Below are 56,178 nucleotides of genomic sequence, written 5' to 3'. Positions count from 1 at the left end.
GACGCGGTCGGGACCGCCGCGCCGGAGCGGCCGGGGCCCGAGGTCCCCGGGATGCGGATCGAGGTCGCCGACGGCGGCCAGGCCGGGACCGTCGTCCAGGCGCGGGAGCTGCACGGCGGCCTCACGATCGGCCCGCCGGACCGCCGGGGCGGCGCGTGAGGGAGCCGGAGCTGGACCTGCGGGTGGCGGCACCCGTCGGGACCGTCGTGCAGGTGGGACGGGTCGTGCTCGAACCCCCGGCCGCACCGCCGGTCGACCCCACTATGCCGGGGCTCGCGGGGCGCGAGGGCGAGCTGGCCGCGGTGCTGCGGGCGGTCGCCGCCGGTGCCCCCGGGGTCGTGCTCGCGGGTGGACCCGGGCTCGGGACCACCGCGCTGGCCCTCGCCGCGGCCGCCCGCCTGGCCGTCCGGTACCCCGGCGGGGTCCGGTTCGTGCCGCTGACCGGCCCGGATCCGGGCCCGGCGCTGCGGGAGCTGCTGCGGGACCTCGGCGTGCGTGCCGGCGAGATCCCGGCCGCGACGCCGCACCGGACGGCCCTGCTGCGCGCGGTGCTCGCCGGCACGCCCACCCTCCTCGTGCTCGACGACGCCCGCTCGGCCGCGCAGGTCCGCGCACTGCTGCCCGGCGGCGGCTCGGCGGTGCTGGTGACCACGGCCGCACCGCTCGGCGAGCTGCACCTCGACGGCCTGGCCCCGGTCGCGGTGCGGGGCCTGCCGACCGCGGCGGCCGGCGCGCTCCTGCCGTCCTGCCACGCCGGGCTCGACGTCCCCGCCCGCTGCCCGGCACCGGCCGTCGAGTCCGCGGACGCGCTGCTCGAGGCCTGCCACGGCTCCCCCCTCGCCGTCCGCCTGCTCGCGGGAACCTTCCCGAGCCCCGCCGCGGGCCTGCGCGCCCTGCGGACGCAGCACTCCACGGGCCGGCCCCGCCACGCCGCCGCGGCCGCCCGCGCCGCCGCCCGGATCGCACTGGCCGCCCTGCCCGCCGCCGATCGCGAGGTGCTGGAGGCGGTCCGGGCCACCAGGCTGCCGCTGGTCGATCCGGCGCGGTGCACCGCGGTGCTGCCGGACGGCGTCGCGGTCGGCCCGCTGTTGCGCGCCCTGCTCCGCCGCGGGCTGCTCAGCCCGCGCCCCGGGCCCGGCGACGGGCCGTGGTGCGCCCTGCCCACCGTCGTCGCCGAGGTGCTGCCGGCCGAGCCGGAGTGGGCCGCCCTCCCCGGGCCGCTCCCGGAATCGCGCACCGTCCCGCTCGACGGCCCGACCCCGCTCGACGCTCCAACCACGACCGGACCGGAGGCCGCACCGACCGGGCCGCTCCCGCTCGACGACCCGGCCCCCCTCGTCGGCCCGGCGACGCCTGCCCTCGGCACCGGCACCCTCTTGCAGCGGCTCGCCCACCACGCGGCCGCGCACGCCGACCCCGCCGTGGGCGCCGACGCCCTGGTCCACCTCGCCGCAGCCCGCACCCGCCGGGGCGACGACACGGCCGCTCTGGCCGCCGCCACCGCCGCCCTCGACCTCGCCGACCGCACCGGTGACCCGGTCCTGCTCGGCCGCGCGGCGCACCGCCTCGCCGTCGCGCTCGCCCGCGCCGCCGAAGCCGACCCGGCCGCGCCGCCGGCACCCCCGCCACTCCCGCCCTCCGGGTCCGCACCCACCTTCGGGACCGCACCCGCCTACCCCGCCGGGCTCCGCGACGCCCGCGCCGCCTTCGACCTCGCCGTCGCCCTCCTCGCCGGCCGGGACGACGCCGCCCACGCGCAGGCCCTGGTCGACCGGGCACACCTCGCGCGCCGGCGCGACCGCCCCGCCGAGGCCCTGGCCGACCTGCACGCCGCGCTCGCGCTGTTCCGCACGCTCGGCCGGCCCGCCGACGTCGCCGCGGCATGGCAGGAGGTCGCCGCCGTCGAACGGGCGGCCGGGCACCCGTGCCGGGCCGTCGCCGCGCACCGCTCCGCGCTGGCCGCGCTGGCCGAGGCCGGCGACCCGGCCGCCACGGGCTGGGCCCGGCTCGCCGCGGGTCTCGTCCAGGTCGGCGAGCTCCCGGGCCGCCCGGACCTGCTCGCCGCCCGGCTCGTCGACTCCCCCGCGGCCCGGTCGGTCCGGGAGCTGCGCGAGCTCGACCCGGCCGCCCCGGACTGGGCGCTCGTCGCCGCGCTGACCGGGGGCCACACCGGCGACGAGTGATCCGCAGCACACCGGACCCGTCCGGGTCAAGGTGTCCCCGGAACGAAGCCGCGCCCCGACTGCGTCGCCGCGCACGTCGCGGACTTGTCAAACGCTCGGTTGACTGGGTCCACGTCACCAAACGTCTGCAGAGTCGCAGCCTGGAGGTAGCACGCGCATGACCAACGACAGGACGGTCGACGCCGTCATCGTCGGGGCCGGGTTCTCCGGCCTCTACCAGCTCCACCGCTTCCGCGAGCTGGGCCTGTCCACCCGGGTGTTCGAGGCCGCCTCCGGCGTCGGCGGCACCTGGTGGTGGAACCGGTACCCCGGCGCCCGGTGCGACGTCGAGAGCCTGGCCTACTCGTACTCCTTCAGCCCGGAGCTGGAGCAGGAGTGGACCTGGAGCGAGAAGTACGCCACCCAGCCCGAGATCCTCGGCTACGCCGAACACGTCGCCGAGCGCTTCGACCTGGCGCGCGACATCACCTTCGACACCCGGGTCGAGAGCGCCGTCTACGACGCCGACCGCAGGCGCTGGACCGTCATCACGGACACCGGTGAGGTCGTCGACTGCCGCTGGTTCGTCATGGCCACCGGCTGCCTGTCGGTGTCGAAGGCGCCCGAGATCCCCGGCGCCGAGCGCTTCCAGGGCCCGACCTACCACACCGGACACTGGCCGCACGAGGGCGTGGACTTCACGGGCAAGCGCATCGCGGTGATCGGCACCGGCTCGTCCGGCATCCAGTCGATCCCGATCATGGCCGGCCAGGCCGCGGACACCGTCGTGTTCCAGCGGACGCCGAACTTCTCGATGCCGGCGGGCAACCGGCCGCTCACCGAGGAGGAGGTGGCCGCCCGCAAGGCGACCTACCGGGAGTTCCGCAAGGAACAGCAGCTCTCCGCCTTCGGCGTCCCGGTCCCGCTGCCCACGCAGTCCGCGCTCGAGGTCGACGAGGCCGAGCGCACCGCCACCTACGAGTCGGCCTGGGAGCAGGGCAACCTCGTCGCCGTGCTCACCTCGTACACCGACACGCTGGTGGACAAGGACGCCAACGAGACGGCCGCCGAGTTCGTCCGGTCCAAGATCCGCGAGACCGTGCACGACCCGGAGCTGGCCGAGCTGCTCTCCCCGCGGAGCTTCCCGTACGGCACCAAGCGGCCTTGCCTGGACAGCGGCTACTACGAGACCTTCAACAAGGACAACGTCCACCTCGTCGACATCCGGAAGACCCCGCTGGTGGAGATCACCGAGAAGGGCGTCCGGACGTCGGAGAACGAGTACGAGGTCGACGCGATCGTCTTCGCCACCGGTTTCGACGCGATGACCGGCGCCATCACCCGGGTCGACATCCGGGGCAAGGGCGGGGTGTCGCTGAAGGAGAAGTGGGGCGAGGGCCCCCGCTCCTACCTCGGGCTGTCGGTCGCCGGCTTCCCCAACATGTTCACGATCACCGGCCCGTCGAGCCCGTCGGTGCTGTCGAACATGATGGTGTCGATCGAGCAGCACGTGGACTGGGTCACCGACTGCATCCAGTGGATGCGCGACAACGGTGTCGAGGAGCTCGACGCGACGCCCGAGGCCGAGGACGAGTGGGTCCGCCACGTCGAGGAGGTCGGCGACACGACCCTCTACCCCACCGCGGACTCCTGGTACATGGGCTCCAACGTCCCCGGCAAGCCGCGGGTCTTCATGGCCTACATCGGCGGGGTCGGCGTGTACCGCGAGCGGTGCGACGACGTCGCCGCCAAGGGCTACGAGGGCTACACCAAGTTCCCGGACGTCACGGCGGCACCGGAGAAGCAGTCCGCCTGACGATTGCACGAACGGCACTTTCGTGCGGACCTACCGCACAAAGGTGCCGTTTGTGCATTCCGGGGCCGGCCGTCCCGACTCGCCGGCGCACCAACGGCACTTTCGTGCGGACCTACCGCACAAAAGTGCCGTTTGTGCACTCCGGGGTCAGACGGTGAGGCCCGCGTCGGCGCCGGCGTTGACCGCGCGCACGAAGTCGGCCGGGGAGTCGGCGTCGCCGAGCACCCTGACCTCGACTCCCTCGCCGAGCTCCAGCCCGGACGTGACGTCGGAGCCGGTGGGGCGCCAGCCGATCGCGAGCGCGACGAGGTCGGCGTCGATCGAGTGTGCGGTGCCGTCGGCCTCCTGCCAGTGCACGACGCCGGGATCGATCCCGACGACCGTGGCCCTGGTCAGGACCTCGACGCCGTCCTTCTTCAGCTGCCGCACCAGCTGCCGGCGGGTGATCGCCTCGATCCCGCGGCCGATACTGCCGCGCATCTCGACGATCGTGACCTCGGCGCCCCGGGCCCGCATGAGCTCCGCGGTCTCGCAACCGGTGGCGCTGCCGCCGACCACGACCAGCCGCGTCCCGGGCCCGACCGCGATCTCGCCGCGCAGCAGCCGCTGCGCGTCGTGCACGGTCGGTCCGTCGATTCCCGGGATGGGCGGCACCAGCGCGTCCGCGCCCGTCGCGACGATCACGACGTCCGGCCGCTCGGCCGCGACGGTCCCCGCCGACACCGGCGCGGAGGTGTGGATCTCCACCCCGAGCGCGGTGAGCCGCCGCGCCTGGTGCTCGCGGAACCGCAGCACCTCGCGCTTGCTCGGCGCCAGGCCGGCGACCTCCAGCTTCCCGCCCAGCTCCGCGTCCCGTTCCCAGATCGAGACCTGGTGCCCGCGCAGCCGGGCGAGCCGCGCCGCCTCCAGGCCCGACGGCCCGGACCCGACCACCATCACCCGCCGCGGGCGCGCCGTGGGCTTGACCTCCCAGGTCAGCTCGCGGCCGACCTCGGGGTTCACCGAGCACCGGGCCCGCTCGCCGCGGCCGACGAGGTCGACGCACGCGTTGCAGGCGATGCACGGGCGCAGCTCGTCCCGGCGCCCGTCGCGCACCAGCAGCGGCCAGTCCGGCTCGGCGATCAGCCCGCGGCCGAGCAGCACCATGTCCGCCTCGCCCCACTCGACGATGTTCTCGGCGAGCTGGGGGTCATCGAGCCGGCCGACGGCCATCACCGGCACCGACACGGCCTGCTTGACCGCCCGGACCAGCGGCCGCATGTGCCCGCGCGGCACGGACATCGGCGCGAGGGTCTGCTGCAGCGTCAGCCAGGTTCCCGACGACACGGAGATCGACGCGACCCCGGCCTCCTCGAGCATCCGGGCGACGGCCACCGCCGACTCCGGGTCGAAGCCGCCGGGCTCGGCGTCCGTGCCGTTGAGCCGCCACACGAGCGGCAGGTCGCACGCCGCGACGATCGCCCGGGCGACCTCCACCGAGAACCGCGCGCGGTTCCCCAGCGGGCCGCCGTAGGCGTCCGTGCGGTGGTTGTGCTGCGGGGACAGGAAGTTCGACGGCAGGTAGCCGTGCGCCCCGTGCACCTCCAGGTAGTCGTACCCGGCCTCCTGGGCGTAGCGGGCCGCCTGCGCGTAGTCGGCGACGATCCGCTCGATCTCCGGCACCGTCAGCTCGTGCGGGACCGGCGAGGCCGAGTTCAGCGGCACCGGCGACGGCGCCACGGACGGCCCCTCGACGACCTGCCGGCCGGGGTGCATGAGCTGCACGCCGACCGTGACGTCGTAGGGCCGCAGGGCCTCGACGACCCGGCGCAGCCCCGGCAGGTACTCCGGCCCGCTGATCCGCGGCTCCGGCCCGACGGTGTCCGCCGAGACCAGGCAGCCCTCCACCGTGATCGCCCCGACGCCGCCCTCGGCCCGCCGGCGGTAGTAGGCCACGGTGTCGTCCGTGATGTACCCGCCGTTGTCGAGGCAGGTGCCCATCGGGGCCATGACCAGGCGGTTCTTCAGGGTGAGCGGGCCCAGCCGGACGGGCGTGAAGAGCACGCTCACGACAGCACCTTCAGCGCGCGGACCGGGCAGGCGTCGACACCCAGCTTCGCCGTGTCCTCCTCGCCCTCCGGGACCTCACGGTCCGGCCCGACGGCCGAGTAGCCGTCGTCGTCGAGGGGGAAGAGGTCCATGTCGACGATCGAGCACTGGCCGTGCGCCTCGCAGACCTCGCTGTCGACCCCGATCCTCACGAGTGGGTCACCACCAGCTTCTCCATGGAGCGGGAGGCCAGCACGTCCTTCCACTCCGGCTCCTCCGCGAGCGCCAGCCCGGGCAGCCGCTCGACGATCCGCGCCACCGCGATCCGGGTCTCCATCCGCGCCAGCTGCGCGCCGATGCAGGCGTGGATGCCCTTGCCGAAGGCGACGTGCGGGTTCGGGCTGCGCCCCAGGTCCAACGAGTCCGGGTCGGTGAACTTCTCCGGGTCCCGATTGGCCGAGGCGAGCACGAGGTGCACCCGCTCCCCCGGCCGGATCGTCTTCCCGCGGACCTCGGTCTCGGCGACCACCCAGCGGTTGAGCACCTTGATCGGGCCGTCGAAGCGCAGCAGCTCCTCGACGGCCGGGCCGATCAGCGCCGGGTCGCGGCGCAGGCGGTCGAGCTGGTCGGGGTGCCGCAGCAGGGCCAGGACCGAGTTCGCAATGGAGTTCGTGGTGGTCTCGTGGCCGGCGAAGAGCAGCAGCGCGCACATGCCGACGAGCTCGTCGTCGGTCAGCCGGTCGTCGCCCTCCTTCGCCATCAGGGCGGACAGCATGTCCTCGCCCGGCTCGGCCCGGCGCTTCCCGATGAGCGTGTGGAAGTAGGACTCCATCTCCCGGAGCCCGCGCAGCGCGCGCTCGTGCCGGTCCGCCCGCGCGGCGCCGCCGGTGCCGAAGGCGACCAGCGCGAGCTCGTCCGACCACTCGCGGAACCGGTCCCGATCCTCGGGCGGGGCGCCGAGCATCGTCGCGATCACCGTGGCGGGCAGCGGGTAGGCGACCTCGGAGATCAGGTCCTGCGGGCCGGAGCCGCGCACGAACGCGTCGAGGTGCTCGTCGACGATCCGGGTGATCATCTCGTCCATCGCGGCGATCCGCTGGCCCTTGAAGGCGCCGGCCGCGAGCTTGCGCAGCCGGCTGTGCACGGGCGGGTCGTTGACGACCATCCAGCCGGTCATCAGGCCGAGCACCCCGGTCGCGGCGGACTCGGCGCCGGCCTGCCGCTTGCGCTCCAGCACCGGGCGGACCCGGTCGTTGGAGAAGGCCTTGTTCTGGAAGGCGGCCGAGACGTCGTCGTAGCGCGTGATCAGCCAGGCCCGGTGGGCCTCGCTCCAGTGCACCGGGTCGCTCTCGCGCAGGGCACGGAAGACGGAGAACGGGTCCGCGCTCGCCGACGGGGTGGTGAGATCGTCCAGCACGGTCACGGCGCACTCCCCACGGTCGGCCGGGACAGGCTGCGGGCCAGGCCCAGACGGTCCCGCACGATCCGGCCGCCGGACACCCGGCCGTCGGCCACGGTGACCAGTCCGACGAGGTGCAGCGTGCCGGGCGCGCCGGTGAGCGCGGCGTCGTCGATCCCGGCGTCGGGGCCGAGCCCGCCCACGTACGTGCCGGTGCGGGTGACCCGGAAGGCGACGTGCGGGCCGGCCGAGAAGAGGTCGTCGACCTGCGACGACGCGTCGGCGAGCAGGATGTCCGGGGCCCCGTCGTCGAGGGTGACCGGACCGGGCGCGGACTCGTCGATCCAGGCCCGCACCACCGCCTCGGCCGCCGGATCCGGGGCGAGCGCCACCGTGTCCCACGGCGCCAGCGCCGGGCGTTCGACCTCGGCGGGCACGCCCGAGGCGAGCTGCCGCCGCCGGGCCAGGTAGTCCTGTTCCACGAAGTTCTCGACGAGCTTGGTGCCGTTCCAGCGGTACAGCCCGAGCCCGGTCCACGCCGCCCCGCGCCCGTCGTGCCTGACCGACCGGCCATGCTCGGAGAACCGCATGGCCAGCCGGTCGCCGTCGGTCACGATCTCGTGGACCGTGAGGCACAGGCCGGGGAACTGCGTGAACTGCTTCTGCGACGCCGGGATGTACAGCTCGTCGCGACCCGCCACCTCGTGCGGGCCCATCCGCAGCGTGTAGCCCGGCTCCATGATCTCGGGGCACACCGAGACGTCGTGCCGGTTGGTGTAGTCGTTGACGTAGCGCCGCATCAGCGCGACGAAAGGCTCCATTACCGCCCCTCGAACTTCGGCGCCCGCTTCCCGACGAACGCCGCGATCCCCTCGGCGGCGTCGGCGGTGGCGTGCAGGGTGGTCAGCGCGGCCGTGGAGTGGTCGAACTCCCCGCGGTCCACACCCCGGTTGACCAGGTTCTTCCCCGTGGCCAGCGCGAGCGGGGCCATCCCGGCGATCCGCACCGCGATCTCCCGCGCGGTGTCCATCAGCGCGGCCGCGGGCACCACCTTCTGCGCCAGCCCGATCCGCTGCGCGGTCTCGGCGTCGACCCGCTCCCCGGAGAACATCATCAGCTTGGTCCAGTGCCGGCCGATCACCGACGGCGCCCGCAGCACCCCGAACCCGGGCACCAGCCCGACCGCGCTCTCCGGCATCCCGAACTTCGCGGTGTCCGCCGCCACCACGACGTCGCAGGCCAGGGCCAGCTCGCAGCCCCCGCCCATGGCGTAGCCGTTCACCGCCGCGATCACCGGCAGCGGGGTCTCCTCCACCGCGGCGAAGGTGCGCATGCAGTCCTGCTGGAACGCCCGCTTGGCCGTGACGTCGGTCAGCTCGGCGAAGCTCGCGATGTCCCCCCCGGCGGAGAAGGCCTTCTCCCCCGCCCCGGTGATGATCACCGCGCGGGTCCGGCCGTCGGCCTCGAGCGAGGCCAGCGCCTCGCGCATCTCCGCCCAGAACGTGCGGCCCATCGCGTTCAGCTTGGCCGGGTCGTCGATCGTCAGCACGGCGATGGCCACGCGGCCGTCCCCGACCTCCTCGACCTCCACCCGGACGTTGCGGGTGGTGGTCCCGTTCCTGCTGGTCACAGCCGTCCTCCGAGCGCGATGTCGATGCTCGCCGCGACGACCTCCCGGGTGCGGCCCGGTTCGATGACGTCGTCGAGCGAGAGGTGCGCGGCGGCCTCCCAGGGCTCCGCCTCGCTGATCCATTCCGCCGTGAGCTCCGCGACCAGCGCCGCGTGCGCCTCCGGGCCCTGCTCGGCCAGCACCTTCTCCAGCCGCCGGCGGTGGATCGTGCGGATCCCGGTCTCCGGGGCCATGAAGCCCAGCTCGGCACTGGGCCAGGCGTAGAGGAAGTCCGGCTTCGTCGGGCGACCGCCCATCGCGAAGTGCCCGCCGCCGTAGGCCTTGCGCAGCACCACCCCGACCTTGGGCACCGTGGCCTCGGCGATCGCCGAGACCAGCGCCTCGTAGCCGTGCAGGATCCCGCCGCGCTCGGCCTGCGTGCCGATCATCAGGCCCGGCACGTCGTGCAGGAACACCAGCGGCAGCCCGAAGGTGTCGCACAGCTGCACGAACACCTTCTCCTTCGCCAACGCCGCCGGGTCCAGCGCCCCGGCCCGCACGATCGGCTGGTTGCCGATGAGCCCCACCGGGCGGCCCTCGATCCGGGCCAGCGCGCACAGCAGGCTCGAACCCCAGCCGTCCGCCCAGGGCAGGATGCTGGCCTCGTCGGCCAGGCAGGCGAACACGTCGCGCATGTCGTAGCCCGACCGCGCCCCGAGCGGGACGATCTCCTCGAGGTCCTTCGGGTCCCGCCCCGGCGGCAGCGGCGGCGCCACCGGCGGGCGCTGCGTGGAGTTCTGCGGCAGGTACGACAGGAACGCGGCGATGGCGTCCATCGCGTCGGCCTCGGTGTCCACGACCAGATGCGCGTTGCCGGCCTCGGTCGCGGCCGCCGGGCCGCCGAGCTCCTCGTCGGTGACCTTCTCGCCGATCGCGGGCTCCACGACGCTCGGCCCGGACAGCGCGATCGACCCGGAGCGCACCATCACCACGTAGTGCGCGGTGGAGGCGTGCAACGCCGAGTCGCCGTAGCTCGGGCCCAGCACCGCGGCCGCGCGGGGCACCACCGGCTGACCCGGCGGGGGCTTGAGGAACGTGGTGAAGTCCAGCGGGAGGCCGGAGAACCGCCAGCCGGAGACGTCCGGCATCCGGCCGCCGTCGGCGTCGCAGAGCAGGACGAGGGGGAAGCCGTGCCGCTGCGCGTGCTCGATCAACCGCCCCTGCTTGCGCATGCTGATCGGGGCCGTGGTGCCCGCGACCACGCTGGAGTCGATGCCGATCACGCCGATGCGCCGGCCGTCGAGCAGGCCGAAGCCGGTGACCACCGCGTCGCCCGGGATGGGCTTCTCGCGCCGCAGCTCGGGCAGGGCGAGGGCCCCGATCTCGAACCACGTGTCCGGGTCGACGAGCATGTCGATCCGCTCGCGCACGGGCAGGCGGCCGGACTCCCGGTGCCGGCGCAGGCCCTCCGCCCCGCCGCTGGCGTGGGCGGCCTCCTGCTTCTCGCGCAGGAGCGCGATCCTGTCCGCCATGGTGTGCGCGCCGGTGTCTCCAGTCGGAGCACTGCCGGGGGTGCCTGCTGGCGCCGTGGGGCTGTCCGTTGCCGTCACGGGACCTCCGCTCGTACCGGTGTCCGTCGGGTCTCACCGACGGACGCTAGACTACCAGACGGTCGATTGGTAGACAGACCTCGTCGACCCCCCGAGTAGAGCGGAGCGGCTCGTGTCGATCCAGACCGTCCTGGTGGCGAACCGTGGCGAGATCGCCGTGCGGATCATCCGGTCCTGCCGGGAGCTCGGCCTGCGGGCCGTCGCGGTGTACTCCGATGCCGACGCCGACGCGCTGCACGTCCGGCTGGCCGACGAGGCGCACCGGATCGGCCCGGCCCCGGCGCGGGCCTCGTACCTGGACGTCGACGCCCTGCTCGGCGCGGCCAAGGCCGCCGGGGCCGACGCGGTGCACCCCGGGTACGGCCTGCTCAGCGAGGACGCCGGGTTCGCCGAGGCCGTGACGGGCGCGGGGCTGACCTTCGTGGGGCCGTCGGCCGAGGTCATCGCCCGGATGGGCGACAAGGTCGCGGCCCGCGCGCTGGCCGAGGAGTGCGGGGTCCCGGTGCCGCCGGGGACCGGCGACCTCTCCGTGGAGGAGGCCACGCAGGCGGCGGCCGAGCTGGGGTTCCCGCTCGTCGTCAAGGCGTCGTTCGGGGGTGGCGGGCGCGGGATGCGGGTCGTGCACTCCGCCGACGAGCTGGCCGACGCGATGGCCGCTGCCGGGCGCGAGGCCGGCGCCGCGTTCGGGCGCTCCGAGGTGCACCTCGAGCGGTACCTGGAGCGCCCGCGGCACGTCGAGGTGCAGGTGATCGGGGACGCGCACGGCGCCGTCGTGCACCTCGTCGACCGGGACTGCTCGGTCCAGCGGCGGCACCAGAAGCTGATCGAGGAGGCACCGGCCTTCGGGCTGTCGGACACGCTGCGAGCGCGACTGCTCGACGCCGCCGTGACCCTCGCACGGAAGGTCGGCTACGTCGGGGCGGGGACCGTCGAGTTCCTCGTGCTGCCGACGTCCGAGGAGTTCTTCTTCCTCGAGATGAACACCCGGCTGCAGGTCGAGCACGGGGTGACGGAGCTGGTCACCGGGCTGGACATCGTCGCCACGCAGCTCCGGGTGGCCGGCGGCGCGCCGCTGCCCTTCACCCAGGACGACGTCCGGGTCTCGGGTCACGCGATCCAGGCCCGTATCGCCGCCGAGGACCCGTGGGCGGACTTCCGGCCCGCGCCCGGCGCCGTCACCGGGCTGGCGCTCCCGCTCGGGCCGGGGGTGCGCAACGACTTCGGTGTCGAGGCGGGCGGAGCCGTCGCCCCCGAGTACGACTCGATGTTCGGCAAGGTGCTCGCGCACGGCGCCGACCGCGACGCCGCCCGCCGCCGGCTCGTCGCCGCGCTCGGCGAGCTGCGGGTCGAGGGGGTGCCGACCACCGCCCCGTACCTGCGGGAGGTGCTGGGCTCGGCGTCCTTCGCCGCCGGCACCCACGACACCGGCTCGGTGCAGCGGGAGTGGGTGCCGGACCCGGCGACGAAGCCCGGCGCCGGGGTCGGCTCGGGAGCCGGTGGTGGTGCCGGCGCCGGCACGGCCGGATCCGGGTCCGGCCCGGCCGGGGCCGGCGTGGTGTCGGGTGGCGCGACCGTCCCGACCCGCCGGGTCCGCCTCGCGACCGACCGCGGGCCGGTGGAGGTGGCGGTCTACGGCCGCACGGTCCGCCCGGGCGCCGCGGCCACGGCGTCCACCCGCCCGACCCGCGAGTCCGCCGGCGCGGCCGCGGGGTCCTCCTCCGCGGCCGGCACCGTGCCCGTCGCCCCGATGGACGCGACGGTCGTCCAGGTCCGGGTGCAGCCCGGCCAGGAGCTGGCGCCCGGCGACGTCGTCGCGGTGCTCGAGGCCATGAAGATGGAGATGGAGATCCGCACGGAGGTCGGCGGGACGGTGGGTCAGGTCCTGGTCGGCGCCGGCAGCCCCGTCGCCGCGGGCTCCCCCCTGATCACCCTCATCTGAGCCGCCGGCGCCCGAGATCCACGGCCCCGTCTCCATCGCGGCCTTGGCCAGCGAGTACGCCGCCCCGCCCTTCGGCAGATCCCCGGTGGCGGTGCTCGGGACGGCCACGACGTCCGCCCGCCCGGCCTGCGAACCGGGCATGTGCTCCTCCTGAGGTGTCAGCGGGAGGCGCGGGCCTGCAACGCCTCCTCGGTCGCGATCCCGCGGATCGCCATCTCCGCCATCTCGGCCCCGATCTGCTCGGGGGTGAAGGTGCCGCCGGGACGGAACCAGCGGTACACCCAGTTCGTGGAGCCCAGGATCGACAGGGCCGCGAGCCGCGGGTCGAGGTCGGCCCGCACCAGCCCGCCGGCCTGCCCCTGCTCGACGAGGTCGCGGAACACCCCCTGGTAGGCGTGCTCGGAACCGAGGACCTCCTTGCGGCGCTCGACCGGGAGCGCCGACAGCTCGTGCAGGAAGACCGCGGTCGGCACGAGGTTGCGGCAGGTGTGCTCGACGTGCCCGCGGATCACGCTCTCCAGCCGCTCCAGCGGGCCGCCGGGCACCTCCGACCGGGACCGCACGACGGCCAGGCCCTCCTTGTGGACGGCGCTGATCACGTCGAAGAGCAGGTCCTCCTTGGACTGGATGTAGTAGTAGAGGCTGCCCTTGAGCATCCCGAGCCGGTCGGCGATGTCCTGCAGGGACGCGCCGTCGTAGCCCTTCTCGTAGAAGACCTGCGTGGCGACCTCGATGAGCTCGGCCCAGCGCTCCTCGCGGGGTTTACGCTCTCCCCCGGAACGCCGCGCACTCCGCCCGGCCGGCTGCCGCATCCCCGCTCCCCTCGACGCGGTCGAATCGGAGGAGCCTACCAAACGGTAGACAGTCATAGGCGCGTCGCCGCGTCCAGCCGGACCACCTCGCCGTTGATCAGCTCGTTCTCCATGAACGCGGCGACCAGGTGCGCGAAGTCGGCGGGCCGGCCGAGCCGCTTGGGGAACACGTGCAGGTCCGTCAGGGCGGCGCGACGCTTCTCGTCCGTGCCGGCGAGCATGCCCGTGTCCATGATCCCCGGACAGACCGTCATCACCCGGATCCCCCAGATCGCGAGGTCCCGGGCCAGCGGCAGGGTCATCGCCGCGATCCCACCCTTCGACGCCGAGTAGGCGGCCTGCCCGGCCTGCCCCTCGAGCGCCGCGGCGGACGAGACGTTGACGATCAGCCCGCGCTCGCCGTCCGGCCCCGGTTCGTTGCGGGACATGGCGGCCACGGCGTGCCGCAGCACGTCGAAGGTACCGACGAGGTTGACCTCGAGCGTGCGCCGGAAGACGTCGAGCGGATGCAGGTCGCCCTTGCGGGACAGCACCCGGGCGGCCGGGCTGATGCCCGCGGCGTTGACGCACACGTCGATCCGCCCGAGGTGTTCGGCGACGGCCGCGACCGCCTTCTCGACCTGCCCCTCGTCGCTCACGTCGGTCGGCACGAAGAAGGCCGCGTCGCCCAGCTCCGCCGCGAAGGACTCCCCGTCGGACGACGGCAGGTCCAGGATCCCGACCCTCCCGCCCCGCTCGACCAGCATCCGGGCCGTGCCGGCGCCGAGCCCGGAGGCCCCGCCGGTGACCAGCCCGACCGCGTCCGTGATCCGCACCCCGCCTCCTACTTGACGTTCGCGCCGGCGTCGACGGGCAGCGTGACGCCGGTGATGTACCGGGCCTCGTCGCTACCCAGGAAGAGCACGGCGTTGCTGATGTCGATCGGCTCGACCCACGGGACCTCCAGCGCGTTGAGCGACAGGAAGCCGGGCAGCGCCTTCTCCTGGCTGGGCTCGGGGTCGTCCGGCGCGAAGAGCTTCCAGGTGCCGGGGTTCTGGATCATGTCGGTGTCGACGTTGGTCGGGTGGATCGTGTTGACCCGGATTCGGTGCGGGGCCAGCTCGTTGGCCAGCGTCCGCATCAGCCCGACGATCCCGTGCTTGGTCGAGACGTAGTGCCCGACGTTCTGGATCCCCTTGAGCCCGCCGATCGAGCTGGTGAACATCAGCGACCCGCCGCCGCGCTCGATCAGGTGCGGCACGGCCGCGCGGGCCGTGTTCCAGACGCCGGTGAGGTTGACGTCCAGCATCTCCTGCCACATCTCGTCGGTGATCTCGAACGCGGCGCCGAAGCTGGCGATCCCCGCGTTCGCCACCGCGATGTCCAGCCCGCCGAGCTCCGTGACGCCCTCGTCGACCGCCGCGGTGAGCGCAGCCCGGTCGCGGACGTCGGCGACCCGAGCGACGATCCGCCGGTCGAGCTTCTCCACCTCGGCGACCGTCTCGTCGAGGTCGTCGCGGGTGGCCGGCGGGTACTTGTCCACGGTGGCCAACGGCCCGCAGAGGTCGACGGCGATGATGTCGGCCCCCTCCTGCGCCAGCCGGACCGCGTGGCTGCGGCCCTGCCCGCGCGCGGCGCCGGTGATCAGCGCGACCTTGCCCTCGACCCGTCCCGCCATGGCACGCCTCCTCGCGTCGTCGACCAGGTACTGTCTACCAAACGACTGTCAGAGAAGGAAGCGCGAACGACGCGCTCGCTCACACCTACTGAGCGAACGCGCCGCTCGTTCAGCTCCGTCAGTAGCGCATGGTCCCGGCGAACGCCCCGAGCCGCCGGCCCAGCACCGCCTCGGCGGTGGTGATGCCCGAGCGCGCGGCCTTGTCGATGCCGATCCCGCGGGCGCGGGTGGTGTCGCCGGTGAGCCAGAGCCCCTCGACGCCGCGGACCTCGGCGTCCGGCCGCACCGGCCCGACGAGCCCGGGCTTGGTGATCACCCCGTAGCTGGTGACGACGTGCGGCTTCGTCCACAGCGCCCCGCGCGCCGCCGGCATCATCTCCTCGATGTCCTCCCACAGCTCGGCGAACTTCCGGTCGAGCCAGGCGCGGTCGCCGTAGTGCTCCGTGGCGTCGAACGAGGCGCCGACGCAGGTCAGGTACTCGCCGTCGGGCGAGACGCCGGGGTCGTAGCCGGTGAAGTTGAGCGTGAAGCCGGGCAGCCCGCACCGCGGCGTCGACAGGAACGACGCCATCTCCCGCTCGCTCATCGCGATCACCGGTTCCTTCGCGGCGATCCAGTAGCCGATCCAGCAGGCGCGGTTGCGGTTCGCGGCCAGCATCCCGATCCGGGACCGGAGCTCCCAGGGCAGGGCGCCGTCGTCGAACAGCCGCAACAGGTCCCACACCGGCGCGGACACCACGACCTGCGGCGCCGGGACCTCCTCCCCGTCGCGCAGGGTCACGCCCTGCACGGCCCCGTCCCGGACGTCGACCCGGCGCACCGGCGCCGACAGCCGGATCTCCCCGCCCTTGGCCTCGAACGCGGCGACCATGTCGTGCCACAGCGCGTCCCAGCCGCCCATCGGCCAGAACGAGTAGCCCGCGGTGCGTTGCGTCGAGTAGTGCAGCTTGCGGGTGTAGAGGTTCTCCGAGGCCGAGTGCTCCCACGGCCGCAGCGTGATCTGCTCGAGGACCGAGATGGCCTCCCACACCGTGTAGACGCCCTCGTCCGCGGTGTACTGCGCCATCCATTCGCGCAACGACGCGTGGTTCCAGCTCTCGAGCTCGTCGTACGAGACGTCCTCGAGCGCCTGGATGCAGCGCTTGAGCCCCTGCTTCGCCGCGCCGGAGTACTGCTCCTGGATCGGCGCCCAGCCCTTCCCGTCCGTCCAGAACGGCATCGCGTCGCTGCGCTCGGAGTGCACCAGGTCGAGTCCCATCACCGAGCAGACCCGGGTCAGCGAGTCGCCGGGGTCCTCGACGAGGTGGCTGCCGAGCCCCAGCTGGTGCCCCTTGTACCGGTACTCCCGCGCCCGCCCGCCCAGGTACGCGTGCTTCTCCAGCAGCAGCACCCGCTTGCCCTGCTCCGCCAGCAGCGAGGCGGTGACCAGGCCGGACGTGCCCGCCCCGACCACGATCACGTCGTACGACACGGGCGCCTCCCAGCGTCTACCGTTCGTTTGGTAGTGACGCTAGCCGTGTGATCCCCGACGGGCAAGCGCCGCCGGGAACCCGTTCACCCGCGGCGGATGACGACCCGTCGGGGCTGCCGGGCCAGCCTGCCCGGACACGGCCCCGTGGACGGAGGAGGAATCGACGTGACCGGAGACCTCACCGCCGGGGAGCCGCGAGCACCCCGGCGGACCCGATGGGTCGTGGTGGTGCGACTGGCCGCGGTGCTGCTGTTCCTGCTCGGGTGCTGGAACGTGTGGGACGGGATCAGCGCGCTCGCCCGAGGTGGGTTCGTGGTCGCCGACGCCGACCGGGTCCTGTTGCTGGAGGTCACCAAGTGGGGCTGGGTCCTGCTGGCCCTCGGTGTGGTGGAGCTCGCGGCCGCGCCGGCCCTGCTCCGCGGAGCCGGATGGGCACGGGTGGTGGCGGTCCTCGTGGCAGGCTTCAACGGGGTCGTCCAGCTCGCGTTCCTCGTCGCCTATCCGGTGGGAGCGGTCCTCATCCTGGTCCTGTCCGCCCTCATCGTGTGGGCGGCCGTGCGCCACGGTCAGGAGGTCGGCGGCTGAGCGCACGGACCCGGTCCGCCGTCGCCGCACGGGCGACGCTCCCGCCGGAGCGCCGCTCGTGACGGCCCGCTACGCGTGCGGGATCTTGAACGGCGCCAGCGCGCCCGCGTCGACGACATGGGTCGTGCCGGTGACGTACCGGGCCTCCTCCGAGGCCAGGTAGAGCACCGCGTTGCTGATGTCGACCGGGTCGACCCACGGAATCGGGATGGCGTTGAGGGCCGTGAATCCGGCCTCGGCGTCAGCCCGCGTAGCGCCGCGCTGCCCGCCGAGGAAGAGCGAGTAGATCGGCTCGTTGTTCACCATGTCGGTGTCGACGGTCGTCGGGTGGACCGAGTTGCAGCGGATCCGGTGCGGCGCGAGCTCGACGGCGAGCGTCCGCATCAGGCCGGTGACGCCGTGCTTCGCCGCGGTGTAGTGCGCGAGGTTGCCGAACGCGATCAGCCCGGCGATCGAGCTGGTCAGGACGATGGAGCCACCGGTCCCCTGCTCCAGCATCGCGGGGATCGCCGCCTTGGTCGTCTTCCAGACCCCGGTCAGGTTGATGTCGAGCATCTCCTGCCAGGAGTCCTCGGTGATCTCCCACGCCGGCGCGAAGGACCCGATGCCGGCGTTGGCGACCACGATGTCCAGGTGCCCGAACTCCGCGATCCCGTCCGCGACCGTGGCCTCCAGGGCCCGCAGGTCGCGGACGTCGGCGACCCGGCTCAGCACCCGCCGGTCCAGGTCCTCGACCTGCTTGACCGTCTCGGCCAGGTCGGCCTCGGTCGCCCCGTCGTACGGCGCCGACGCCACGTCGGCGCAGAGGTCCACGGCGATGATGTCCGCGCCCTCCTGCGCCAGCCGCAGCGCATGGCTGCGCCCCTGCCCGCGCGCCGCCCCGGTGATCAGCGCGACCTTGCCCTCGACCCGTCCCGCCATGGGGAACCTCCGTCGTCCGTGCGGGCCCCGTCGCCCGCACCCCCACCGTCCGGACGTGGCGGGGGCGGGTCAACGGCGTGGGACGATCACCTTGGCGACGTCGACGAGAGGCCCGTCGAGCAGTTCCAGCACCGTGCCGTCGGGGTCGGCCAGATAGACCACGCGGAGCGGGCCCCAGTGCGAGGGCTCGGGCCAGAGCCGTTCCGCGCCCGCGGCCTCGGCGGCGGCGAGAGCGGCGTCGACGTCGTCGACCTGAATGCCCAGGTGCGGCAGGCGGGCGGCGGGGTCGGGCGGGCCGCACCACGTCGGCAGCGGGTCGAACTCGAACAGCTCGACGCCGCTGCCGTCCGGGAAGCCGAGCAGGGCGATGCGCACCGAGGTGCCGGGCGGGACGTTCATGGCGAGCCCCGCCGCCCGCCCGCCGAGGGTCATCGGCTCGGCGAGCGGCGTGGCGCCCAGGGCGCGGTAGAAGGCCGTCGCGCGGTCCAGGTCCGCGACCCGGACGCCGAAATGGTGCAGGCCCACGTCACCCCCTGGCGGACTCGGGCGCGACCGGGCGCGGCGCGGGGTCCCGCTCGTCCGGGTGCCTGCCCAGCGCCAGCACCAGCAGCATCGCGAGCAGCGCGAACGCGGCGAAGAACCAGAAGTTCCACTGGAACGCCACGCCCGCCCCGATCAGCAGCCCCACCGCGTACGGGCCGAGGATCCCGCCGAGCCGCCCTACGCCCATCGCGAACCCGAGCCCGGTCGCCCGGATCCGGGTCGGGTAGGAGGCGGCGACGAACCCGTTGACGAGGATCTGCGAGCCCATCGCGCCGAAGCCGAGGAACGCGACGAGCACGTACAGCACGTCCTGCGGCAGCAGGAAGGACAGCAGCACCAGGCACACCGTCCCGACGCCGAGCGCGAGCGGGATGACCCGCTTCGACCCGATCCGGTCGGCGACCGTGGCGATCACCAGTGTGCCGACGACGTTGCCCAGGTTCAGCACCAGCAGGAACGCGATCGCCGAGCCCAGCGGGTAGCCGGCCTGCCGCATGATCTGCGGCAGCCAGGTGCCCACGCCGTAGCTCAGCAGCAGCCCGCAGAAGCTGATCAGCGCGAACAGGATCGTCCAGCGGCGGTAGCGGCCGAATATCTCCGCGGTCCGCACCTTCTGCGCCGGCCCCGCGGGCGTGGGCTCGAGTGCGATCCCGTGCCGCGCGGCGAGCGCCGCGGCCTCCTGGTCCCGTCCGCGCGCCCGCAGCCACGCCGGCGACTCCGGCAGCCACCTGAGCGCGATCGGGAAGAGGACCAGCCACGGCGCCGCGCCCACCGCGAACATCACCCGGAACCCGCCGACCGGCAGCAGCGCGATGGCCACCGCCGCGCAGATCACCCCGCCCGAGGAGTACCCGGCGTGGACCACCGAGTTGTAGAGCTGCCGGCGGTCCCGCGGTGCGTACTCCACGGCCAGGGCGATCGCCGAGGGCAGCACGCCCCCGAGCCCGACGCCGGCCACGAACCGCAGCAGCCCGAAGACCTCCGGGTTCGGGGCGACCGCGCACAGCCCGGTGGCCACGCTGAACCAGGTGATCGCGATCAGCACCAGGCGCCGCCGGCCGAGCCGGTCGGTCAGCCAGCCGGACGACAGCGCCCCGACCGCCATTCCGACCAGGGCGAGGCTGCCGATCAGGCCCGCCTCCGCGGCCGTCAGCCCCCACGGCGCGTACTGCAGCAGCGAGGGGACGACGGTCCCGTAGACGACCAGGTCGTAGCCGTCGAGGATGACGACCGCGAAGCAGATCGCGACGACCGCGGCACCCGGTGCCCGCAGAGACATGGCCTAGATGCCCTGGATCGTCGTGGTCTCGGAGTAGTCGGCGAGGGTCATGGCTGTTCCTCCGGAGTGGACGCGCACCAACGGCACTCTCGTGCGGTAGGTCCGCACGAAAGTGCCGTTCGTGCAGTCAGGGACGGCTGCGGGTCAGGCCGGGAGCGCGACGGTGGCACCCTGGGCCTGCAGGAACACGAGCGGGTCGAAGAACTCCGCGAAGGCGGCGAGCTTGCCGTCCCGCACCGTGAAGGTGCTGATGTAGGCGTTCCGGTAGGGCTCGCCGGTGGAGAGCATCGTGGTGTCGCTGCGGTACTCCGCGACGAACTCGCCCTCCGTCGCCAGCGGCGAGATCACCAGGTCGTGGAAGCCCAGCGGCCCGACCAGGTGCGGGAAGCCGGCGTACAGCGCGAGCACGGCCTCCTTGCCCTCGGTCACCTTCGGCACGGGATCGGGCGCGAACGGCAGCCGGACCACGACGTCGTCGGCGAAGATCTCGCCGAGCGCGTCGATGTCGAGCTCGTTCATGATCTCGATGTACCGCTCGACGACCTCGGCGCCGATGATCATGCGTCGAACCCCTCCATCTGCGGGGCCGTGAGCGGCGAGATCGCCCGGCCCGAGATCTTCCAGGTGTCCCCGACCCGGCGGTACTCGTCCCGGTTGAGCGCGATCGCCTTGATCGTGGCGCCGGACTTCGTCCTCCCCTCCGCGTACACGTAGTTGGTGCCGTGCGCGGTGTCCGGACCGTCGAACTCGACGATGTGGTTGGTCATGATGTGGCACTGCTCGGCCATCGACTCGGCGTCGGCCTTGAAGAAGCCGTGGATCTCGTCGCGGCCCTCGAACCGCTTGAGACCCACCGCCGTGGCGTCCCAGTAGGCGTCGTCGGTGTAGGCCGAGAGGGCCTCGTCCGGGTCGAACAGGTCGAGCCCACGGGCGTAGAGCAGCGTGGCGGTGATGATCTGCTGGACGTCGTCGGCGCGGCTCATCGTCAGCCCTCCTGGTCGTACATGATCACGCCGCGGAGGTTGAGCCCCTTCTGCATGTCCGCGAACGCCTGGTTGATGTCCTCGAGCGCGTAGGTGCGCGTGATCAGCTCGTCGAGCTTGAGCTGCCCGGTCCGGTAGAGGTCCGTGAGCAGCGGGATGTCGTTGCGGGACTGCGTGGTCCCGTACAGCGAGCCCTGCAGCCGCTTGCCGGACATCGCGAAGGTGAACAGGTCGAACTCGACGTCCCGCTGCAGGATCGGCGCGGCCGAGGTCAGCACGATGACGCCGCCGCGGCGGGTCATCTCCTGCGCCGGGTTCAGCAGGTTCCCGTAGGCGATGCCGACGGTGATGATGACCCGGTCGGCACCCTGGCCGTTGGTCAGCTGCTCGACGAGCTTGGCGGCCTCCTCGTAGTTCGACACCGCGTGCGTGGCGCCGAACTCCTGGGCCTGCTCCTGCTTGAAGGGCACCGGGTCGATCGCGATGATGTTCTTGGCACCCTTGTGCCTCGCGCCCTGCACAGCGTTGATCCCGACGCCGCCGATACCCACGATCACGACCGTGTCGCCGAGCTGCATGTCCGCGGCGTAGACCGAGGAGCCCCAGCCCGTCGGCACGCCGCAGCCGATCAGCGCGGCCTTGTCCAGCGGGATGTCCTTGTCGATCTTGACGACGGCGTCGACCGGCGCACAGACGTACGGCGCGAACGTCCCGAGGAAGGACATGCAGCCCACGCCCTTGTCCCGGGCGTGCACGCGGTGCGTGCCGTCGGGCGCGTAGCCGGCGAGCACGCCCGCGCCCAGCTCGCACATGTTGGAGCGGCCGGAGACGCACATCGTGCATCTCCCGCACGAGGGCAGGAAGGAGAGGACGACGTGGTCACCGACCTCCAGGTCGTGCACCTCCGGGCCGACCTCGGTGACCACGCCGGCACCCTCGTGGCCGCCGAGCACGGGCGCCCAGGGCAGCGGGATCACGCCGTCGTCGAGGTGGTGGTCGGAGTGGCAGATGCCGGACGCGGCCAGCTTCACCATCACCTCGCGGCGCTTCGGGGGATCGATCTCGATCTCCTCGACGCTCCAGCCGGAGTTGGTGCCGGGCTCCCAGAGCAGGGCTCCCTTGGTCTTCATGAATGCTCCCCTTCGAGCACGGGCACGGACATGAGCGGGGGACGAACCGGGGTCAGACGGACCGGTCGCGGTCGGCCCAGTACGGGGCGCGGAGATCGCGTTTGAGGATCTTCCCGGTGGGGGCCTTGGGCAGGGCGTCGACGAACTCGACGGAGCGGGGCTTCTGGTAGGAGGCCAGGTGCTGCCGCGCGGTGTCGATGATCTCCGCCTCGGTCGCGGTGGTCTCCGGCTTGAGCACGACGAACGCCTTGACGGTCTCGCCCCACTCGTCGTCGGGCACGCCGATCACGGCGCACTCGAGGACCGACGGGTGCTGGTTGACGGCCTCCTCGACCTGGATCGAGTAGATGTTCTCGCCCCCGGAGATGATCATGTCCTTGGCGCGGTCGACGATGAAGACGTACGAGTCCGCGTCCCAGGTGGCGACGTCGCCGGTCCACATCCAGCCGTCCCGCAGCGTGGCCGCGGTGAGGTCCGGCCGGCCCCAGTAGCCGAGCATGTTCGCCTCGGACCGGATCACGATCTGCCCGGCGGTCCGGCCGTCCCTGGGCACCTCGATGCCGTCCGGGTCGACCACGCGCACGGTCGTCACGAACCCCTCGCGGCCGCACGACATGAGGCGTTCGGGATGGACCCCGCGCACCGCGTCGAGGTGGTCCTCCTGGGAGAGGAAGCACATCGTGGTGCCCTCGGTCTGCCCGTAGCCCTGGATCAGGGTGCACGGGAAGTGCTCGAGTGCCGCCTTGACCACGCTCGACGGCATCGGGCCGCCGCCGTACTGGATGTTGCGCAACGACGAGATGTCGTAGTCCGAGAAGCCGGGCACGGCCATCATCCAGTTGAGCATCGTGGTGATGCCGAGGAAGGCCGAGACCTTCTCCTCCTGGATGAGCTCCAGCGCGGTGCGGGCCTCGAAGTTCATCAGCACCAGCGGGCAGCCGTGGCGCATGTAGTTCATCGAGAGCACCACCGGGATGTGGTACATCTGCCCGGTCAGCATGTAGACGTCCGTCGGGACGATCCGCTCCGCCACCGTCTGGTTGAGCATGCCGAACGACGTGCTGGTGTGGCTGTGCAGCGCGCCCTTCGACTCCCCGGTGGTGCCGCCGGTGTAGAGGATGAAGAAGGGGTCGGCGTCGCCGGTCGTGGCGGAGCGCTCCGGCTCGTCCGTGCTGCTGCGCGCCAGCAGGTCCTCGTAGCTGCCGTCGCCGCCGCGGCCGTACTGCAGCCAGTGCGGCACGTCGACCGCGGCCTGCAGCTGCTTGGCGGTGTCGAGCCACTCGTCGGAGGCGATCAGCGCCTTCGGCGCGCCGTCGGTGACGATCTTGGTGAGCTCGGGGACACCGAGCCGCCAGTTCAGCGGCTGCGCGACGAGTCCGGCGCGGCCCGCCGCGTAGTACAGCTCCTGGTACTCGATCGAGTTCTTGGCGAGGATCGCGACCCGGTCGCCCTTCGCGAGCCCGAGCCCGCCGTCGCCGGTGCCGGCGAGGCCGTTGGCCAGCCGCCGCACCCGCTCGTCGAGCGTGCGCCAGTCCATCCGACGCCCGTTCGGGGCGTCGACGATCGCGTCCCGGGTGGGGGTCAGCGCCGCCCACTTCTCCGGGATCCGTCCGACGTTGACCATCAGTAGGGCAGGTCGAGGTAGATGTGCCGGGAGGCGATCAGCCAGGTGTCGCCCTGTTTCACCAGCTCGTCGCGGTACCAGCCGCTGGAGAGCACCCGGATCGCGCCGCCCTCGACGGACAGCAGGGTGAGGTTCGACGTCGTCGAGGCGCTGTCGGCCGTCTCCTTGACGATCACCAGGTTGGAGATGTTGTGCCGGCGCTGGTCGGTCTGTGCCGCGAGCGAGTCGGCGTGCAGCTTGCGGATCGCCTCCCGGCCGTCGAACGGGCCGATCGTGTCACCGTCGCGGCCGATCTGCATGGTCATGGTCGCGGTCTCGGCGAACTGGGCCGCGATGAGGTCGACGTCGTTCTCGTCGTAGCCCCAGGCCGCACGGCCCAGGGTGTTCTCGATCTCCGCACGAGCGGTCATGGGGGCCTCCGGCAACGCTGGTCATCATCGTCTAACGGCCGTTTGGTAGCGGTGAGGCTAGCACCACGCGCGAGTGGCCCACAACACTCCTGTCCGCGGGGACGGAACGGAGATCAGCGCACCCAGTCGTAGCTGCGGGCCACGGCGCGCGCCCAGTTCTCGCGCTCGCGCTCGCGCACCCCGTCGGCCATCTCCGGCTCCCACATCGCGGCCCGGTGCCAGTTGGCGCGCAACACCTCGAGGTCCGGCCAGTGGCCCACCGCGAGCCCGGCGACGTAGGCCGCGCCGAGCGAGACCGCCTCGGACCCGAGCGGGCGCTCGACCGGCACGTCGAGCACGTCGGCGACGTACTGCATGAGCAGGTGGTCGGCCGTCATGCCGCCGTCGGCCTTGAGCCGGGTCACCGGGATGCCGGACTCGGCGTTCATCGCGTCGACGACCTCCCGGGTCTGCCAGGCGGTGGCCTCCAGCACCGCCCTGGCCAGGTGCCCGCGGGTGATGTAGCTGGTCAGGCCGACGATGACGCCGCGGGCGTTCGCCTGCCAGTGCGGCGCGTAGAGCCCGGAGAAGGCGGGCACGACGTAGCAGCCGCCGTTGTCCGGCACCGTCATCGCGAGGGTCTCGATCTGCGCGGCCGTGCCGATCATGCCCAGCGAGTCCCGGAACCACTGGACCAGCGAGCCGGTGACGGCGATCGAGCCCTCCAGCGCGTAGACCGGCCGCTCCCCCACCAGGTAGCCGACGGTCGGGATCAGCCCCTGCGCCGAGCCGCCGATCCGCGCGCCGGTGTTCTTCAGCAGGAAGGCGCCGGTGCCGTAGGTGCACTTGACCTCGCCCGGCGCGAAGCAGGTCTGCCCGACGAGCGCGGCCTGCTGGTCGCCCAGCGCCCCGGCCACCGGTACCCCGGGCAGCACCTCCGTGCACACGCCGTAGATCTCGGCGTTGGACCGGATCTCCGGCAGCATCCGCTCGGGGACGCGCAGCGCCGCGAGCAGCTTCGGCGACCACTCCAGCGTGCGCAGGTCCATGAGCATGGTCCGGCTCGCGTTGGTCACGTCCGTGACGTGGACGCCGCGCCCCGGGCCGCCGGTGAGCCGCCAGATCAGCCAGCTCTCCATGGTGCCGAACAGCACGTCGCCCATCTCGGCCCCCGCGCGGGCGCCCGGCACGTGGTCGAGCAGCCAGCGCAGCCGCGGGCCGGCGAAGTAGGTCGCGGGGCCGAACCCGCTGGTGGAGGCGTAGAGCGGGCCGAGGCCCTCCTCGACGAGGCGGGCGACGATCGGGCCGGTCCGGGTGTCCTGCCAGGTGATCGCGCGGGCCAGCGGCGCCCCGGTGTGGCGGTTCCAGATCACCGTGGTCTCGCGCTGGTTGGCGATGCCGAGCGCCACGATGTTCTCCGGCTCCAGCCCGGCCCGCCGCAGTGCCTCGGGGACCACCCGCGCGACGTTGCGCCAGATCTCCTCGGCGTCGTGCTCCACCCGCCCGGGCTCGGGGTAGTGCTGGCGGTGTTCGCGCTGGGCCACGGCGAGCATCCGGCCGGAGCGGGAGAAGAGCAGGCAGCGCGTCGACGTCGTGCCCTGGTCGATGGCCGCGACCACGCGCTCGCGCGGCGCCGAGGTCCGCAGCTCGCTCATCGGGACGTCACCAGGGACGCGGAGATCTCCCGGCCGGCGTGCTGCAGCTGCTCGGCGAGGTGCCGGCGGGGCTCCCCGCCCCCGCCGAACAGCTCCTCCACCGGCGCGGCGATGCCGAGGGCGGCCACCGTGAGCCCGCCGCCCGACCGCAGCGGGACCGCGGCGCCGCCGACGCCCGTCTCGAACTCCCCGACGTCCGTGGCCATGCCTCGGGCGCGCGCGGCGGCGAGGTGCGCCTCGAGCATCGCGACGGTGCTGGCCGTGCGGCCGGTGTAGCGGCGCAGCTCCAGCTCGCGGGCCGGCGGTGTCGCGACCGGGGCGAACGCCAGCAGGCACTTCCCCCACGCCGTGGCGTGCAACGGCTGCTCGGTGTTGGTGCGGAGAGTCTGCGGCGAGCCGTCCGGCCGGAAGACGTGGTGCACCAGGCTCGCCACCGTGCCGCCCGGCGCCGCGAGGTAGACCGCGCAGCCCGTGCCCCCGGCCAGCGCGTCGGCCCAGTTCATCGCGCGCCCCCGCAGGTCGTGGCGGTCCCAGCCGCCGCCGAGCCGGCGCAGCCCGGCGCCCGGGCGGTAGAGCGCGGTGGTGCGGTCCTGGTCGACGAGCCCCTCGTCGCGCAGGGTCCGGACGAGCCCGTGCACGGTCGGGCGCGGCAGGTCCAGCGCGGCGGCCAGCTCGGCGAGGGCCAGCGGCCGGCCCGCGCCCCCCAGCAGCCGCAGGATCGCGGCCGCGCGCTCGACGGACTGGATCGCTCCGGGCACGGGTGGGAGCCTACGGGGTGGTGTGATCCGGTCGACAGGATCAGTTCGACATTGTCGAACATCGGCCGTTGTCGCGCCACGCACGCGTTCCTAGCGTCTGTCCCGTTCGGCCCCCGTCCGGCGCGTACGCCCGGGCGGGGGCCGTCACGACCGGAAGGAGAGTTCGATGCGGAACTCCTACTTCGGCGCGCTGAGCGCCGAGTTCGCCGGGACGATGATCCTGCTCCTGTTCGGCTGCGGTGTGGTGGCGCAGGTCCTCACCGCACCGGCGGACAGTCCCCTCGGCGACCACGACTCGATCACCTGGGCCTGGGGCATCGGCGTCACGCTCGGCGTGTACGTCGCCGCCCGGATCTCCGGCGCCCACATCAACCCCGCGGTCACCATCGCGTTGGCCGCCTTCCAGGGCTTCCCCTGGAAGCGAGTCGTGCCCTACATCATCGCCCAGACCCTCGGCGCCTTCGTTGCGGCGCTGATCGTCCGCGTCGTCTACGCGGACCTGATCAACCGGGCCGACCCCGGCCACACTGCGAAGACCCAGATCATCTTCTCGACGCTGCCGGGCAACGGCGGCGGCGGGGTCTCGATCCCCACCGCCTTCCTCGACCAGGTCGTCGGCACCGCGATCCTGGTGTTCGTGATCTTCGCCCTGGTCAACGCGCTGAACAACCCGCCGCTGGCGAACCTGGGCCCCGTGGTCATCGGCCTGCTCGTCGTGGCGATCGGCATGGCGTTCGGCGCCAACGCGGGCTACGCGATCAACCCGGCCCGTGACTTCGGGCCGCGCCTCGCGTCGTACATCACGGGCTACTCGACGGCCTGGGTCGATCCGAACGGGACACCGTACTGGTGGTTGCCGATCGTCGCGCCGATCGTCGGCGGCCTCGTCGGCGGGGCCTTCTTCAAGATCCTCGTCGGCCGCTACCTGCTCCCGGAGGACACCGAGGAGCAGCCGGTCGGGCGTGAGACCGTCGTCGAGCACGGAGGAGAGAAGTAATGCCCGAGTACGTCGGCGCCGTCGACCAGGGGACGACGAGCACGCGGTTCATGATCTTCGACCACAGCGGCAACGAGGTGGGTCGCCACCAGCTGGAACACGAGCAGATCCTGCCCGAGGCGGGCTGGGTCGAGCACAACCCCGTGGAGATCTGGGAGCGCACCTCCTCGGTCATCCAGACCGGACTGAACAAGACGGGGCTGGCGGCCAAGGACCTCGCGGCGCTCGGCATCACCAACCAGCGCGAGACGACCGTCGTCTGGGACAAGAACACCGGGCGGCCGCTGTACAACGCGATCGTCTGGCAGGACACCCGCACCGACCGGATCGCCTCCAAGCTGGAGCGCGACGGCCACGGCGACACGATCCGGCGCAAGGCCGGGCTGCCGCCCGCGACCTACTTCTCCGGCGGCAAGATCCAGTGGATCCTGGAGAACGTCGACGGGGCCCGCGAGGCCGCCGAGCGCGGCGACGCGATCTTCGGCAACACCGACAGCTGGGTGGTCTGGAACCTCACCGGCGGGCCGAACGGCGGCGTGCACGTCACGGACGTCACCAACGCCAGCCGGACCATGCTCATGGACCTCGAGACCCTCGACTGGGACGACGAGCTGCTCGCCCTGTTCGGGATCCCGCGGTCGATGCTGCCGAGGATCTGCTCGTCGAGCTCGCCGGAGCCGTACGGCACCTCGCTGGCGAACGGGCCGCTCGGCGGCGAGGTGCCGATCACCGGCATCCTCGGCGACCAGCAGGCCGCCATGGTCGGGCAGGTCTGCCTGTCGCCCGGCGAGGCCAAGAACACCTACGGCACGGGCAACTTCATGCTGCTCAACACCGGGACCGAGCTCGTCCGGTCGAACTCGGGCCTGCTGACCACCGTCTGCTACCGGTTCGGCGACGAGCCGGCGGTCTACGCCCTGGAGGGCTCGATCGCCGTCACCGGTTCGGCCGTGCAGTGGCTGCGCGACCAGCTGGGGATCATCTCCGGCGCCGCGCAGTCCGAGTCCCTCGCCCGCCAGGTCGAGGACAACGGCGGGGTGTACTTCGTGCCGGCGTTCTCCGGCCTGTTCGCCCCGTACTGGCGCTCCGACGCCCGCGGCGCGATCGTCGGGCTGTCCCGCTACAACACCAACGCCCACCTCGCCCGGGCCACGCTGGAGGCGATCTGCTTCCAGAGCAAGGACGTGGCCGACGCCATGGCCAAGGACTCCGGGGTGAACCTGGACATCCTCAAGGTCGACGGCGGCGTCACCGCCAACGAGCTGTGCATGCAGATCCAGGCGGACGTGTTGGGCATCCCGGTGTCGCGGCCGGTCGTGGCCGAGACCACCGCGCTCGGCGCCGCGTACGCCGCGGGCCTGGCGGTCGGGTTCTGGAAGGACACCGACGAGATGCGCCAGAACTGGAACGAGTCGAAGCGCTGGGAGCCGCAGTGGTCCGCGGAACAGCGTGACTCCGCCTACGCCCGGTGGCAGAAGGCGGTGCAGCGGACGTTGGACTGGGTAGAGGTCGACTAGGAACACGGCACCGACCTCCCGCTGGGAAAGGAAGACCTGTCATGAGATCCGTCGCGCTCTCCCCCGCCGCCCGGACGCGGGCGCTGGAGGACATGGGCCGGGAGGAGCTCGACGTTCTCGTCGTCGGCGGCGGCGTCGTGGGCAGCGGTGCTGCCCTCGACGCCGCCACCCGCGGCCTGCGCGTCGGCCTGGTCGAGGCACGTGACTTCGCCTCCGGGACGTCGAGCCGCAGCTCGAAGCTCATCCACGGCGGCCTGCGCTACCTGGAGATGCTGGACTTCCGGCTCGTCGCGGAGGCCCTCCAGGAGCGGGGGCTGCTGATCCAGAAGCTCGCCCCGCACCTCATCCACCCCGTCCCGTTCATCTACCCGCTCCAGCACCACGTGTGGGAGCGGCTGTACGCGGGCTCCGGTGTGGCGCTCTACGACACCCTCGGGCTGCTCTCCGGGCAGTCCCGCGGCGTGCCCCACCACCGACACCTCACCCGCCGCGGCGCGCGGAAGATCGTGCCGTCGCTGCGCAAGGACGCCCTCGTCGGCGCCCTGCAGTACTACGACGCCCAGGTCGACGACGCCCGCCACACCATGTTCGTCGCCCGCACGGCCGCGGCCTACGGGGCGCACGTGGCCACCCGGGCCCGGGTGGTCGGGCTGCTCAAGGAGTCCGGCCGCGTCATCGGCGCCGAGGTCCACGACCTCGAGACCGGCGACGTGATCAAGGTGCGCGCCAAGCAGGTCATCAACGCCACCGGTGTCTGGACGGACGAGACCCAGGGCCTGGCCGGCGAGCGCGGCCGGTTCCACGTCCGCGCGTCCAAGGGCATCCACCTGGTGGTGCCGCGGGACCGGATCCGCTCGGACTCCGGGCTGATCCTGCGCACCGAGAAGTCGGTGCTGTTCGTGATCCCGTGGGGCCGGCACTGGATCATCGGCACCACCGACACCGACTGGGACCTCGACAAGGCCCACCCGGCCGCGTCGAAGGCGGACATCGACTACCTGCTCGAGCACGTCAACTCCGTGCTGGAGCAGCCGCTGACCCACGAGGACGTCGAGGGCGTCTACGCGGGGCTGCGGCCGCTGCTGGCGGGCGAGTCGGACACGACGTCGAAGCTCTCGCGCGAGCACGCCGTCGCCACCCCGGTACCGGGGCTGGTCGTGGTGGCCGGCGGGAAGTACACGACCTACCGCGTGATGGCCAAGGACGCCGTCGACGCCGCCGTGCACGGCCTCGACGCCAAGGTGCCCGAGTCCGTCACCAAGGACGTGCCGCTGCTCGGCGCCGAGGGCTGGGAGGCGCTGCAGAACTCGGTGCACGTCATCGCCGAGCGCTCGGGCCTGCACCCGGCCCGGATCCAGGACCTGCTCTGCCGGTACGGCTCGCTGATCGACGAGGTGCTCGACCTGGTCGCCGAGGACAAGACCCTCGGCGAGCCGCTGGGCGGGGCGCCGGACCACATCCGTGCCGAGATCGTCTACGCGGCCACGCACGAGGGCGCCCGGCACCTCGACGACGTCCTCACCCGCCGCACCCGCACCAGCATCGAGACCTTCGACCGCGGCCTCGGCGCCGCGCAGGAGGCCGCGGACCTGATGGCCCCGGTGCTGGACTGGACCGAGGAGCAGAAGGCCAAGGAGGTCGAGCACTACCGCGGGCGGGTCGCCGCCGAGCGGGAGAGCCAGACCATGCCCGACGACGCCACCGCCGACTCCGCCCGCATGGGCGCGCCGGACGTGGTGCCGGTCAGCTGATCCGGTTCCTTCTCACGGCGAACGGCGCTCTCGCTCAGACCTGGCGAGCGAGAGTGCCGTCCGTGTGTCCGCTGTGGCCGCTGGATGGCCGGAGATCGCGGTACGGTGCCCGCCGACCTGCTGCCCGACGCGAGGAGGCCGCCATGACCGAGTTCGCCGCCGACACCCTCACCCGCGAGCGCGCGGACCTGCTGGAGTCGCTGCGCCGGCACCGCGCCTTCCTGCGGCAGACCGTCGCCGGCGTCACCGAGGAGCAGGCGCGCACCCGCAGCACCGTCAGCGAGCTGACCCTCGCCTCGCTGATCAAGCACGTCGCCGACACCGAGCAGGGGTGGATCGACTTCGCGCTCGGCAAGCCGGGCGCGATGGGCGGCGACGTCGAGTTCGACGAGGAGGCGATGCGGGCCGCGATGGAGTCCGGCGACTTCGTCGACACCCGTTTCCAGCTCACGGACGCCGACACCCTCCCCGCCCTGCTGGAGCACTACGACCGGGTCGCCGCGGCCACGGACGAGGTGGTGGCGACCGCGGACCTCGACGCCACCCAGCCGCTGCCCAGCGCGCCCTGGTTCGAGCCCGGCGCGACGTACTCGGTGCGCCGGGTGATCCTGCACGTGATCGCCGAGACCTCCCAGCACGCGGGCCACGCCGACATCATCCGCGAGGCCATCGACGGTGCGAAGACCATGGGCTGACGGTGGCCGTCGACGTCGTCACCCGCACGACGATCGCGCGCCCGGTCGCCGAGGTCGCCGCCTTCGCCGCCGATCCGGACTCGGCCCCGCGCTGGTACGCCAACATCCGGTCGGTGGAGTGGCGCACCCCGCCCCCGCTCGCGGAGGGCAGCGAGATCGCCTTCGTGGCCCGCTTCCTGGGCCGCAGGCTCGCCTACACCTACGAGGTCGTCGAGCACGTCCCGGGCGCGCGCCTGACCATGCGCACCGCCCAGGGACCGTTCCCGATGGAGACGACCTACACCTGGGCACCGTCCGCCGACGGCGGCACCACTATGACGTTGCGCAACCGGGGTGAGCCACACGGGTTCCGGGCGGTGGCCGCTCCGGCCATGGCGGCGGCGATGCGCCGCGCGAACGAGGCCGACCTGCGTCGCCTCAAGGAGATCCTGGAGGGCGGCTGACCACCCCCTCCAGTGCCCGGTGAACGGCACTCTCGCTCATTCCTGGTGAGCGAGAGTGCCGTTCGTCCGGTTCACGATGCCTGCGACGGCGGTGCGGGTGATGGTCTGGAGGGGGCCGTCGATCTCGCCGGGGACGGCGCCGGGGGTGAGGAGGACGGCGAGGTCGACGCCCGCCTCGTGCATCGCGGCGGCGCGCGCGGCGACCGTCTCGCCCGTGCCGACCGCGCAGAGCCGGTGCACCGCCTCGTCGGGCACCAGGGCGAGGGCGGAACCGCGGTCGCCGGAGCGCCACAGCTCGGTGGCCCGGGCGATCTCCGGGAACACGCCGGTGAAGGAGCCCGCGTGCGTCGGGACCATCGCGTACTGCAGGCAGAGGCGGCGCAGCCGTTCCATGCCCTCGGGCAGCCGGTCGCCGGCGTAGGCCCAGAAGGACACCATCGCCCACACGCTGCCCGGCTCGCGGCCCGCCTCCCGCTCCCCCTCGCGGACCAGGGCGAGCTTGGCCGCGATCTCGTCGACCGGGGACCAGGTGAGGAACACGCCGTCGGCCACCCGGCCGGCGAGCCGCAGCATGCCCGGGTTCATCGCACCGACGACGATCGGCGGCGGCTCCGGCGGCAGGAGCGTGGCCCGGAAGCCCTCCGTGCGCGGGTGCTCCACGGACACCCGCTCCCCCGCCCAGGCCGCCCGCAGCACCCGGACGTAGCCCTCGATCGTCGCGAGCGGGCGGCTGTGCGTCCGGCCGTGCCAGTCCTCGGTGATCATCGGGCTGCTCGCGCCCAGTCCGGCCAGGATCCGGCCCGGGGCGGCGGAGGCGAGCGTCGCGAAGCCCATCGCGGCGAGCGCGGGCGAGCGCGGGTAGACCGTCGCGATCCCGGAGCCCAGCCGGATCCGCGACGTGCTGGCGGCCAGCACCCCGAGCATCGAGAAGACCTCGGGCCCGGTCACCTCGCCGACCCACGCCGAGTCGTAGCCCGCCTCCTCGGCCGCGCGGACGAGCCGGAGGTACTCGGGGACGCCGAGCCCGTCGTCGACGGGCAGGGTGACCCCCAGCTTCATGACGACGTCACGGCCGGACCTGGCGCCGGACGTCCCGGGTGTCGTACCAGGTCGTCACCCTGGCGATCCGCCCGCCCCGCAGGTCGAACACGTCGAGCGCGGAGAAGACGACCGGCCGGCCGTCGGCGAGCTTCCCCTCGAAGTCGATCTCGGTGACGATCGCCTCGGGGGTCTCGATCCAGCGCGTCACGCGGTCCTCGTGCTCGGCGTAGTTCGCCAGGACGGCCGGGAAGTGCGCGAGCGCCGCATCCCGCCCGACGACCGGCTCCGCCCCGACCGTGTGGATCTCCACGTCGTGGGTGAACACCTCGGACAGGTCCGCGAACGAGTCCGAGTTGATCGCCGCGAAGTAGCCCTCGACGACGGCCCTCCCGTCGACGGGGGAGCTCACGAGCCCACCAGCTTCTTCAGCTCCGCCATCGCCCGGAACGACCACTTCGCCAGCGACGGGTCGCCGAACGCGGTGATGTTCCACAGGACGAGGTGCTCCAGGCCCGCCTCGCGGTATTCGTAGAGCTCCTCCGCGACCTGCTCGGGGGTGCCGCAGAAGGCGTAGTGCCGCACCACCTCCGGCGGGATCGCGTCGATGATCCGCAGGGACTCCTCGCGCGGGATCGTCGTCGGGATGAAGTCGTGGAAGCCCGAGCCCGCGTCGAGCGGGGGTTCGACACCGAGGTCCCGGAACACCTGCGAGGGCAGCAGCACGCACAGCGCCCGCACCAGCGGCGCCTCGGTCAGCCGCCGGACGGTCTCCTCGTCCGGGCCCATGAGGATGTAGCCGAGCATGCCCGGGGTGATCTTCGCCGGGTCGCGGTCGGCGTCCTGCGCGGCCTGCTGGATCGTGGTGAGCGCCTTGCCGTAGTCCGGCGCGGTCATCTTGGTGGGCAGCCAGCCGTCCGCCTTGGTGCCGGTCAGCCGCAGCATTCGTGGACCGTGCGCGGCGGTCCAGATCTCGGGCGGGGTGTCCCCGTACGGCTGCAGCCCCAGGACCGCCTTCTCCAGGCTGTGGAACGTCCCCCGGTAGTCGACGGGCCCGTCCGCCTCCCAGAGCAGGCGCATCACGTCGATGCCCTCGGAGAGCTTCGCGACGGGCTTGTCGAACGACATGCCGTACGGCGTGACGTTGAGCTTCTCGCCGGAGCCCAGCCCGATGATCGCCCGCCCGCGGGTCACGTGGTCCAGGGTCAGCGCCGTGGCCGCGGCCATGGCCGGGTTCCGCCGGATCAGGTCCGTGACGACCACGCCGACCTTGATCCGCTCGGTCTGCGCCCCGACGACCCCCATCATGATCATCGGGTCGAAGTAGGTGTGCGGGTTGGCCTGGACCTTCGCGAGCGGCGTGAGGTCCGGGGTCCACATCGTGTCCGCGTGCCAGCCCATGAGGTGGTCCGGCCACCACACGGCGTCGTACCCCTCGGCCTCGCTGCGCTGCGCGAACCTCACCGCCGCGTCCGCCGGCGGCATGATCTGCCCGGGGACGCCCAGCTGCAGGCGGTTCACCTCAGTACCTCCACCCGTCGCCGAAGGTCGGGATCCGTCCGCCGAGGTAGTCCTCGACGCAGGTCAGGGCCGCACGCGCGGCGCGGTCGGTGCCGATGCCGCGGCTGCGGAAGGTCTCCGAGGCGAACCACAGCCCCTCGACGTTGGGCGCCCGCCAGTGCGGTCGGTACTTCCCGACCAGGCCGGGCATCTGGATCACGCCGAAGCTCGGCTCGAACACCAGGTGCCGGCGCCGCCAGATCGGCTTGGCGAAGCCCGGCCACATCACCTCGGCGTCGCGCTCGAAGGCCTCCATGGTCGCGCGGCACCACTCGCGGTCCCGCCCCTTGGCGCCGGGGATGATCGCGCCCATCACGTGCAGGTGGGTGCCCTCCGGCGAGCACGACGGGTCCATCGCGGACTGGTCGAACATGAAGCCCGAGCAGTCGGTCGACGGCGTCGAGGTCCAGGTGGCGAGCTCGCGCGGGTCGAACTGCGTGACCGGCTCCTCGGTGGCGAGGTACAGCCCCAGCCAGGCGATCCGGAACTTGTCCTGGGCGAGGAACTCGATCTGGGAGGCGTACCACTCGGGCAGCGCGGACCGCGGGACGACGTTCAGCACGTTCCACACCGGCAGCGTGGAGATCACGGCGGGCGCCTCGAGGATCTCCTCCTCGAAGAACTCGTTGGGCAGCACCTTGGGCTCGCGACCCACCGCCACGCCCTTCACCGCGCCGTTCTCGATGACGACCCGCTCGACCGACGTCCCCAGCCGCAGCTCCCCGCCGTTCTCGGTGATCGCGTCCGCGAGATCGCGCCAGATCCCGTCCCAGCCCTGGCCGGGCCAGCAGGAGTAGGCCGCGGTGTTGCGCTCCTCGAAGTGCATCTTGCGCACGTAGAGGTTGTCGCTGGCGGAGTGGTCGTACCAGTTGTCGGTCATGCACTCCAGCACGGAGATGAACTCGAAGAGGTCCACCACGCCCTGGTCGTCCGTGTACTGGTGGATCCACTCGCGCAGGGAGCGGTCGTCCCAGTCGTCGAGGTCCTCGTACGGGGTGTTGACCAGAGCCTTGATCACCTTCTTGAGCTCGGTCCGGTCGGTGTACCGGTCCCGGATCGAGCCCCAGCCCTTGCCGTTCTCCCAGATGGGCATGTCGTTGCTGACCTCGCCGTGGATCAGCTCCTTGCCGACGTGCTCGAACACCTTCGTGATGCCCGAGCCGCCGTCCTCGATGAGGTGGCCACCGAGGTTGACGGTGAACCCCTCGTCCGGCACGGCCATGGCGCGCCCGCCCAGATAGGGGCTGCGGTCGAGCACCACGACCCGCTTGCCCTCCTTGGCCAGCAGCGCTCCCGCGGAGAGCCCGGCGGCCCCGGCTCCGATGACCACGACGTCGTAGCTCGGCATGACACCTCTCTCTACCAACCGACCGTTTGACACGGTGTCACGGCGGACCGGATCGCGCAAGCGCCCTGCGCGGGACGTGCTCACCGCGCCCGGCGGATCCGGACCGTCCCCGAGACTGCCCGCGCTCCGCCCGTCACGTCCAGCCAGACCTCGCAGTCGACGAGGTCCCCGTCGACGGCCGAGACCCGCCCACCCGCGACGACCCGGTCGCCGGCGAAGACGTTGCCGTGGAACCGGAAGCGCGAGGCGACCACCCGCCCGTACTCCTCGAGCAGGGTGTGGATGTAGCCCAGGTTCAGCGGCCCCTGGTTGACCACCCGCGACCCCATGCCCAGCTTCTCGGTGACCGCCGGGTCGAGGTGGATCATGTTCGGGTCCCGCAGCAGCGCCGCGGCGATCTTCATCTTCTCCGGGTCGACCGACTCGACCACGCGCTCCGGCAGCAGGTCCCCGACCCTCACGCCGACACCGCCGCTCGGCGAGGGAACACGTACGTCGGCCGGACGGTCACGTGCACGGTCCCGTCCGGCCCGGTCAGCTCGATCCGCACGGTGACCAGGTCGAACACCCCGGTGCGCGCCCCTGTCTTGCGCCGCGCGGACTCGACGACGCAGGTCACCGCGTAGTCGACGTCGAGCCGCAGCGGCTCCGCGAAGTCCACGGCCCACTCCCCGAGCATCGGGCCGTCGGCCGAGGAGGCGCCGAAGACGGCGAAGACCTCCTCGAGGCTCAGACCCACACCTCCCTGCGCGGCGAGGAACGCGAACGTCGGGTGCGCGAGGCCCGGCTCGCCCGGTGGGGCACCCAGCGCGTCGCGGAGCAGCCAGTCCGCGTAGTGCTCGACGCGTGCGGTGCCGCCGGGCATGCTGTGGCCGACGGTGCCGGCGAGCTCCTCCTCGGTGATCACGGGAAGAGCTTACCTACTGGACGGTTGATAGTCAGCCGCCTCGACGCAGCCCGCGGACGTTGCTACCGTCCACTGTCAAACGATCGTTAGACAGATCGGAAGGGCCGACGACGATGCCGGACACCACCGTTCCCGACCTGCTCGAGCGCCGCGCTGTGGACGCGCCGGAGCAGGGCGTCGTCTTCCCCGACGGCCGCGAGACCTACCCCGAGCTGGCCCGGTCCACTCGCCGGCTCGCGGCCGCGCTCTGGGCGCTCGGCCTGCGGCCGGGCGACTCCGTGGGGCTGCTCCTGCACGGCTGCCTCGACAGCTACCGGCTCTGGCTCGCCGCGGCCCGGATCGGCGCGGTCACGGTGCCGCTCAACCCGAGGCTCAAGCCGCGCGAGCTGAGCTACATGATCGAGAACGCCGACCTGCGGCTGCTGATCAGCACCGCCGGGTTCGCGTCGGTACTGCACGAGGCCCTGCCGGGGCTGGCGGAGGGCACACCGGGCCGGCTCGCGCTCGACGCCGCCCCGCTGCTCCGCGCCGTCGTCGCCCTCGACGAACCAGCGCCGGGCTTCCTGCACGGACTGGACGAGTCGGCGGATCCTGCCAGGGCCGACGAGGCCCGGGGTGCGCTGCGGGCGTCCGACCCGATCCTCATGCTCTACACCTCCGGCACCACCTCGCGGCCGCGCGGCTGCGTGCACGACCACGCGTCCCTGGTCGCCGAGGGCGGGGCGGTCGCGGAGCGGCTGGGCCTGCGGCCGGACGACCGGTTCTGGGCGCCGCTGCCGATGTTCCACTGCGGCGGGTTCGACGTGGCGATCGCGGCGCTGGCGGGCCGGTGCGGGATGGTCCACGTGGGCACCTTCGAGCCCGGACGGGCCCTGGACCAGCTGGAACGCGAGCGGTGCACGATCGGCTTCCCCGCCTTCGAGACGATCTGGGTACCGGTCCTGGAGCACCCGCGCTTCCCGGAGGCCGACCTCTCCGCGCTGCGTCTGGTGATCAACGTCGGTGCGCCGGAACGGATGCGCGCGATGCAGGCCCGGCTCCCGCAGGCCGTGCAGACCTCCTGCCTGGGGATGACCGAGTCGTTCGGGTTCTGCTGCATGGGTTCGCCCGACGACCCCGCCGAGGTTCGCGCGACCACCAGCGGCGTCCCGCTGCGGCACATGGAGGCGAAGGTCGTCGACCCGGAGACCGGGGAGGCCCTGCCGCCCGGTGTCCCCGGCGAGTTCCGGTTCCGCGGCGCCTCCCGGCTCGTCCGCTACCACCGCGATCCCGAGACGACGGCGGCGCGCATCGACGCCGACGGCTGGTTCGCCTCCGGGGACCTCGTCGTGGCCGACGAGGCGGGGCGGCTGCGGTTCGTGTCGCGACTCAAGGACATGCTCAAGGTCGGCGGGGAGAACGTGGCCGCCGCCGAGGTGGAGGGGTTCCTCTGCGAGCACCCGGCCGTCGGGCTGGTGCAGGTCGTCGGGGCGCCGGACGCCCGCTACGGCGAGGTCCCGGCCGCGTTCGTGCAGCTCAAGGCCGGGGCCACCGCGACGGAGGACGATCTCGTCGCCTTCTGCCTCGGGCGGATCGCGACCTTCAAGGTGCCGCGGTACGTGCGCTTCGTCGACGAGTTCCCGATGTCCGGGACCAAGGTGCAGAAGTTCCGCCTCAAGGAGCGCATGGCCGACGAGCTGAAGGCAGCGGGGATCACCGAGGCGCCGGTGCTCAGCTCCCGCGCGGCCGCCTCCTGACCTGCACGAACGGCACTTTTCGCTCAGTAGGTGTGAGCGAGAGCGCCGTTCGCTCAGCTGGTGCGGATGCGGGGCGCCTCGGTGATGCCGCGCTGCTTGAGCTCGTCGGCGATCCGCTCGCGCAACAGGTACTTCTTGATCTTCGTGCCGGACATCGGCCACTCCCCCGGCGCGACCCAGCGGACGTAGCGCGGCACACGGTACGTGGCGATCCGCCCGACGCAGTACTCGATCAACTCCGCCTCGGTGGCGGTCGCTCCCGGCTTGAGCTGCACGAACGCGGCCGGGACCTCGACGTAGTACGCGTCGGGCGCCGCGACCACCGCGACCAGGTCCACCGCCGGGTGCCCGAGCAGGTACCCCTCGACCTCGGCGGCGGCCACGTTCTCGCCGCCGACCTTGAGCATGTCCTTGAGCCGGGAGCGGAAGGTGAGCCGGCCGTCCGCGTCGGCGACGACGAGGTCGCCGGTGTGGAACCAGCCGTCGGCGTCGATCACCTCGGCCGTGCGCCCCGGGTCGCGGAAGTAGCCGTCGAAGGCGGTGGGGCCGCGGAAGAGCAGCTCGCCCGGCGTGTCGGGCGGGAGGTCGGCGCCCGTCTCCGGGTCGACGACGCGCACCTCCATCCCGGGCATCGGGTGCCCGCCCGTCGTCACGCGCTTGTCCAGCGGGTCGTCCCTGCGGTTCAGCGTCAGGAAGGCCGACGACTCGGTCATCGCCACGCACGACACGTGCACCGCCCCGGGCAGCCGGGAGGCCATGTCCCGCAGCCGCTCCGGCACGCCGACGGCCATCACCAGCCGGATCCTGGAGAGGTCGAAGTCCGCGAAGTCCGGCCGGTTCAGCACCGGCATCCAGATCGTCTCGAACGCCGCCAGGGCCACCGTGACACGCTCGGTGGTGAGCAGCTCCAGCGTGGTCGTGGGGTCGAAGTAGCCGGGGTGCACGAACGCCGCGCGGGCCGTCAGACAGCTGAGCAGGAACGTGATGCCGCCGCCGTGGAAGAGCGGGATGGCCGTCCACACCCGGTCGGCCGGGGTGAGCGCCATCCGCTCGCCGATCCCGTCCGCGAGCCGGGTGAGGGCCTCGTGGCTGAGCATCGCGCCCTTCGGCGCGGCCGTGGTGCCCGAGGTGTAGACGATCACCGCCGTGTCCCGGACCCGGACACCGGGCTGGCGCGCCCACACCTCCTCGTCCGCCGCGGCCGAGCGGTCGGCGGCGGCGAGCGACTCCGGGTCGTCGAGGACGAGGACGTGGTGCAGCTCGGGGGCGCCCTCCGCCGTCGCCTCGCGGACCAGCGGGACCGACGCCACGTCGGTCGCCAGGACCCGCATCCCGGAGTGCACCACGATCTGCCGCAGCTCCACGGCCTTGAACCGCGCGTTGACCGGCACCGTGACCGCCCCGATCTTCGCCGCCCCGAGCATCACCGCGACGAGGTCGACCGACGCCGGCAGCAGCGTCCCCACCCGGTCGCCCCGGCCGACGCCGAGCCCGAGCAGCCGGCGCGCGTAGAGCTGCGCCCGCTCCGCGAGCTCGGCGAAGGTGGCCCGCCCGTCCGGGAACACCAGCGCCTCGTCCGCCGGGTGCTCGGCGGCGCGCCGGTCGACGAGGTCGCCGAGGGTGGTCGGGGCGATCCAGCGCCGGGTCATCAGCGGTCGAACTCCACGATCCCGCGGATGATGGTGCCCGCGTGCATGTCCTCGTAGCCCTGGGCCACCTCGTCGAGCGAGTACCGCTTGGTGATCATCTCGTCGAGCTTGAGCCGGCCGTTCGTGTACATCTGGGTCAGCCACGGGATGCTGGTGAACGGGCTGGCCGCACCGAACAGCGCGCCGACGATCTTCTTCTGCGCCATGGTCAGCTCGAGCAGGTTGATCGGCACCTGGGACAGCTCCGCCTTGCCCGCGCCGGTGACCACGACCGTGCCCGCCTTGCGCACGGCGGCGACGGCCTGGCCGACGTGCTCCGCCGTCGTGACGCCGACGGTCACGATCACCGAGTCCGGCCCCTGCCCGTTCGTGAAGTGGCTCGCCAGCTCGGAGGCCTCCTCCATCGTCGAGGCCGTGTGAGTGGCGCCGAACTCCATCGCGCTCTCGCGCTTGAACGCCACCGGGTCGACGGCGATCACGTTCGTGGCGCCGGCGTGCGCGGCGCCCTGCACCGCGCTGGTCCCGATGCCGCCGATGCCCATCACGACGACCGTCTGCCCGGCCTGCACCTGCGCCGCGTTGACCGCCGAGCCCCAGCCGGTCCCGACGCCGCAACCCAGCAGGCACAGCGGCACCAGCGGGACCTCCTTCGGCACCTTGACGGCGGAGTTGACGCTGACCGTCGTGAACTCGCTGAACGTGGAGATCCCGCACATCTGGCCGACCGGCTGCCCGTCGAGCGTCATGCGGTAGCTGGAGGTGTCCTCGAATCGGGAGCCGACCATCATGTTGGCGCCCAGGTCGCAGAGGTTCTGCATGCCCGCGGCGCACCAGCGGCAGCGCCCGCAGGAGGGCACGAAGGTGAACACGACGTGGTCGCCCACCTCGAACCCGGGGGTCTCCGGGCCGACCTCGGTCACCACGCCCGAGCCCTCGTGCCCGCCGCAGAGCGGGTACGTGCCGGCGGGGATGTCGCCGGTCGCCATGTGGTCGTCCGAGTGGCACAGGCCCGAGGCAGCGAGCTTGACGGTGATCTCGCCGCTGCGCGGGCCCTCGAGCTCGAGGTCGGCGGACTCGAACTTGCCGGGGGCGCTGCGCAGGATGGAGGCGTGCGTCTTCACGGTGGGGGTCCTCCTCGGATCCTCGGGGTGGCCACCGCGTCGTGGCCGACGCCACAATGACTACCGACCGACCGGTAGTCACACAAGAGCCGGGTTGACGAACGTTCGCCAGGCCTGTCGGATGGTGATGTGAGTGCATCAACGACGAGCCCCACGGTCGACGGCTCCGCCCGGGACGCGATCGCGCAGGCGGTGGTCGGCCGGGACCGCGAGCTGACCCTGGTGCTGGCGGCGGTGGCGGCGGGCCGCGACATCCTGCTGGAGGGCCCGCCGGGGACGTCGAAGTCCACCATGCTGCGCGCCATCACCGAGCACTGGGACGTGCCGTTCGTGCTGGTGGAGGGCAACGCCGAGCTCACCCCCGCCCGGCTCGTCGGGCACCACAACCCCGCCCGGGTGCTGCAGGAGGACTACTCCGCGGAGAACTTCGTGCCCGGCCCGCTGGTCGAGGCCATGCAGCGCGGCGGGTTCCTCTACATCGAGGAGCTCAACCGCGCCCCCGAGGACACGCTCAACGTGCTGCTCGGCGCGATGGCCGAGCGCGCGGTCACCGTGCCCCGCGTCGGCACCATCTCCGCGGGCCCGACGTTCCGGGTGCTGGCCTCGATGAACCCCTTCGACAACGTCGGCACCGCCCGGATCTCCGACTCGGTCTACGACCGCTGGTGCCGCCTGGCCGTGGGCTACCAGTCCGCCGAGGAGGAGGGCGACATCGTCGCCCGCCGCACCGGCTGCGGCGAGGATCAGGGCGACCGGGCCCTGATCGACGACGGCGTGGCCCTGACCCGGGCCACCCGTAACCACCCCGAGCTGCGCCGCGGTTCGTCGGTGCGCGGGGCGATCGACCTGGTCGCGATCGCGATGGAGCTGCAGCGCATCGACCCGGGAGCGGAGCACAGCCGGATCGTGCTCGACGCCGCGCTGCTGGCGCTGTCCGCGCGGGTCGGGGTCGACGAGGCCTCCGACGCCACGCCGGAGCGGGTCATCACCGAGATCTGGGAGAACCATTTTTTCTCCGCCCCCGGCGGGCAGCGCCGGGCCCGCACCGCCTGAACCTCGACAACGCCGTCGCGCTGCCCACCGCCGATGCCGGTGAGCGACGGAACCTGGCCCCGTTGCGGCGCAAGCCCAAGCGTCTCGACGCCGCACCCGAGCTGTTCAGCAAGGGCAAGGGCGCACCCGTCGTCGCCGAGCTGAACCCGGACCGCTCCGGCGGGCAGGACGAGCTGCCCGCCGGCGGGCAGGGCGTGCTCGTGACCTCGCAGACCGCGCGGCAGCGCGAGCTCGGGGAGCTGCTCGAGGACACCCCACCGGACCCGGTGGTCGCGTCCATGGCCCAGGCCATCGCGCGCAGGCTGTCGGTGCGCCGCCGCCCTCGCGACGCCCGCGCCGAACGCGGGACCGGCGCGCTCGCGTCGGTGCCCTACGCCTACCGCTCCGACGACATCGACCTCGACAAGACCATCGAGATGCTCGCCGAGCGGCCCCGGCCCGAGGACACCGACATCATCGTCCGGGAGCGGATGAGCTCGCGCCGGGCCGCGGTGCTGATCGTCGACGTGTCCGGGTCCATGCGCGGGGAGAAGGTCCGCATCGCCGCGGCGACCGTGGCCGCGCTGTCCGCGGACCTGTCCGGGGCCTCCGACCAGCTCGCCCTGGTCGCGTTCTGGTCCGATGCCGCCGTGCTCAAGCCGCTCACCACCCCGGCCACGCCCTCGACGCTGCTGGACCAGCTGCTGCGCATCCCGGCCCGCGGGCTGACCAACGTCGGGTTCGGACTCTCGGTCGCCCACGCCGAGCTGGCCCGCTCCGCCGCCCGCAGGCGCACCGCCATCCTGCTCACCGACGCCGTGCACAACTCCGGCCCCGACCCCCGCGACCTCGCCCGCCGCTTCGGCGAGCTGCACGTCCTGCTCGAGACCGACGGCGAGCACGACCTGCCGCTGGGCCGCGACCTCGCCCGCCTCGGCCACGGCACCCTGCACCCGGTGCACACGCACCGCGACGTCGCCCCCGCCCTCAACCGCATCCTCAACCGCTGAAGGAGCAACCCCGATGAGCCCCGTGATCGTCATCGCCACCATCTCGCCCAAGCCCGGCGAGGAGCAGGCCGTCCGCGAGGCGTTCCTCGCCGCCATCCCGAAGGTCCACGGGGAGCCGGGCTGCGGCAAGTACGCCCTGCACGAGAGCACCGGCGACTCGACCGACCTCGTGTTCGTGGAGCGCTGGGAGTCGGCCGAGGCGCTCAGGACCCACGGCGCAGCTCCGGCCCTCGCCGAGGTCGGTGCCGCGCTGAAGGGCCGGCTCGCCGCCCCCCTCGACGTGAAGACCTTCACGCCGATCCCCGCCGGCTCCACGGAACAGGGCACGATCTAGGTGTGACACTCAGCAGCTCCCTGATCGGCCTCCCCGAGATCACCGCCGCCGCCGAGCGCATCGCCGGACACGTCGTCCGGACGCCCACGATCGAGAGCCCGGGCCTGTCGGCGCTGCTCGGGGTGCCGGTCACGGCCAAGCTGGAGCTGCTGCAGCGCACCGGGTCGTTCAAGGCGCGCGGGGCCACGGCGAAGCTGCTGTCGCTCACGCCCGAGGAGCGGGCCGCGGGCGTCGTCGCGGTGAGCGGCGGCAACCACGGCATCGCCGTCGCCGAGATGGCCGCCGCGCTCGGGATCGACGCGGCGGTCGTGATGCCGGAGTCGGCGTCGTCGCGCACGGTCGCGGCCTGCCGGGCCACCGGGTCGGACGTGCGGCTCACCCCGGACATCGCCGGGGCGTTCGCGCTGGCCGCGGAGCTGCAGGCGGCCGGCCGGACGATGGTGCACCCGTTCGACGACCCGGTGGTCGTCGCCGCGCAGGGCACCGTCGGGCTCGAGCTGGCCGACGACGCCGGCGAGCTCACGGACGTCCTGGTCAGCATCGGGGGCGGCGGGCTGATCTCCGGCGTCGCGGCGGCGCTGCGCGCCCGGCGACCGGGCCTCCGGATCTGGGGCGTGGAGACGACCGGCGCCGAGGCCATGTCCGCGGCGATCACCGCGGGTGGGCCGACCCCGGTGGCACTGTCGTCGATCGTGACCTCGCTCAGCGCCCCGTCGGCCGCCCGGCTGACGTACGAGCACGTCACGGCCCTGGTCACCGACATCCTCGTGGTGCCCGACGCCGAGGCCGTCCGGGGCACGCTCGACCTCGCCGCGCACGCCAAGCTGTGGACGGAACCCGCCGCGGGGTGCCTCGTGCCCGCCGCGCGCCGGATCCTCGACCGGGTCGGGCCGGGCGCCCGGCTCGGGCTGGTGGTCTGCGGCGGCAACGCCACCTTCGCCGACGTCGAGACCTGGGCGGACCGGTTCGGCGTGCGGGACTGATCGCCGGGGCCCGCGCGTTGCACGGGGTGTGGACACGCAGGTCGTGGTGATCGGCGCCGGGCAGGCCGGGCTCTCGGCCGCCTGGGGGCTGCGCCGCGCCGGGCTGGAGCCCGGTCCCGGGTTCGTGGTGCTCGACGCCGAGGAGGCGCCCGGCGGGGCGTGGCGGCACCGCTGGGACACCCTCCGCGTGGCCGGCGACGCCTTCTCCGCCCACCGCATCCACTCGCTGCCGGGGCTCGACTTCGCGCCCGAGGACCCCGACCGCCCCGCCAACCGGGTGGTGCCGGAGTACTTCGCGGCCTACGAGCGGGAGTTCGACCTGCAGGTCCGGCGGCCCGTACGGGTGAGCGCGGTGCGGTCCGTGGGCGAGCTGCTCAGGGTCGAGGCGGAGCCGACCATCGGCGCCGACGCCGATGCGGGTGTGTGGACCGCGCAGGCCCTGGTCAACGCCACCGGCACCTGGACCCGCCCGTTCGTCCCCGCCTACCCCGGCGCCACGGAGTTCCGCGGCCGCCAGCTGCACGCCGTGGACTTCCCCGGCCCGGAGGCGTTCGCGGGACAGCGCGCGGTCGTCGTCGGGGGCGGGACCTCGGCCGTGCAGTTCCTGCTGCAGATCGCGCCGGTCGCCGCCGCGACCACCTGGGTCACCCGCACGCCGCCGCGCTGGCGCGAGGGCCCGTTCGACGACGTCGCCGGGCGCGAGGCGGTCGCGCTCGTCGAGGAGCGGGTGCGGGCGGGCCTGCCGCCGCGGCCGGTGGTGAGCGTGACCGGACTGCCGCTGACCCCGGCGTACCGGGAGGGGATCGAGAGCGGCGTGCTCGCCCGCCGCCCGATGTTCTCCCGCATCACCCCCGACGGTGTGGCCTGGGCGGACGGCACCACCGAGCCCGCCGACGTCATCCTCTGGGCCACCGGCTGGCGGCCGGCGGTCGGGCACCTCGCCCCGCTGCACCTGCGCTCACCGCAGGGCGGGATCGCGCTCGACGGCACCCGCGCCGTGGCCGATCCGCGGGTGCACCTCGTCGGCTACGGGCCGTCGGCCAGCACCATCGGCGCCAACCGCGCGGGCCGGGCAGCGGCGCGCGAGATCGTGCAGCGGCTGCGGGCGCCGGCCGCAGCCTAGGCCGTCTCCTCGGCGCGGCGCTCCCGGCGCAGCATCCGGTACTCGCGGATCACCAGCACCGTGATCGCGAGGTCGAGGGCGGCGAGGAAGGGCAGCACGAGCGAGCCGGTGTGGACCGCCCGGATCACCTCGTACACCACGAACAGCAGCAGGACGGCGATCGCGACCGGGTAGGCCGGCAGCCACTTGCGCAGCAGCGCCACCACCAGCGCCAGCTTCACGACCCCGTGCAGGGCCAGGTAGAGCACGGCGAACGTGCGGTCGCCGGACACGAACTCGGTGGTGCCGGCGACGAAGTGGCGCGCGAGCGTGCCGTCGGCCGGGCCGAGCAGGTCGTGGGCGAGGACCTCGGCGACGAGGTGGTGCACGGCCGCGCCGGACACCGCGACGAGGACGACCGCTGTGACCAGCTCCACCGCGCCGTCGATGCCCTTGACGAGCAGGGCGAGTGTGAAGAGCCGGTCGGTGCGGGACCCGGCGACCGTGTCCTGCTCGTCGGGGCTCACCGGGTGATTCCGGTGTGGCCGAGCGAGTAGCGCCCGGGCTGGGGCCACACGCACAGCCCGTGCGGGCCGTTGCCGACGTCGATCTTCCGGATCAGGCTGCCGTCGGTCGTGGAGAGTACGTAGACCTCCCGGTCGTAGCGGCCCGACAGCCACAGCTGGCTGCCGTCCGCCGTCACGTTGCCCATGTCCGGGCTGCCCCCGCCCGGGATGTGCCAGGTCGTGATCAGCGCGCCGGTGTAGGCGTCGAGAACACTGATCGAGCCCTCGTGCCGGTTGGTGACGAAGAGCCGCGTCGCGTCCCGGGAGAGGTAGAGACCGTGAGCGCCGTGCCCGGTCGGGATCTCGCGGATCACGCGGGTGGCCGCGCCGTCGAGCACCCAGAGGCCGTTCTGGTCGTGGTCGGCGACGTAGAAGACCGAGCCGTCCGGGGCCAGCTTGATGTCCTGCGGGCCCATGCGCGTGTTGCGGGTGGGCATGTCGATCGTCCGCAGCAGGGTGCGGCGCGCGACGTCGACCACGGCCACACGCCCGGCGAACTCGCAGGTGAACACCGCGGTCCGGCCGTCCGGGGTGAAGTCGGCGTGGTCGATGCCGGCGCAGTCCGGGGTCGGCAGCTCGCCCAGCTGGACCCAGGTGTGCGGGTCGTAGAACACCAGCCGCTTCTGCGCCTCGGCGACCGAGATCGCCGTGCTGCCGTCCGGGGTGAAGTACATGTTGTACGGGTCCTGCACCGGGATCGCCGCACCCGGCTTGCCCGTCACCGGATCGAACGGCACCACCTTGTTGAGGGTGTCGTCCGTGGCGTACAGCGTGCGCATGTCCCAGGACGGCACGACGTGCTGCAGCTCCCCGCCCAGCCGGTAGGTCCCCACGACGGCGAACGTGGCCGGGTCGATCACCCGGACCTCGCCGGACTTGGTGTGCGGCACGTACACCAACGGCGTCGCGGCCTTCGCCGCGTCGGAGAGCATGTTCGCCCCGGCGTCGGCGTAGACGTTGCGCGCGTTGGTGACCGGAGGCATGCCGGGCAGCGCGTCACTGGCGGCGGCCGGGGCGGGTGTCCTCCCGGCCCCGGGCGACGGCGCGGGCGTCGTCGCCTCACCGCTGCACGCCGCGACCAGCACCGTCAACCCGACCACCGCCATGGCGAGTCGCCCTCGCACACCCATCACGCACGTCCCCCCAACACTCGAACCGCCCCGGCCCGACAGCCTGCTCGCCGTGGCCGGGGTTCCGCCAGTACCTGCCGGCCCCGGCGCGCCCGATCCCCCGAATCGGCTCCCCGGCCCGATCCCCTAGAGCCCGAGCAGGTCCGGGACGTCGGCGACGGAGTCGACCACCCGCTGCGGGCGCTCCCCGCCGACGCCGTCCTCGGCCTCCGGGCGGAACTTGCCGGTCCGCACCAGCACGCCGCCGATGCCGGCCGCCTGCGCGCCGAGGACATCGGCCTCGACGTCGTCGCCGATCATCAGGGCCTCCGCGGCCGCCACCCCGAGCCGCGACAGCACTGCCGCGAAGAACGCCTCCGACGGCTTCCCGAGCACGGTGGCCTCGACACCCGCGGCCTCCTCGAGCCCGGCGAGGAAGGCGCCGGTGTCGAGCTGCAGGCCCGACGACGTGCGCCAGTACAGGTTGCGGTGCATCGCGAGCAGCGTGGCGCCCTCCTGCAGGCGGGCGAACGCGGCGTCGAGGGCCTCGTAGGTGAACTCGGGGCCCGCCCCGCCCAGCACCACCACGTCGGCGGGCTCGGTGAGGGCCACGAACCGGACGTCGCCGAGGTCGGCCGCCACGTCGCCGCTGCTCAGCAGGGCCACCCGCGCGTCGGCGTGGTGGGTGCGCAGGTGCTCGGCCGTGGCGGCCGGGGCGGTGAGGACGTCGTCGACCTCCACCGGGAAGCCGGCGTCGGCGAGCGTGTCCGCGATCTCGGCGCGGGTGCGCGAGGTCGTGTTGGTGACGAGCGCGAACCGCAGGTCCGCCGCGTGGATCCGGCGCAGCGCGTCGACGGCACCCTCGAGCGGCTCCCAGGACACGGTGAGGACACCGTCGATGTCGATCAGCAGGGCGCGCACGTCGGCCATCCGCGAACGCTACCGGCGTGTTCCTGCCCCGGCCGTTCAGACCGGGTGAACGGCGCCCTCGCTCACTCAGTGTGAACGAGAGCGCCGTTCACCCAGGGACGGTTCGCATCAGCCGGTCCGGACCTCGGAGCCGTCCTGGGCCCAGCGGGTGTGGAAGGCGCCCTCGGCGTCGATGCGCCGGTAGGTGTGGGCGCCGAAGTAGTCCCGCAGGCCCTGGATGAGGTTGGCCGGGCCGCGCTCGCGGCGGTAGCCGTCGTAGTACGACAGGGAGCTGGAGAAGGCCGGGATCGCCACGCCCTGCTCCGTCGCCACGGTCACGACCCGTCGCCACGCGTCCTGCGCGGTCGCCACGGCCTCGGTGAAGTACGGGACCATGAGCAGGTTGTCGAGGTCCGGGTGCTCGGCGTAGGCGTCGCGGATCCGGTTGAGGAACTGCGCGCGGATGATGCAGCCGCCGCGCCAGATCGTGGCCATGTCGCCGAGCTTGAGGTCCCAGTCGTTCTCGATCGAGGCGGCACGCATCTGGGCGAAGCCCTGCGCGTAGGCCACGACCTTGGACGCGTAGAGGGCCTGCCGGATGTCGTCGACCAGCTGGTCGTCCGCCTTCTGGGCGGGCGACGGGCCGGCCAGGGTGGTCGACGCGGCCTTGCGCTCGTCCCGCAGCGCCGAGAGGGTCCGCGCGAACACCGCCTCGGTGATGCCGGTCAGCGGGACGCCGAGGTCCAGCGCGTCCTGCGAGGTCCAGCGGCCGGTGCCCTTCTGCTCGGCCTGGTCCACGATGACGTCGACCAGCGGCCGGCCGGTCTTCTCGTCCGTCTTGGCGAGGACCTTGCCGGTGATCTCGATGAGGAAGGACTCGAGGTCGCCGGTGTTCCACTCCTCGAAGATCTTCCCGATCGCCGGGGCGTCGAGCCCGGCGACGTGGGTGAGCAGGTCGTACGCCTCGGCGATGAGCTGGATGTCGGCGTACTCGATGCCGTTGTGCACCATCTTCACGTAGTGTCCGGCGCCGCCGGGGCCGACGTGCACGCAGCACGGGGTGTCGTCGACCTTGGCCGAGATCGCGGTGAAGATCTCCTCGACCTCGGCGTAGGCCCCCGGGTCGCCGCCGGGCATGATGCTCGGCCCGAGCAGCGCGCCCTCCTCGCCGCCGGACACGCCGACGCCCATGAACCGGATGCCGTTCGCCTCGCACTCGGCCGTGCGGCGCACGGTGTCCGGGAAGTGCGAGTTGCCGCCGTCGATGATGATGTCGCCCTGGTCGAGGAGCGGGGTGAGCTCCTCGATGACCGCGTCGACGGGTTTGCCCGCCTTGACCATCACGATGATCCGCCGCGGCCGCTCCAGCGCGTTCACGAAGTCCTCGACGGACTCGGTGGCGGTGAAGTCGCCCTCGCCGCCGTGCTCGGCCATGAACTGCTCGGTCTTCGCCGTGGTGCGGTTGTGCACGGCGACCGCGACGCCGCGGCTCGCGATGTTCCGGGCCAGGTTCGCGCCCATCACCGCCAGCCCGGTGACGCCGATCCGGCTCTTCTCCGCCATGCGCTCGCTCCCTCGGTGTGGTGTCGCTCGTCGCTGCTCGTGAGTCCCGCAGGCGGGCGGCCGCGCGATCGGCGCCACCCGCTCCCGGGGGCCCATCCTGCCCCCCGGGGCGGTGCGGGGGCGACCCGCGATCGTCGCGAGGAGGTGTGATCCGCTACCCGGGGAGGCCGGCGCGCCAGAGCGTGAGGACGCGGGCGGCGACGCGGTGGTGCGCGGCGACGGCCTCGGGCGGCGGCGCGCCGAACACGGGCCCGTCTGCGCCCCAGCGGCGCAGCACGTCGGTGTCGGTGCCGTGGTCGGTGTCGAGCAGCACGTGGATCAGGGTCATGTCCGGGACCAGCACGGACAGCGCGGCGGGGGCGTCGGTGGCCGGCGGGTTCAGCACGGGCGACGGACCGCCCGGATCGCCCGCCGCGGGCACCTGCGGCAGCAGCCGGAGCCCGAGCTCCCGCGCGGCCGCGCCGAGCACCGCGACGTCACCGGGGTCGACCGTCACGTACACGAGGTGCGGGCTCAGGTGCTGCTCGCCCCGGCGGGCGGGCCGGCAGGCGGGGTCGAGGGCGGTGACGAGCCGGCGGCCGCACTCCAGCACGAGCCCCGAGGGCAGTGCGCTCACGTGCGACGATCCGGCCACGGTCGCGAGGCCCATGACCGCCGAGGAGACCAGCCGCGTCCACTCCCCCGGCGCGTACGGCAGCGCGCGGCGGACGCCCGTCCCCGGATCCACCCGGCCCACCTCCTCGTCGTCACCCAGCGTGGCGACCGGCGGGTCCCGTGGCCATACGCGGAACTGCGTAAGCAACCCTGTGCAGGCGCGTTCCCGAGGCGGCAACGATCGGTCCCGGGCGGCGGTGGCACCGATCTACGGTGGCCCCAGGCGCGCACAGGGAGGTGGCCCGTGACCGGGTACGAGGTCGTCCTGCTCCGGCACGGGGAGACCCACGGCTACGACGGCGACCACGGGCTCACCGCCCGCGGCGAGGAGCAGGCCCGGGCGCGGGGGAAGGCGCTCGCCGCCGAGCTCCCGGCGGACGTCCGGGTGCACATGCCGCGCGCCCGCACCGCACGGGCGACCGCCACCGCCGCGCTGGTGCACGAGATCCTGGTCGACGCGGGGGTCGCAGCCGGCGAGCCCTATCCTGATCCCGCCTTCGACAACCTGCGCTTCTTCCTGCGCGGACGGGTGGTCGACGCCTCCGTCGCCGTCCGCGAGCGCCTGGGTCTGGAGGGAGAGCTGCCGCACTGGGCGCAGGAGTACGCCCGTTTCGACTCGGACTTCCGCGAGGTCGCCGCGGCGGGCGGGCCGATCACGCACTGGATCCGCACGCCCGGTCTGTACTTCGAGCCGCCGCAGGTCGCGGCGCACCGGGTCTGGCGCGGGATCGACGCGCTGACGCTCCCGACGGGCGAGGTCGCCGTCGTCGCCACGCACTCGGCCCCGATGCGCGCGTTCGTGGTGACCTGCTTCGGCGACGACGAGGCGGGCGAGCCGGAGAACCTCGAGCCGATCCGGGTGACGGCGCGGGCCGACGGTACGCGCACCGTCCGCTTCCGCGACCGCGAGCTGACCCTCGACGCCACGCCTTCGCTACCGCCCTGGTTCGACGCGGCCTGGCTCGACGGCCACGGGCGACGCTAGATGTTCGTCGACTCCGGCGGCACGCCGTCGGGCAGCGGTGCGGCGTGGTCCGCACCGGTCGGCGCGGGCGTTCCGTCGAGGTCGAGGGTGTACGAGGTCATCGACAGCGAGCCGTAGGTGTAGCCGTCGACCAGCACGTCGGCGCCGTGCCCGGCGGCCGCACCCAGCCCGGCGAGGTAGAGGACCGGGACGAGGTGGTCCGGCGTCGGCACGGCGGCGGCCCAGTCGCCGGCCTCGCGCAGCCGCAGCACCTCCTCGGGCTCGCCGGTGAGCACGGCCCGGGCGGCCTCGTCGAACCGCTGCGCCCAGTCGAAACCGGACTCGGGCCGGCGGGCGTCCATGCCGGCGAGGTTGTGGACGACGTTGCCGCTGCCCAGCACCAGCACCCCGCGCTCGCGGAGCGGGGCGAGCCGGGCGCCGAGGTCCAGGTGGTACTCCAGCGGCTTCGTCGCGTCGATCGACAGCTGGACCACGGGCACGTCCGCCTCGGGGAAGACGTGCGCGAGGACCGACCAGGTGCCGTGGTCGAGGCCCCAGCTGTCGACGTCCGCCCCCACCCACGTCGGCTGCACGATCTCGGCGACCTCCTCGGCGAGCTCCGGCGCGCCGGCCGCCGGGTAGTCCACGGCGAACAGGTCCTGCGGGAAGCCGAAGAAGTCGTGGATCGTGCGCGGCCGCGGCATCGCGGTCACGGCGGTGGCGTTGATGTACCAGTGCGCGGAGATCACGAGCACCGCGCGCGGCCGGGGCAGCGCCTCGCCGAGGGCGCGCCAGGACTCGGTCCAGCGGTTGCGCTCCAGCGCGTTCATGGGACTGCCGTGCCCGACGAACGCCGCCGGCATGGTGGTGCTCATGGCCGGCAAGCCTAGAACGCGGGCCAGGGGATGGCGGGCCCGTAGCCCGAGGGCTCGGGGAACAGCGGCACGGCCAGCAGGAGGTCCACCCGGTCGGTGAGCGCCCGGATCTCGGACAGCGTGACGTGCGGGCCCAGCTCTTCGCCGAGGTTCCCGGCGAGCTCGGCGCGCAGCTTGGACAGCGCCTCGATCTCCCCGTCGTCGAGCTCCTCGCCGACCCAGCCCCAGAGCACCGTCCGGAGCTTGTCCTCGACGTGCATCGTGAGCCCGTGGTCGACGCCGTAGACCCGGCCGTCGTCGCCGGCGAGGACGTGCCCGCCCTTGCGGTCGGCGTTGTTGACCACGACGTCGAACACGGCCATGGCCCGCAGCCGCGGGTCGTCCGCGTGGACCAGCACCGCCGGCGAGCCGTCGTCACCCCGGGCGCGCAGCACCCCGCGCCAGCCCGCCTTGACCTCCCTGGGCGAGCAGATGTCGACGAGGTCCTCGGTGGTCTCCGTCTCCACCCAGGCCTGCACCATGCCCGGGCCGAACGGGCCGTCGCGCAGCACGGTCGGCGGCACGACGTGCCAGCCCGCGGCCTCGGAGATCAGGAAGCTGGCGACCTCGCGACCGGCCAGCGTGCCGTCGGGGAAGTCCCAGAGCGGGCGCTCGCCGCGCACCGGCTTGTAGACGCACTGCAGCGTGCAGCCGTCCGCCGAGACGGTGCCGAACAGGGTGGCGTTGGAGGCGTCGACCATCCGCCCGGTGACCTCGATGCGTCCCCTGCGCAGGACGTCGAGCACCGCGGGATCGCGCAGGTCGGAACCGGTCAACCGCGCTTACTCGCCCGCGCCGGAGACGTCCCCCATCGGGGAGCGCTGGTGGTAGCCGTTGAGCCGCACGCAGACGTGGCCCTGCGGGTCCAGCGGCTCCGCGCACAACGGGCACGGGGCGCGCCCGGCGGACACGACCTTCTCGGCCCGGTCGGCGAACTCGCGGGCCTGGACCGGGGAGAGGAACACGCGCAGCGCGTCGGGGCCCTCCTCGGTGTCGTCGAGGACGACGGACTCGTCGACCTCCTCCTCGGTCACCGCGAGCAGCTCGACCACGATGGACTTCGAGTCCGCGTCCCACCCCAGGCCCATGGTGCCGACCCGGAACTCCTCCTCGAGCGGCACGGCGAGCGGGTCGTTGTCCGAGGACTCGATCTCCTGCCCGGTGTCGACCTCGCTGCCGAACCGCCGCGCGATCTCGGCGAGCAGCGCCTCGATCCGCTCCGCGAGCACCGAGACCTGCTGCTTCTCCAGCAGCACGCTGATCGTGCGCGCGTCCTCGATGGCCTGCAGGTAGAAGGCCCGGTCGCCGGGCTCGCCGACGGTGCCCGCGACGAAGCGCTCGGGCTGGCGGAAGACGTGGATGACGCGTGACATGGCGAAACCCAGAGTAGGCCAACCCCGCGGGCGGGGCACCCCGGTGTGGCCGACGAGCTCGTCAGGCCCCTGTGGAGCCACCGACCACGGCGTCGGACGAGGGTTCGGCAGCCGGTTCGGGGGTGCCGTCGCCCTGCCCCTCCTCGCCCTCCTTCGGCGGCGGCGGGACCAGCGAGGCGACGTCGCCGCCGACGTCGTTGACGCGGGCGACGAACGGCCGGGTCGGCGTGTAGGTCACCACCGACATCGAGCAGGTGTCGACCACGATCCGCTGGAAGTTGTCGAGATGGGTGGCCAGCGCGTCGGCCAGCACGGCCTTGATCACGTCCCCGTGGCTGCAGGCGACCCAGATCGCGTGGGGCCCGTGCGCGGCCGCGATCCGCCGCTCGTGGTGCCGCACCGCGGCGACCGCGCGGGCCTGCATGCCGGCGAGCCCCTCGCCGCCGGGGAACACCGCGGCCGACGGGTGCGCCTGGACGACCTTCCAGAGGTCCTCCTTGGCCAGCTCGGACAGCTTCCCGCCGGTCCAGTCGCCGTAGTCGACCTCGGACAGGTCCTCCTCGACGACCGGGACCATGTCGCGGGCCCCGGCCAGCGGGGTCACCGTCTGCCGGCACCGCAGCATCGGGGAGGTGACGATCTCGGCGATCGGCAGCGGCGCGAGCCGGTCGACCACCGCCGCCGCCTGCTCGCGGCCCTTGTCGTCCAGCTCGACACCCGGCGTCCGGCCGGCGAGCACGCCGGCGGTGTTGGACGTCGACCGACCGTGCCGGAGGAGGATCAGGGTGGTCACGACGATCGAGACTACGTGCCGGGCCCTAGGTGGCGGAGACCGCGCCGATGGCGAGGGCCGCCATGAGCGCCACGCCGAGCGCGATCCGGTAGGCGACGAACACGTAGACCGTGTTCTTCTCGACGAACTTCAGCAGCCACGCGATCACGGCGTAGCCGACCACCCCGGCGATCACCACGGCCACGATCATCTGGGCGGGCGAGGGCCCGTCGCCCGCGAAGACGTCCGGGAGCGTGAACAGACCCGACGCGAACACCGCGGGGATGGCGAGCAGGAACGAGAAGCGCACGGCGGCGGCCCGCTCGAGGCCGAGGAACAGGCCGACGGTGATCGTGCCGCCGGACCGGGAGACTCCCGGGACCAGGGCCATCGCCTGCGCGAAGCCGAGGATGATCCCGTCGCGCATGGTCAGCTTCTCCAGCAGGCGCTCCTGCCGGCCGTAGCGCTCGGCGAGGCCCAGCAGGATGCCGAAGACGACGAGCGTGGTCGCGATCAGCCAGAGGTTGCGCGCGACCGTCTCGATCTGGTCCTTGAACAGCACGCCGAGCACGCCGATCGGGATCGTCCCGATGATGACCATCCAGGCCATCCGGTACTCCTGGGTCGCGCGCACCTCGGGGTCGCGCAGCCCGCGGAACCACGTCGCCACCAGGTTCCCGATGTCCTTGGCGAAGTAGACGATCACCGCGAGCTCGGTGCCGATCTGGGTCACGGCGGTGAAGGCGGCGCCCGGGTCGTGGCCGAAGAACAGCCCGGACACGATCCGCAGGTGCCCCGACGAGGAGATCGGCAGGAACTCGGTCAGGCCCTGGACCAGGCCGAGCACCACGACCTCGAGCCAGCTCATCGGATGTCGTCCCGGATGGCGGTCACGGGGCGTCACGGTAGCGAGGGCGGGGTCGGCCGCCGCGGGCCCACCCCCGGGTGGCAGGCTCGTGGAGGTGCTGCGCAGGAGGGTCGGGGGGTCGGGGCTGCAGGTGTCCCGGATCGGTCTGGGCACGATGACCTGGGGCGAGGACACGGACGCCGACGGCGCGGGCGAGCAGCTCCTCGCCTTCGTCGAGGGCGGCGGGACGCTCGTCGAGACGGCCGACGTCTACGGCGACGGCACCGCCCAGGAGGTCCTCGGCGTCCATCTCGAGGCGGGCCTGGTCGACCGGGACGAGCTGGTGATCGCCGCCCGCGGCGGGCCGCCGGACGGCGCGCTGGGCCGGCAGGCCGCCCGTGGCGCCCTGCTGCACGGCCTCGACGCCACCCTGCGGCGGCTGCGCACCGACCGGCTCGACCTGTGGCAGCTGCCCGGCTGGGACCCGCAGGTCCCGCTCGAGGAGACGCTCTCCGCGATCCAGGTCGCGGTGCTGAGCGGGAAGGTCCGCTACGCCGGGCTGGTCGCCCCCGCGGGCTGGCAGCTCGCCACCGTCGCGGAGCGGGCGCGCTCCCTGGGCAACGTCGTCCTCCCGGTCTCGGCGCAGGCGGAGTACTCGCTGCTGCACCGCGGCCCCGAGGCCGAGCTGCTGCCCGCGGCCCGGCACCACGGCCTGGGCCTGCTCGCCTGGGCCCCGCTCGGGCGCGGGGTGCTCACCGGCAAGTACACCGACGGCACGCCGGCGGACTCGCGCGCGACCTCGCCCGTCCTCGCGGCCTACGTCGAGGCGCGGCGCAACGAGCGCAGCGCCCGGATCGTCCAGTCCGTGCTCACCGCGGCGGACGGACTCGGGACGTCTCCCCTGACGGTCGCGC

General features: G+C 73.1%; 56 protein-coding genes (2 of these 56 running past the window's edge). 18 read left to right on the top strand and 38 right to left on the bottom strand.

All coding sequences use genetic code 11. From position 1 onward, the window contains the following. The 3 genes from ACQP04_RS09030 to ACQP04_RS09020 all read left to right on the top strand — a co-directional run. Positions 1–159: the 3' portion of a hypothetical protein gene (locus ACQP04_RS09030; protein ID WP_433506603.1), read on the top strand. 579 nt of this gene lie to the left of the window's left edge; only the last 159 of its 738 coding nucleotides appear in the window; its start codon lies beyond the left edge, outside the window; the stop codon is at positions 157–159. Further along, positions 156–2,183: a hypothetical protein gene (locus tag ACQP04_RS09025; RefSeq protein WP_433506602.1), complete on the top strand. Its 2,028-nt coding sequence runs from the start codon at positions 156–158 to the stop codon at positions 2,181–2,183. The genes ACQP04_RS09030 and ACQP04_RS09025 overlap by 4 nt, the downstream gene beginning before the upstream one ends. 157 nt (positions 2,184–2,340) lie before the next feature. After that, positions 2,341–3,978, top strand: coding sequence for a flavin-containing monooxygenase (locus ACQP04_RS09020; protein WP_433506601.1), 1,638 nt, complete (start codon positions 2,341–2,343; stop codon positions 3,976–3,978). Positions 3,979–4,125: 147 nt separating this feature from the next. On the opposite strand, the gene ACQP04_RS09015 is transcribed toward ACQP04_RS09020, so the two are convergent. Genes ACQP04_RS09015 through ACQP04_RS08990 form a run of 6 tightly spaced genes read right to left on the bottom strand, consistent with a single transcriptional unit; the run spans position 4,126 to position 10,546 of the window. After that, a complete protein-coding gene (locus tag ACQP04_RS09015; RefSeq protein WP_433506600.1) occupies positions 4,126–6,027 on the bottom strand; it encodes an FAD-dependent oxidoreductase in 1,902 nt (633 codons plus the stop codon). Continuing rightward, positions 6,024–6,218, bottom strand: coding sequence for a ferredoxin (locus ACQP04_RS09010; protein WP_037048983.1), 195 nt, complete (start codon positions 6,216–6,218; stop codon positions 6,024–6,026). Before ACQP04_RS09010 ends, ACQP04_RS09015 begins: the two co-directional genes overlap by 4 nt. Then, positions 6,215–7,429 (bottom strand): cytochrome P450, encoded by a 1,215-nt coding sequence (locus ACQP04_RS09005; protein WP_433506599.1) that lies wholly within the window; start codon positions 7,427–7,429, stop codon positions 6,215–6,217. The genes ACQP04_RS09010 and ACQP04_RS09005 overlap by 4 nt, the downstream gene beginning before the upstream one ends. Further along, positions 7,426–8,226 (bottom strand): ester cyclase, encoded by an 801-nt coding sequence (locus ACQP04_RS09000; protein ID WP_433506598.1) that lies wholly within the window; start codon positions 8,224–8,226, stop codon positions 7,426–7,428. The genes ACQP04_RS09005 and ACQP04_RS09000 overlap by 4 nt, the downstream gene beginning before the upstream one ends. Continuing rightward, entirely contained in the window at positions 8,226–9,035 is an 810-nt protein-coding gene (locus ACQP04_RS08995; protein ID WP_433506597.1) for an enoyl-CoA hydratase/isomerase family protein, read from the bottom strand. The genes ACQP04_RS09000 and ACQP04_RS08995 overlap by 1 nt, the downstream gene beginning before the upstream one ends. Beyond that, on the bottom strand, positions 9,032–10,546 hold the full coding sequence (locus tag ACQP04_RS08990; protein ID WP_433506596.1) for an acyl-CoA carboxylase subunit beta: 1,515 nt from the start codon (positions 10,544–10,546) through the stop codon (positions 9,032–9,034). The genes ACQP04_RS08995 and ACQP04_RS08990 overlap by 4 nt, the downstream gene beginning before the upstream one ends. A gap of 190 nt (positions 10,547–10,736) precedes the next feature. Between ACQP04_RS08990 and ACQP04_RS08985 the strand changes: the two genes are divergently transcribed. Next, positions 10,737–12,563: an acetyl/propionyl/methylcrotonyl-CoA carboxylase subunit alpha gene (locus tag ACQP04_RS08985; protein ID WP_433506595.1), complete on the top strand. Its 1,827-nt coding sequence runs from the start codon at positions 10,737–10,739 to the stop codon at positions 12,561–12,563. 158 nt (positions 12,564–12,721) lie between these two features. Here ACQP04_RS08985 and ACQP04_RS08980 read toward each other — a convergent pair whose 3' ends face one another. The 4 genes from ACQP04_RS08980 to ACQP04_RS08965 form a co-directional block, all read right to left on the bottom strand. Beyond that, a complete protein-coding gene (locus ACQP04_RS08980) occupies positions 12,722–13,375 on the bottom strand; it encodes a TetR/AcrR family transcriptional regulator (RefSeq protein ID WP_433506594.1) in 654 nt (217 codons plus the stop codon). 53 nt (positions 13,376–13,428) lie between these two features. After that, positions 13,429–14,190 carry an SDR family NAD(P)-dependent oxidoreductase gene (locus ACQP04_RS08975; RefSeq protein WP_433506593.1) on the bottom strand — a complete coding sequence of 254 codons (762 nt, stop codon included), beginning with the start codon at positions 14,188–14,190 and terminating at the stop codon, positions 13,429–13,431. 8 nt (positions 14,191–14,198) lie between these two features. Further along, complete coding sequence (locus ACQP04_RS08970; RefSeq protein ID WP_433506592.1) at positions 14,199–15,032, bottom strand: mycofactocin-coupled SDR family oxidoreductase; 834 nt, start codon at positions 15,030–15,032, stop codon at positions 14,199–14,201. 118 nt (positions 15,033–15,150) lie between these two features. Beyond that, the gene (locus tag ACQP04_RS08965; protein ID WP_433506591.1) at positions 15,151–16,503 is read right to left on the bottom strand and encodes a phytoene desaturase family protein; all 1,353 of its coding nucleotides are present in this window, start codon (positions 16,501–16,503) and stop codon (positions 15,151–15,153) included. 165 nt (positions 16,504–16,668) lie between these two features. Here ACQP04_RS08965 and ACQP04_RS08960 point away from each other — a divergent pair, with 165 nt between their 5' ends. Further along, positions 16,669–17,088 carry a DUF7144 family membrane protein gene (locus ACQP04_RS08960; RefSeq protein WP_433506590.1) on the top strand — a complete coding sequence of 140 codons (420 nt, stop codon included), beginning with the start codon at positions 16,669–16,671 and terminating at the stop codon, positions 17,086–17,088. A 69-nt stretch (positions 17,089–17,157) separates the two neighbouring features. Here the strand turns inward: ACQP04_RS08960 and ACQP04_RS08955 are convergent, their stop codons facing one another. The 10 genes from ACQP04_RS08955 to ACQP04_RS08910 all read right to left on the bottom strand — a co-directional run bounded on the left by ACQP04_RS08955 (position 17,158) and on the right by ACQP04_RS08910 (position 26,370). Further along, on the bottom strand, positions 17,158–18,009 hold the full coding sequence (locus tag ACQP04_RS08955; RefSeq protein WP_433506589.1) for a mycofactocin-coupled SDR family oxidoreductase: 852 nt from the start codon (positions 18,007–18,009) through the stop codon (positions 17,158–17,160). Positions 18,010–18,078: 69 nt separating this feature from the next. Continuing rightward, entirely contained in the window at positions 18,079–18,534 is a 456-nt protein-coding gene (locus ACQP04_RS08950) for a VOC family protein (RefSeq protein WP_433506588.1), read from the bottom strand. Position 18,535: 1 nt separating this feature from the next. Further along, positions 18,536–19,831: an MFS transporter gene (locus tag ACQP04_RS08945; RefSeq protein ID WP_433506587.1), complete on the bottom strand. Its 1,296-nt coding sequence runs from the start codon at positions 19,829–19,831 to the stop codon at positions 18,536–18,538. A gap of 144 nt (positions 19,832–19,975) precedes the next feature. Further along, positions 19,976–20,392, bottom strand: coding sequence for a nuclear transport factor 2 family protein (locus tag ACQP04_RS08940; RefSeq protein ID WP_433506586.1), 417 nt, complete (start codon positions 20,390–20,392; stop codon positions 19,976–19,978). Further along, on the bottom strand, positions 20,389–20,814 hold the full coding sequence (locus ACQP04_RS08935; protein ID WP_358210257.1) for a nuclear transport factor 2 family protein: 426 nt from the start codon (positions 20,812–20,814) through the stop codon (positions 20,389–20,391). Before ACQP04_RS08935 ends, ACQP04_RS08940 begins: the two co-directional genes overlap by 4 nt. Positions 20,815–20,816: 2 nt before the next feature. After that, on the bottom strand, positions 20,817–21,944 hold the full coding sequence (locus ACQP04_RS08930) for an NDMA-dependent alcohol dehydrogenase (RefSeq protein ID WP_433506585.1): 1,128 nt from the start codon (positions 21,942–21,944) through the stop codon (positions 20,817–20,819). Positions 21,945–21,996: 52 nt separating this feature from the next. Next, positions 21,997–23,568 carry a class I adenylate-forming enzyme family protein gene (locus ACQP04_RS08925; RefSeq protein ID WP_433506584.1) on the bottom strand — a complete coding sequence of 524 codons (1,572 nt, stop codon included), beginning with the start codon at positions 23,566–23,568 and terminating at the stop codon, positions 21,997–21,999. Then, the gene (locus ACQP04_RS08920) at positions 23,568–23,978 is read right to left on the bottom strand and encodes a nuclear transport factor 2 family protein (protein WP_433506583.1); all 411 of its coding nucleotides are present in this window, start codon (positions 23,976–23,978) and stop codon (positions 23,568–23,570) included. Before ACQP04_RS08920 ends, ACQP04_RS08925 begins: the two co-directional genes overlap by 1 nt. Before the next feature lie 113 nt (positions 23,979–24,091). Then, positions 24,092–25,612, bottom strand: a complete 1,521-nt coding sequence (glpK, locus tag ACQP04_RS08915; protein ID WP_433506582.1) for a glycerol kinase GlpK — start codon at positions 25,610–25,612, stop codon at positions 24,092–24,094. Next, positions 25,609–26,370: an IclR family transcriptional regulator gene (locus tag ACQP04_RS08910; protein ID WP_433506581.1), complete on the bottom strand. Its 762-nt coding sequence runs from the start codon at positions 26,368–26,370 to the stop codon at positions 25,609–25,611. The genes glpK (ACQP04_RS08915) and ACQP04_RS08910 overlap by 4 nt, the downstream gene beginning before the upstream one ends. 166 nt (positions 26,371–26,536) lie before the next feature. On the opposite strand from ACQP04_RS08910, the gene ACQP04_RS08905 reads away from it, so the two are divergent. The 5 genes from ACQP04_RS08905 to ACQP04_RS08885 all read left to right on the top strand — a co-directional run bounded on the left by ACQP04_RS08905 (position 26,537) and on the right by ACQP04_RS08885 (position 31,773). Continuing rightward, the gene (locus ACQP04_RS08905) at positions 26,537–27,367 is read left to right on the top strand and encodes an MIP/aquaporin family protein (protein ID WP_433506580.1); all 831 of its coding nucleotides are present in this window, start codon (positions 26,537–26,539) and stop codon (positions 27,365–27,367) included. After that, on the top strand, positions 27,367–28,884 hold the full coding sequence (gene glpK, locus ACQP04_RS08900) for a glycerol kinase GlpK (RefSeq protein ID WP_433506579.1): 1,518 nt from the start codon (positions 27,367–27,369) through the stop codon (positions 28,882–28,884). Before ACQP04_RS08905 ends, glpK (ACQP04_RS08900) begins: the two co-directional genes overlap by 1 nt. 41 nt (positions 28,885–28,925) lie before the next feature. Beyond that, the gene (locus tag ACQP04_RS08895) at positions 28,926–30,635 is read left to right on the top strand and encodes a glycerol-3-phosphate dehydrogenase/oxidase (protein ID WP_433506578.1); all 1,710 of its coding nucleotides are present in this window, start codon (positions 28,926–28,928) and stop codon (positions 30,633–30,635) included. A gap of 143 nt (positions 30,636–30,778) precedes the next feature. Next, positions 30,779–31,330: a DinB family protein gene (locus ACQP04_RS08890; RefSeq protein WP_433506577.1), complete on the top strand. Its 552-nt coding sequence runs from the start codon at positions 30,779–30,781 to the stop codon at positions 31,328–31,330. Between the two features lie 2 nt (positions 31,331–31,332). Beyond that, positions 31,333–31,773: an SRPBCC family protein gene (locus ACQP04_RS08885; protein WP_433506576.1), complete on the top strand. Its 441-nt coding sequence runs from the start codon at positions 31,333–31,335 to the stop codon at positions 31,771–31,773. Positions 31,774–31,809: 36 nt separating this feature from the next. Here ACQP04_RS08885 and ACQP04_RS08880 read toward each other — a convergent pair whose 3' ends face one another. The 6 genes from ACQP04_RS08880 to ACQP04_RS08855 form a co-directional block, all read right to left on the bottom strand. Continuing rightward, entirely contained in the window at positions 31,810–32,832 is a 1,023-nt protein-coding gene (locus ACQP04_RS08880) for an LLM class flavin-dependent oxidoreductase (protein WP_433506575.1), read from the bottom strand. Between the two features lie 7 nt (positions 32,833–32,839). Next, positions 32,840–33,223 (bottom strand): nuclear transport factor 2 family protein, encoded by a 384-nt coding sequence (locus tag ACQP04_RS08875; RefSeq protein WP_433506574.1) that lies wholly within the window; start codon positions 33,221–33,223, stop codon positions 32,840–32,842. Then, on the bottom strand, positions 33,220–34,332 hold the full coding sequence (locus tag ACQP04_RS08870) for an LLM class flavin-dependent oxidoreductase (RefSeq protein ID WP_433506573.1): 1,113 nt from the start codon (positions 34,330–34,332) through the stop codon (positions 33,220–33,222). The genes ACQP04_RS08875 and ACQP04_RS08870 overlap by 4 nt, the downstream gene beginning before the upstream one ends. Position 34,333: 1 nt before the next feature. Continuing rightward, complete coding sequence (locus ACQP04_RS08865) at positions 34,334–35,719, bottom strand: phytoene desaturase family protein (RefSeq protein WP_433506572.1); 1,386 nt, start codon at positions 35,717–35,719, stop codon at positions 34,334–34,336. Between the two features lie 80 nt (positions 35,720–35,799). Beyond that, on the bottom strand, positions 35,800–36,180 hold the full coding sequence (locus ACQP04_RS08860; protein WP_433506571.1) for a MaoC/PaaZ C-terminal domain-containing protein: 381 nt from the start codon (positions 36,178–36,180) through the stop codon (positions 35,800–35,802). After that, positions 36,177–36,626: a hypothetical protein gene (locus ACQP04_RS08855; RefSeq protein WP_433506570.1), complete on the bottom strand. Its 450-nt coding sequence runs from the start codon at positions 36,624–36,626 to the stop codon at positions 36,177–36,179. Before ACQP04_RS08855 ends, ACQP04_RS08860 begins: the two co-directional genes overlap by 4 nt. A 113-nt stretch (positions 36,627–36,739) precedes the next feature. Between ACQP04_RS08855 and ACQP04_RS08850 the strand changes: the two genes are divergently transcribed. Further along, positions 36,740–38,362, top strand: a complete 1,623-nt coding sequence (locus ACQP04_RS08850) for an AMP-binding protein (RefSeq protein ID WP_433506569.1) — start codon at positions 36,740–36,742, stop codon at positions 38,360–38,362. A 53-nt stretch (positions 38,363–38,415) separates the two neighbouring features. On the opposite strand, the gene ACQP04_RS08845 is transcribed toward ACQP04_RS08850, so the two are convergent. Continuing rightward, positions 38,416–40,011 (bottom strand): class I adenylate-forming enzyme family protein, encoded by a 1,596-nt coding sequence (locus tag ACQP04_RS08845; protein WP_433506568.1) that lies wholly within the window; start codon positions 40,009–40,011, stop codon positions 38,416–38,418. Further along, entirely contained in the window at positions 40,011–41,132 is a 1,122-nt protein-coding gene (locus tag ACQP04_RS08840; RefSeq protein WP_433506567.1) for an NDMA-dependent alcohol dehydrogenase, read from the bottom strand. The genes ACQP04_RS08845 and ACQP04_RS08840 overlap by 1 nt, the downstream gene beginning before the upstream one ends. Before the next feature lie 129 nt (positions 41,133–41,261). Between ACQP04_RS08840 and ACQP04_RS08835 the strand changes: the two genes are divergently transcribed. The 5 genes from ACQP04_RS08835 to ACQP04_RS08815 all read left to right on the top strand — a co-directional run bounded on the left by ACQP04_RS08835 (position 41,262) and on the right by ACQP04_RS08815 (position 45,614). Continuing rightward, positions 41,262–42,185 carry an AAA family ATPase gene (locus tag ACQP04_RS08835; RefSeq protein WP_433506566.1) on the top strand — a complete coding sequence of 308 codons (924 nt, stop codon included), beginning with the start codon at positions 41,262–41,264 and terminating at the stop codon, positions 42,183–42,185. Between the two features lie 62 nt (positions 42,186–42,247). Continuing rightward, the gene (locus tag ACQP04_RS08830; RefSeq protein WP_433506565.1) at positions 42,248–43,174 is read left to right on the top strand and encodes a vWA domain-containing protein; all 927 of its coding nucleotides are present in this window, start codon (positions 42,248–42,250) and stop codon (positions 43,172–43,174) included. 13 nt (positions 43,175–43,187) lie between these two features. Further along, entirely contained in the window at positions 43,188–43,508 is a 321-nt protein-coding gene (locus ACQP04_RS08825; protein ID WP_433506564.1) for a putative quinol monooxygenase, read from the top strand. Between the two features lie 2 nt (positions 43,509–43,510). Beyond that, positions 43,511–44,491, top strand: coding sequence for a threonine/serine dehydratase (locus tag ACQP04_RS08820; RefSeq protein ID WP_433506563.1), 981 nt, complete (start codon positions 43,511–43,513; stop codon positions 44,489–44,491). A 28-nt stretch (positions 44,492–44,519) separates the two neighbouring features. After that, entirely contained in the window at positions 44,520–45,614 is a 1,095-nt protein-coding gene (locus ACQP04_RS08815; protein WP_433506562.1) for an NAD(P)-binding domain-containing protein, read from the top strand. Here ACQP04_RS08815 and ACQP04_RS08810 read toward each other — a convergent pair. The 5 genes from ACQP04_RS08810 to ACQP04_RS08790 all read right to left on the bottom strand — a co-directional run bounded on the left by ACQP04_RS08810 (position 45,611) and on the right by ACQP04_RS08790 (position 50,467). After that, complete coding sequence (locus ACQP04_RS08810; protein WP_433506561.1) at positions 45,611–46,120, bottom strand: DUF2127 domain-containing protein; 510 nt, start codon at positions 46,118–46,120, stop codon at positions 45,611–45,613. The two genes, ACQP04_RS08815 and ACQP04_RS08810, sit on opposite strands and share 4 nt — an antisense overlap. Beyond that, positions 46,117–47,289, bottom strand: a complete 1,173-nt coding sequence (locus ACQP04_RS08805) for a YncE family protein (protein ID WP_433506560.1) — start codon at positions 47,287–47,289, stop codon at positions 46,117–46,119. The genes ACQP04_RS08810 and ACQP04_RS08805 overlap by 4 nt, the downstream gene beginning before the upstream one ends. 126 nt (positions 47,290–47,415) lie before the next feature. Then, positions 47,416–48,198 (bottom strand): HAD-IIA family hydrolase, encoded by a 783-nt coding sequence (locus ACQP04_RS08800; protein WP_433506559.1) that lies wholly within the window; start codon positions 48,196–48,198, stop codon positions 47,416–47,418. Positions 48,199–48,306: 108 nt separating this feature from the next. Beyond that, a complete protein-coding gene (gene gndA / locus ACQP04_RS08795) occupies positions 48,307–49,740 on the bottom strand; it encodes an NADP-dependent phosphogluconate dehydrogenase (protein WP_433506558.1) in 1,434 nt (477 codons plus the stop codon). 154 nt (positions 49,741–49,894) lie between these two features. Beyond that, entirely contained in the window at positions 49,895–50,467 is a 573-nt protein-coding gene (locus ACQP04_RS08790; protein WP_433506557.1) for a hypothetical protein, read from the bottom strand. Positions 50,468–50,638: 171 nt separating this feature from the next. Here ACQP04_RS08790 and ACQP04_RS08785 point away from each other — a divergent pair, with 171 nt between their 5' ends. Beyond that, positions 50,639–51,379: a histidine phosphatase family protein gene (locus ACQP04_RS08785; RefSeq protein ID WP_433506556.1), complete on the top strand. Its 741-nt coding sequence runs from the start codon at positions 50,639–50,641 to the stop codon at positions 51,377–51,379. On the opposite strand, the gene ygiD is transcribed toward ACQP04_RS08785, so the two are convergent. The 5 genes from ygiD to ACQP04_RS08760 all read right to left on the bottom strand — a co-directional run bounded on the left by ygiD (position 51,376) and on the right by ACQP04_RS08760 (position 55,285). After that, positions 51,376–52,233 (bottom strand): 4,5-DOPA dioxygenase extradiol, encoded by an 858-nt coding sequence (gene ygiD, locus ACQP04_RS08780; RefSeq protein WP_433506555.1) that lies wholly within the window; start codon positions 52,231–52,233, stop codon positions 51,376–51,378. The genes ACQP04_RS08785 and ygiD overlap by 4 nt on opposite strands. Positions 52,234–52,244: 11 nt before the next feature. Next, positions 52,245–53,048: an SCO1664 family protein gene (locus tag ACQP04_RS08775; RefSeq protein WP_433506554.1), complete on the bottom strand. Its 804-nt coding sequence runs from the start codon at positions 53,046–53,048 to the stop codon at positions 52,245–52,247. 6 nt (positions 53,049–53,054) lie between these two features. Continuing rightward, complete coding sequence (locus ACQP04_RS08770; RefSeq protein WP_433506553.1) at positions 53,055–53,645, bottom strand: DUF3090 domain-containing protein; 591 nt, start codon at positions 53,643–53,645, stop codon at positions 53,055–53,057. Between the two features lie 61 nt (positions 53,646–53,706). Next, positions 53,707–54,438: a histidine phosphatase family protein gene (locus ACQP04_RS08765; protein WP_433506552.1), complete on the bottom strand. Its 732-nt coding sequence runs from the start codon at positions 54,436–54,438 to the stop codon at positions 53,707–53,709. Between the two features lie 25 nt (positions 54,439–54,463). Further along, positions 54,464–55,285, bottom strand: a complete 822-nt coding sequence (locus ACQP04_RS08760; protein ID WP_433506551.1) for an undecaprenyl-diphosphate phosphatase — start codon at positions 55,283–55,285, stop codon at positions 54,464–54,466. A 94-nt stretch (positions 55,286–55,379) separates the two neighbouring features. On the opposite strand from ACQP04_RS08760, the gene ACQP04_RS08755 reads away from it, so the two are divergent. Next, a protein-coding gene (locus tag ACQP04_RS08755) for an aldo/keto reductase (RefSeq protein WP_433506550.1) crosses the window boundary here: on the top strand, positions 55,380–56,178 show its 5' portion. The gene runs 149 nt beyond the window's last position; only the first 799 of its 948 coding nucleotides appear in the window; its start codon is at positions 55,380–55,382; its stop codon lies off the right edge, out of view.

The organism is Pseudonocardia halophobica, from assembly GCF_050948485.1.
GTDB lineage: Bacteria > Actinomycetota > Actinomycetes > Mycobacteriales > Pseudonocardiaceae > Pseudonocardia > Pseudonocardia halophobica.
The sequence above is the reverse complement of the archived record's forward strand: the minus strand, read 5'-3'. Positions and strand labels throughout refer to the sequence as shown.

Excerpts from the sequence above, each read along its gene's own strand:
- ACQP04_RS08940 (WP_433506586.1), bottom strand. The coding sequence starts at position 20,392 with ATGATCATCGGCGCCGAGGTCGTCGAGCGGTACATCGAGATCATGAAC.
- ACQP04_RS08760 (WP_433506551.1), bottom strand. The coding sequence starts at position 55,285 with ATGAGCTGGCTCGAGGTCGTGGTGCTCGGCCTGGTCCAGGGCCTGACC.
- ACQP04_RS08970 (WP_433506592.1), bottom strand. The coding sequence starts at position 15,032 with ATGGCGGGACGGGTCGAGGGCAAGGTCGCGCTGATCACCGGCGCCGCG.
- gndA (WP_433506558.1), bottom strand. The coding sequence starts at position 49,740 with ATGGCGGAGAAGAGCCGGATCGGCGTCACCGGGCTGGCGGTGATGGGC.
- ACQP04_RS09020 (WP_433506601.1), top strand. The coding sequence starts at position 2,341 with ATGACCAACGACAGGACGGTCGACGCCGTCATCGTCGGGGCCGGGTTC.
- ACQP04_RS08800 (WP_433506559.1), bottom strand. The coding sequence starts at position 48,198 with ATGGCCGACGTGCGCGCCCTGCTGATCGACATCGACGGTGTCCTCACC.
- ACQP04_RS08880 (WP_433506575.1), bottom strand. The coding sequence starts at position 32,832 with ATGAAGCTGGGGGTCACCCTGCCCGTCGACGACGGGCTCGGCGTCCCC.
- ACQP04_RS08805 (WP_433506560.1), bottom strand. The coding sequence starts at position 47,289 with ATGGGTGTGCGAGGGCGACTCGCCATGGCGGTGGTCGGGTTGACGGTG.
- ACQP04_RS08850 (WP_433506569.1), top strand. The coding sequence starts at position 36,740 with ATGCCGGACACCACCGTTCCCGACCTGCTCGAGCGCCGCGCTGTGGAC.
- ACQP04_RS08845 (WP_433506568.1), bottom strand. The coding sequence starts at position 40,011 with ATGACCCGGCGCTGGATCGCCCCGACCACCCTCGGCGACCTCGTCGAC.
- ACQP04_RS08895 (WP_433506578.1), top strand. The coding sequence starts at position 28,926 with ATGAGATCCGTCGCGCTCTCCCCCGCCGCCCGGACGCGGGCGCTGGAG.
- ACQP04_RS08890 (WP_433506577.1), top strand. The coding sequence starts at position 30,779 with ATGACCGAGTTCGCCGCCGACACCCTCACCCGCGAGCGCGCGGACCTG.
- ACQP04_RS09000 (WP_433506598.1), bottom strand. The coding sequence starts at position 8,226 with ATGGAGCCTTTCGTCGCGCTGATGCGGCGCTACGTCAACGACTACACC.
- ACQP04_RS08935 (WP_358210257.1), bottom strand. The coding sequence starts at position 20,814 with ATGAGCCGCGCCGACGACGTCCAGCAGATCATCACCGCCACGCTGCTC.
- ACQP04_RS08990 (WP_433506596.1), bottom strand. The coding sequence starts at position 10,546 with ATGGCGGACAGGATCGCGCTCCTGCGCGAGAAGCAGGAGGCCGCCCAC.
- ygiD (WP_433506555.1), bottom strand. The coding sequence starts at position 52,233 with ATGAGCACCACCATGCCGGCGGCGTTCGTCGGGCACGGCAGTCCCATG.
- ACQP04_RS08925 (WP_433506584.1), bottom strand. The coding sequence starts at position 23,568 with ATGGTCAACGTCGGACGGATCCCGGAGAAGTGGGCGGCGCTGACCCCC.
- ACQP04_RS08930 (WP_433506585.1), bottom strand. The coding sequence starts at position 21,944 with ATGAAGACCAAGGGAGCCCTGCTCTGGGAGCCCGGCACCAACTCCGGC.
- ACQP04_RS08945 (WP_433506587.1), bottom strand. The coding sequence starts at position 19,831 with ATGTCTCTGCGGGCACCGGGTGCCGCGGTCGTCGCGATCTGCTTCGCG.
- ACQP04_RS08825 (WP_433506564.1), top strand. The coding sequence starts at position 43,188 with ATGAGCCCCGTGATCGTCATCGCCACCATCTCGCCCAAGCCCGGCGAG.
- ACQP04_RS08865 (WP_433506572.1), bottom strand. The coding sequence starts at position 35,719 with ATGCCGAGCTACGACGTCGTGGTCATCGGAGCCGGGGCCGCCGGGCTC.
- ACQP04_RS08905 (WP_433506580.1), top strand. The coding sequence starts at position 26,537 with ATGCGGAACTCCTACTTCGGCGCGCTGAGCGCCGAGTTCGCCGGGACG.
- ACQP04_RS08980 (WP_433506594.1), bottom strand. The coding sequence starts at position 13,375 with ATGCGGCAGCCGGCCGGGCGGAGTGCGCGGCGTTCCGGGGGAGAGCGT.
- ACQP04_RS08770 (WP_433506553.1), bottom strand. The coding sequence starts at position 53,645 with ATGTCACGCGTCATCCACGTCTTCCGCCAGCCCGAGCGCTTCGTCGCG.
- glpK (WP_433506579.1), top strand. The coding sequence starts at position 27,367 with ATGCCCGAGTACGTCGGCGCCGTCGACCAGGGGACGACGAGCACGCGG.
- ACQP04_RS08955 (WP_433506589.1), bottom strand. The coding sequence starts at position 18,009 with ATGGCGGGACGGGTCGAGGGCAAGGTCGCGCTGATCACCGGGGCGGCG.
- glpK (WP_433506582.1), bottom strand. The coding sequence starts at position 25,612 with ATGAGCGAGCTGCGGACCTCGGCGCCGCGCGAGCGCGTGGTCGCGGCC.
- ACQP04_RS08920 (WP_433506583.1), bottom strand. The coding sequence starts at position 23,978 with ATGACCGCTCGTGCGGAGATCGAGAACACCCTGGGCCGTGCGGCCTGG.